The sequence below is a fragment of the Mesorhizobium sp. M0208 genome (genome assembly GCF_040322015.1).
Taxonomy (GTDB): domain Bacteria; phylum Pseudomonadota; class Alphaproteobacteria; order Rhizobiales; family Rhizobiaceae; genus Mesorhizobium.
On sequence record NZ_JAMYSP010000002.1, the window covers coordinates 282700 to 339930 of the forward strand.

At 63.4% G+C, this 57231-nt stretch carries 50 protein-coding genes and 1 pseudogene (2 of these 51 cut by a window edge); 28 read left to right on the forward strand and 23 right to left on the reverse strand.

Going from position 1 to position 57231, the window contains the following annotated elements; genetic code table 11:
* Window positions 1-94: the start of a VOC family protein gene (locus tag NKJ17_RS03395; protein ID WP_352506944.1), read on the reverse strand. It extends 380 nt beyond the left edge of the window; the window shows 94 of its 474 coding nt (coding positions 1-94); its start codon is at window positions 92-94; its stop codon lies beyond the left edge, outside the window.
* A gap of 288 nt (window positions 95-382) precedes the next feature.
* On the opposite strand from NKJ17_RS03395, the gene ilvD reads away from it, so the two are divergent.
* The 3 genes from ilvD to NKJ17_RS03410 all read left to right on the forward strand — a co-directional run bounded on the left by ilvD (window position 383) and on the right by NKJ17_RS03410 (window position 4671).
* Window positions 383-2227, forward strand: a complete 1845-nt coding sequence (gene ilvD / locus NKJ17_RS03400) for a dihydroxy-acid dehydratase (RefSeq protein ID WP_352506945.1) — start codon at window positions 383-385, stop codon at window positions 2225-2227.
* Between the two features lie 27 nt (window positions 2228-2254).
* Window positions 2255-3529, forward strand: coding sequence for an amidohydrolase family protein (locus tag NKJ17_RS03405; protein ID WP_352506947.1), 1275 nt, complete (start codon window positions 2255-2257; stop codon window positions 3527-3529).
* Between the two features lie 218 nt (window positions 3530-3747).
* Window positions 3748-4671: a DMT family transporter gene (locus NKJ17_RS03410; RefSeq protein ID WP_352506948.1), complete on the forward strand. Its 924-nt coding sequence runs from the start codon at window positions 3748-3750 to the stop codon at window positions 4669-4671.
* Here the strand turns inward: NKJ17_RS03410 and NKJ17_RS03415 are convergent.
* Window positions 4668-5570, reverse strand: coding sequence for a phosphotransferase (locus NKJ17_RS03415; RefSeq protein WP_352506949.1), 903 nt, complete (start codon window positions 5568-5570; stop codon window positions 4668-4670). The two genes, NKJ17_RS03410 and NKJ17_RS03415, sit on opposite strands and share 4 nt — an antisense overlap.
* 105 nt (window positions 5571-5675) lie before the next feature.
* Here NKJ17_RS03415 and NKJ17_RS03420 point away from each other — a divergent pair, with 105 nt between their 5' ends.
* Window positions 5676-6308, forward strand: coding sequence for a class I SAM-dependent DNA methyltransferase (locus tag NKJ17_RS03420; protein ID WP_352506950.1), 633 nt, complete (start codon window positions 5676-5678; stop codon window positions 6306-6308).
* Between the two features lie 18 nt (window positions 6309-6326).
* Here the strand turns inward: NKJ17_RS03420 and NKJ17_RS03425 are convergent, their stop codons facing one another.
* The 3 genes from NKJ17_RS03425 to NKJ17_RS03435 are packed head-to-tail and all read right to left on the reverse strand — an operon-like array spanning window position 6327 to window position 9832.
* Complete coding sequence (locus NKJ17_RS03425; protein ID WP_352686948.1) at window positions 6327-8780, reverse strand: GcvT family protein; 2454 nt, start codon at window positions 8778-8780, stop codon at window positions 6327-6329.
* Window positions 8777-9661 (reverse strand): phosphotransferase, encoded by an 885-nt coding sequence (locus tag NKJ17_RS03430; RefSeq protein WP_254816390.1) that lies wholly within the window; start codon window positions 9659-9661, stop codon window positions 8777-8779. Before NKJ17_RS03430 ends, NKJ17_RS03425 begins: the two co-directional genes overlap by 4 nt.
* A gap of 36 nt (window positions 9662-9697) precedes the next feature.
* Entirely contained in the window at window positions 9698-9832 is a 135-nt protein-coding gene (locus tag NKJ17_RS03435; protein ID WP_352506952.1) for a hypothetical protein, read from the reverse strand.
* A gap of 266 nt (window positions 9833-10098) precedes the next feature.
* Between NKJ17_RS03435 and NKJ17_RS03440 the strand changes: the two genes are divergently transcribed.
* The 7 genes from NKJ17_RS03440 (at window position 10099) to NKJ17_RS03470 (ending at window position 17634) form a co-directional block, all read left to right on the forward strand.
* Window positions 10099-10875, forward strand: coding sequence for a DeoR/GlpR family DNA-binding transcription regulator (locus NKJ17_RS03440; RefSeq protein ID WP_352686951.1), 777 nt, complete (start codon window positions 10099-10101; stop codon window positions 10873-10875).
* A gap of 66 nt (window positions 10876-10941) precedes the next feature.
* Complete coding sequence (locus NKJ17_RS03445; RefSeq protein WP_254816127.1) at window positions 10942-11868, forward strand: LysR family transcriptional regulator; 927 nt, start codon at window positions 10942-10944, stop codon at window positions 11866-11868.
* 201 nt (window positions 11869-12069) lie between these two features.
* Window positions 12070-13224, forward strand: coding sequence for an ABC transporter substrate-binding protein (locus NKJ17_RS03450; protein WP_352506953.1), 1155 nt, complete (start codon window positions 12070-12072; stop codon window positions 13222-13224).
* Between the two features lie 191 nt (window positions 13225-13415).
* Window positions 13416-14411, forward strand: coding sequence for an ABC transporter ATP-binding protein (locus tag NKJ17_RS03455; protein ID WP_352506954.1), 996 nt, complete (start codon window positions 13416-13418; stop codon window positions 14409-14411).
* Between the two features lie 14 nt (window positions 14412-14425).
* Window positions 14426-15376 (forward strand): ABC transporter permease, encoded by a 951-nt coding sequence (locus NKJ17_RS03460; RefSeq protein ID WP_352507003.1) that lies wholly within the window; start codon window positions 14426-14428, stop codon window positions 15374-15376.
* Window positions 15366-16181 (forward strand): ABC transporter permease, encoded by an 816-nt coding sequence (locus NKJ17_RS03465; RefSeq protein WP_352506955.1) that lies wholly within the window; start codon window positions 15366-15368, stop codon window positions 16179-16181. Before NKJ17_RS03460 ends, NKJ17_RS03465 begins: the two co-directional genes overlap by 11 nt.
* Before the next feature lie 25 nt (window positions 16182-16206).
* The gene (locus tag NKJ17_RS03470; RefSeq protein WP_352686956.1) at window positions 16207-17634 is read left to right on the forward strand and encodes a gamma-aminobutyraldehyde dehydrogenase; all 1428 of its coding nucleotides are present in this window, start codon (window positions 16207-16209) and stop codon (window positions 17632-17634) included.
* Between the two features lie 44 nt (window positions 17635-17678).
* Here NKJ17_RS03470 and nhaA read toward each other — a convergent pair whose 3' ends face one another.
* The 5 genes from nhaA to NKJ17_RS03495 form a co-directional block, all read right to left on the reverse strand.
* On the reverse strand, window positions 17679-18872 hold the full coding sequence (nhaA, locus tag NKJ17_RS03475; protein ID WP_352686959.1) for a Na+/H+ antiporter NhaA: 1194 nt from the start codon (window positions 18870-18872) through the stop codon (window positions 17679-17681).
* A gap of 93 nt (window positions 18873-18965) precedes the next feature.
* On the reverse strand, window positions 18966-19529 hold the full coding sequence (locus tag NKJ17_RS03480; protein WP_023676342.1) for an ActR/PrrA/RegA family redox response regulator transcription factor: 564 nt from the start codon (window positions 19527-19529) through the stop codon (window positions 18966-18968).
* Window positions 19530-19592: 63 nt separating this feature from the next.
* Window positions 19593-20918 carry an ActS/PrrB/RegB family redox-sensitive histidine kinase gene (locus NKJ17_RS03485; RefSeq protein WP_352506958.1) on the reverse strand — a complete coding sequence of 442 codons (1326 nt, stop codon included), beginning with the start codon at window positions 20916-20918 and terminating at the stop codon, window positions 19593-19595.
* Between the two features lie 100 nt (window positions 20919-21018).
* Window positions 21019-23601 carry an ATP-dependent helicase HrpB gene (hrpB, locus tag NKJ17_RS03490; protein ID WP_352506960.1) on the reverse strand — a complete coding sequence of 861 codons (2583 nt, stop codon included), beginning with the start codon at window positions 23599-23601 and terminating at the stop codon, window positions 21019-21021.
* Between the two features lie 76 nt (window positions 23602-23677).
* Window positions 23678-24568 carry a DMT family transporter gene (locus NKJ17_RS03495; protein WP_352506961.1) on the reverse strand — a complete coding sequence of 297 codons (891 nt, stop codon included), beginning with the start codon at window positions 24566-24568 and terminating at the stop codon, window positions 23678-23680.
* Between the two features lie 27 nt (window positions 24569-24595).
* Between NKJ17_RS03495 and NKJ17_RS03500 the strand changes: the two genes are divergently transcribed.
* The 14 genes from NKJ17_RS03500 to dhaK all read left to right on the forward strand — a co-directional run bounded on the left by NKJ17_RS03500 (window position 24596) and on the right by dhaK (window position 37319).
* Window positions 24596-25285 carry a PIG-L deacetylase family protein gene (locus NKJ17_RS03500; RefSeq protein WP_352506962.1) on the forward strand — a complete coding sequence of 230 codons (690 nt, stop codon included), beginning with the start codon at window positions 24596-24598 and terminating at the stop codon, window positions 25283-25285.
* Between the two features lie 210 nt (window positions 25286-25495).
* Complete coding sequence (locus NKJ17_RS03505; protein WP_254816117.1) at window positions 25496-26827, forward strand: ABC transporter substrate-binding protein; 1332 nt, start codon at window positions 25496-25498, stop codon at window positions 26825-26827.
* A 128-nt stretch (window positions 26828-26955) separates the two neighbouring features.
* Window positions 26956-27903 (forward strand): carbohydrate ABC transporter permease, encoded by a 948-nt coding sequence (locus NKJ17_RS03510; RefSeq protein ID WP_302893612.1) that lies wholly within the window; start codon window positions 26956-26958, stop codon window positions 27901-27903.
* Entirely contained in the window at window positions 27900-28850 is a 951-nt protein-coding gene (locus NKJ17_RS03515; RefSeq protein WP_352686965.1) for a carbohydrate ABC transporter permease, read from the forward strand. Before NKJ17_RS03510 ends, NKJ17_RS03515 begins: the two co-directional genes overlap by 4 nt.
* On the forward strand, window positions 28847-29047 hold the full coding sequence (locus tag NKJ17_RS03520) for a hypothetical protein (RefSeq protein WP_352479849.1): 201 nt from the start codon (window positions 28847-28849) through the stop codon (window positions 29045-29047). Before NKJ17_RS03515 ends, NKJ17_RS03520 begins: the two co-directional genes overlap by 4 nt.
* 3 nt (window positions 29048-29050) lie before the next feature.
* On the forward strand, window positions 29051-30163 hold the full coding sequence (locus NKJ17_RS03525) for an ABC transporter ATP-binding protein (protein ID WP_352506963.1): 1113 nt from the start codon (window positions 29051-29053) through the stop codon (window positions 30161-30163).
* Complete coding sequence (locus NKJ17_RS03530) at window positions 30156-31169, forward strand: ABC transporter ATP-binding protein (RefSeq protein ID WP_352686968.1); 1014 nt, start codon at window positions 30156-30158, stop codon at window positions 31167-31169. Before NKJ17_RS03525 ends, NKJ17_RS03530 begins: the two co-directional genes overlap by 8 nt.
* A gap of 67 nt (window positions 31170-31236) precedes the next feature.
* Window positions 31237-32880: a dihydroxyacetone kinase subunit DhaK gene (locus NKJ17_RS03535; protein ID WP_352469939.1), complete on the forward strand. Its 1644-nt coding sequence runs from the start codon at window positions 31237-31239 to the stop codon at window positions 32878-32880.
* An 81-nt stretch (window positions 32881-32961) separates the two neighbouring features.
* Window positions 32962-33564 (forward strand): dihydroxyacetone kinase subunit DhaL, encoded by a 603-nt coding sequence (dhaL, locus tag NKJ17_RS03540; protein ID WP_352469938.1) that lies wholly within the window; start codon window positions 32962-32964, stop codon window positions 33562-33564.
* Window positions 33561-33950 carry a dihydroxyacetone kinase phosphoryl donor subunit DhaM gene (gene dhaM / locus NKJ17_RS03545; protein ID WP_352469937.1) on the forward strand — a complete coding sequence of 130 codons (390 nt, stop codon included), beginning with the start codon at window positions 33561-33563 and terminating at the stop codon, window positions 33948-33950. The genes dhaL and dhaM overlap by 4 nt, the downstream gene beginning before the upstream one ends.
* Window positions 33951-33972: 22 nt before the next feature.
* Window positions 33973-34275 (forward strand): HPr family phosphocarrier protein, encoded by a 303-nt coding sequence (locus tag NKJ17_RS03550; RefSeq protein ID WP_023676329.1) that lies wholly within the window; start codon window positions 33973-33975, stop codon window positions 34273-34275.
* Window positions 34259-35875, forward strand: a complete 1617-nt coding sequence (ptsP, locus tag NKJ17_RS03555; protein WP_352686973.1) for a phosphoenolpyruvate--protein phosphotransferase — start codon at window positions 34259-34261, stop codon at window positions 35873-35875. The genes NKJ17_RS03550 and ptsP overlap by 17 nt, the downstream gene beginning before the upstream one ends.
* 8 nt (window positions 35876-35883) lie before the next feature.
* On the forward strand, window positions 35884-36306 hold the full coding sequence (locus NKJ17_RS03560; RefSeq protein WP_352686976.1) for a hypothetical protein: 423 nt from the start codon (window positions 35884-35886) through the stop codon (window positions 36304-36306).
* Window positions 36307-36332: 26 nt separating this feature from the next.
* Window positions 36333-37319: a dihydroxyacetone kinase subunit DhaK gene (dhaK, locus tag NKJ17_RS03565; protein WP_352686978.1), complete on the forward strand. Its 987-nt coding sequence runs from the start codon at window positions 36333-36335 to the stop codon at window positions 37317-37319.
* 282 nt (window positions 37320-37601) lie between these two features.
* Here dhaK and NKJ17_RS03570 read toward each other — a convergent pair whose 3' ends face one another.
* On the reverse strand, window positions 37602-38399 hold the full coding sequence (locus tag NKJ17_RS03570) for a DUF2259 domain-containing protein (protein ID WP_352686981.1): 798 nt from the start codon (window positions 38397-38399) through the stop codon (window positions 37602-37604).
* 170 nt (window positions 38400-38569) lie between these two features.
* On the opposite strand from NKJ17_RS03570, the gene NKJ17_RS03575 reads away from it, so the two are divergent.
* Window positions 38570-40477, forward strand: coding sequence for a propionyl-CoA synthetase (locus NKJ17_RS03575; RefSeq protein ID WP_352686984.1), 1908 nt, complete (start codon window positions 38570-38572; stop codon window positions 40475-40477).
* Window positions 40478-40606: 129 nt separating this feature from the next.
* Complete coding sequence (locus NKJ17_RS03580; RefSeq protein WP_352506973.1) at window positions 40607-41371, forward strand: metallophosphoesterase family protein; 765 nt, start codon at window positions 40607-40609, stop codon at window positions 41369-41371.
* A gap of 16 nt (window positions 41372-41387) precedes the next feature.
* On the opposite strand, the gene NKJ17_RS03585 is transcribed toward NKJ17_RS03580, so the two are convergent.
* The 6 genes from NKJ17_RS03585 to NKJ17_RS03610 form a co-directional block, all read right to left on the reverse strand.
* Complete coding sequence (locus tag NKJ17_RS03585) at window positions 41388-43808, reverse strand: polysaccharide biosynthesis tyrosine autokinase (RefSeq protein WP_352686986.1); 2421 nt, start codon at window positions 43806-43808, stop codon at window positions 41388-41390.
* 149 nt (window positions 43809-43957) lie between these two features.
* The gene (locus NKJ17_RS03590) at window positions 43958-44854 is read right to left on the reverse strand and encodes a UTP--glucose-1-phosphate uridylyltransferase (protein WP_352649782.1); all 897 of its coding nucleotides are present in this window, start codon (window positions 44852-44854) and stop codon (window positions 43958-43960) included.
* Between the two features lie 70 nt (window positions 44855-44924).
* Window positions 44925-45875, reverse strand: a complete 951-nt coding sequence (locus tag NKJ17_RS03595) for a glycosyltransferase family 2 protein (protein WP_352686989.1) — start codon at window positions 45873-45875, stop codon at window positions 44925-44927.
* Window positions 45865-46815 carry a glycosyltransferase family 2 protein gene (locus NKJ17_RS03600; RefSeq protein ID WP_352686992.1) on the reverse strand — a complete coding sequence of 317 codons (951 nt, stop codon included), beginning with the start codon at window positions 46813-46815 and terminating at the stop codon, window positions 45865-45867. The genes NKJ17_RS03595 and NKJ17_RS03600 overlap by 11 nt, the downstream gene beginning before the upstream one ends.
* Window positions 46815-47807 carry a glycosyltransferase family 2 protein gene (locus NKJ17_RS03605; RefSeq protein ID WP_352686995.1) on the reverse strand — a complete coding sequence of 331 codons (993 nt, stop codon included), beginning with the start codon at window positions 47805-47807 and terminating at the stop codon, window positions 46815-46817. Before NKJ17_RS03605 ends, NKJ17_RS03600 begins: the two co-directional genes overlap by 1 nt.
* Before the next feature lie 11 nt (window positions 47808-47818).
* Window positions 47819-48991: a glycosyltransferase family protein gene (locus tag NKJ17_RS03610; protein WP_352686998.1), complete on the reverse strand. Its 1173-nt coding sequence runs from the start codon at window positions 48989-48991 to the stop codon at window positions 47819-47821.
* Window positions 48992-49293: 302 nt separating this feature from the next.
* Here NKJ17_RS03610 and NKJ17_RS03615 point away from each other — a divergent pair.
* A pseudogene (locus NKJ17_RS03615) lies at window positions 49294-50346 on the forward strand (polysaccharide pyruvyl transferase family protein); the annotation flags it as partial.
* Between the two features lie 222 nt (window positions 50347-50568).
* On the opposite strand, the gene NKJ17_RS03620 reads toward NKJ17_RS03615, so the two are convergent.
* The 6 genes from NKJ17_RS03620 to NKJ17_RS03645 all read right to left on the reverse strand — a co-directional run.
* On the reverse strand, window positions 50569-52032 hold the full coding sequence (locus tag NKJ17_RS03620) for a lipopolysaccharide biosynthesis protein (protein ID WP_352687001.1): 1464 nt from the start codon (window positions 52030-52032) through the stop codon (window positions 50569-50571).
* Window positions 52029-53198 (reverse strand): glycosyltransferase, encoded by a 1170-nt coding sequence (locus NKJ17_RS03625; protein WP_352687004.1) that lies wholly within the window; start codon window positions 53196-53198, stop codon window positions 52029-52031. Before NKJ17_RS03625 ends, NKJ17_RS03620 begins: the two co-directional genes overlap by 4 nt.
* A 187-nt stretch (window positions 53199-53385) precedes the next feature.
* Window positions 53386-54465 (reverse strand): glycosyltransferase, encoded by a 1080-nt coding sequence (locus NKJ17_RS03630; RefSeq protein WP_254816095.1) that lies wholly within the window; start codon window positions 54463-54465, stop codon window positions 53386-53388.
* Window positions 54466-54496: 31 nt separating this feature from the next.
* Window positions 54497-55828 (reverse strand): UDP-glucose dehydrogenase family protein, encoded by a 1332-nt coding sequence (locus NKJ17_RS03635; protein WP_352687008.1) that lies wholly within the window; start codon window positions 55826-55828, stop codon window positions 54497-54499.
* An 85-nt stretch (window positions 55829-55913) separates the two neighbouring features.
* A complete protein-coding gene (gene exoK / locus NKJ17_RS03640) occupies window positions 55914-56780 on the reverse strand; it encodes an endo-1,3-1,4-beta-glycanase ExoK (protein ID WP_352479829.1) in 867 nt (288 codons plus the stop codon).
* 132 nt (window positions 56781-56912) lie between these two features.
* Window positions 56913-57231: the 3' portion of a hypothetical protein gene (locus NKJ17_RS03645; RefSeq protein ID WP_352506980.1), read on the reverse strand. It continues 83 nt past the right edge of the window; the window shows 319 of its 402 coding nt (coding positions 84-402); its start codon lies beyond the right edge, outside the window — the gene reads right to left on this strand; it ends in the stop codon at window positions 56913-56915.

The following is a 57231-nucleotide window of genomic DNA, read 5'->3' on the forward strand; positions in this document are numbered from 1 at the left end:
TCAGCACCTTCGAATTCTTGAAGATGGAGATGTAATGGTTCATGGCCTCCTCGGCCTGGTCGTCGAACCACAGGCAGGGGGTGATCTTTTGCATTCTCTTGCTCCTCGGACTGGTTTTGGCTTTGTTTTCACTCACAAAACGGCCGGCTGGCGATTGATGCCCGGCCCGCCGTCTGCCCAAGGACGCTCGAGCAAAACCCGATCCGACAGCACCTCTGACTTTTTTACGGTCTGGACCGGCTGCGTCTTTGGCTGGCGCTCGTTCCGCGCCCTGGCGCAGCGCAAAATTGTGGCCAGACCAGAGCTTGGCGTCTATAAGGCCTGCGGCTCAATTCCGGTTTTCCGCGCCTGTGCGGCGCGAACAGACAGCAAGGACAGTTCAATGCCCGCCTACCGTTCCCGCACCACCACCCATGGCCGCAACATGGCCGGCGCCCGCGGCCTGTGGCGCGCCACCGGGATGAAGGATTCGGATTTCGGCAAGCCGATCATCGCCGTGGTCAACTCCTTCACCCAGTTCGTGCCCGGCCATGTCCATCTGAAGGACCTAGGCCAGCTGGTTGCCCGCGAGATCGAAAAGGCCGGCGGCGTCGCCAAGGAATTCAACACCATAGCCGTCGACGACGGCATCGCCATGGGCCATGACGGCATGCTGTATTCGCTGCCGTCGCGAGAATTGATCGCCGACTCGGTCGAATACATGGTCAACGCGCATTGCGCCGACGCCATGGTCTGCATCTCGAATTGCGACAAGATCACGCCGGGCATGCTGATGGCGTCGCTGCGCCTCAACATCCCGACCGTCTTCGTCTCCGGCGGACCGATGGAGGCCGGCAAGGTGGTGCTCGCCGGCAAGAGCCAGGCGCTTGACCTGGTCGACGCCATGGTCGCGGCCGCTGACGACAAGGTATCCGACGAGGACGTCAAGATCATCGAGCGATCGGCCTGTCCGACCTGCGGCTCGTGCTCGGGCATGTTCACCGCCAATTCGATGAACTGCCTGACCGAGGCGCTCGGCCTGTCGCTGCCCGGCAACGGCTCGACGCTGGCGACGCATGCCGACCGCAAGCGGCTGTTCGTCGAGGCCGGCCATCTGATCGTCGATCTCGCCCAACGCTATTACGAGCAGGACGACGACACCGCGCTACCGCGCGGCATCGCGTCGAAGGGCGCTTTCGAGAACGCCATGACGCTCGATATCGCCATGGGCGGCTCGACCAACACCGTGCTGCACATCCTCGCCGCGGCACATGAGGGCGAGGTCGACTTCACAATGGAGGACATCGACCGGCTGTCGCGGCGGGTGCCGGTGCTGTGCAAGGTGGCGCCGGCCAAGGCCGACGTCCACATGGAGGACGTCCACCGCGCCGGCGGCATCATGGCGATCCTCGGCCAGTTGGATAGCGCCGGGCTGATCAACCGCGACTTGCCGACGGTGCACACCGCAAGCCTCGGCGAAGCGCTCGATCATTGGGATATCTCCCGCACGTCAAGCCAGAATGTCCGCGACTTCTTTCTGGCGGCACCTGGCGGCGTGCCGACGCAGGTCGCCTTCAGCCAGGACCGCCGCTGGGACGAGCTCGATCTCGACCGCGAGACGGGCGTCATCCGCTCGGCCGAACATCCTTTCTCAAGGGATGGCGGCCTTGCCGTGCTGAAAGGCAATCTCGCGCTCGACGGTTGCATCGTGAAGACGGCCGGGGTCGATGAATCGATCCTGAAATTCACCGGTCCGGCAAGAGTGTTCGAAAGCCAGGACGCCAGCGTCAAGGCGATCCTGTCGAACGAGATCAACGCCGGCGATGTCGTCGTTATCCGTTATGAAGGCCCGCGCGGCGGCCCCGGCATGCAGGAAATGCTCTATCCGACCAGCTATCTCAAATCGAAGGGCCTCGGCAAAGCCTGCGCACTGATCACCGACGGTCGTTTTTCCGGCGGCACCTCCGGCCTGTCGATCGGCCACGTCTCGCCGGAAGCGGCTGAAGGCGGTCTGATCGGGCTGGTCAGGGAAGGCGACACGATCGAGATCGACATCCCCAACCGCACCATCAGGCTTGCCGTCGACGACGCCGAACTCACCGGCCGTCGTGCGGCGATGGAGGCCAGGGGACCAACTGCCTGGAAGCCCGAGGAAAAGCGCAAGCGCAAGGTGACGACGGCCTTGCGCGCCTATGCGGCGATGGCGACAAGTGCCGCCAAGGGGGCGGTGCGGTACGTGCCGGAATAGGCATACTCTTCAAAGGGGTAACGATAGATGGATTTCGACCTTGTGGTGCGCGGCGGCACGCTGCCCGACGGCAGGATCGCCGATATCGGCATCGTCGGCGAAACGATCGCAGCGATAGAGCCCGAGCTGAACGTCAGCGCCGGCACGGCGATCGATGCCCGTGGCAATCTGGTCTCGCCGCCCTTCGTCGATCCGCATTTCCATATGGATGCCACGCTTTCGCTCGGCATTCCCCGCATCAATGTCTCGGGCACGCTGCTCGAAGGCATCTCGCTTTGGGGCGAGCTGAAGCCGCTTCTGACCCACGAGGCGGTGCGCGACCGTGCGCTTGCCTATTGCGACTGGGCGGTGTCGATGGGCCTGCTCGCGATCCGAACCCATGTCGATGTTTGCGACGACCGCCTGCTGGCGGTCGAAGCGCTGCTCGACGTGAAGAAGACCGTTGCGCCGTATATCGACCTGCAATTGGTCGCCTTCCCGCAGGACGGCTTCTATCGCTCGCCGACGGCGCGCAGCAACACCATCCGGGCGCTCGACATAGGCGTCGATGTCGTCGGCGGCATTCCGCATTTCGAGCGCACCATGGCCGACGGCACGCGCTCCGTCACCGAGCTCTGCGAGATCGCGGCCGAGCGCGGCCTGATGGTCGACCTGCATTGCGACGAGACCGACGATCCGCTGTCGCGCCACATCGAGCAGCTTGCCTATGAGACGCAGCGGCTTGGATTGCAGGGCAGAGTGGCCGGCTCGCACCTAACATCGATGCATTCGATGGATAATTACTACGTCTCGAAACTGTTGCCGCTGATTGCCGAGGCCGGCGTTTCGGCGATCCCCAATCCGCTGATCAACATCATGCTGCAGGGCCGCCACGACACCTTTCCCAAGCGCCGCGGGCTGACGCGGGTCAAGGAGATGCTGGCGCACGGCATCCGCGTCGGCTGGGGCCAGGATTGCGTGCTCGACCCCTGGTATTCGCTGGGCACCGCAGACATGCTCGACGTCGCCTTCATGGGCCTGCATGTCGCCCAGATGTCGAGCCCGGCAGAGATGGCGCGCTGCTTCGACATGGTCACCAACGTCAATGCCGCCATCATGGGCCTCGACCACCTTGGCCTGGCGGTCGGCAAGCGCGCCAGCCTGGTCGTTCTCGATGCCGGCAACCCGGTCGAGGCGCTGCGGCTGCGCCCAGAGCGTCTCTGCGTCATTGCCAGGGGCAAGGTGGTGGCCGAGCGCAGCCGGCAGGACACGCGGCTTTCGATCGCCGGAAGGCCGGGCACGGTGAACCGGCGCCACGCTTAAAGCGCGTCGCGCTCGACCGGCCTCATGCGACGCGCTTAAGTTCCTGTTTTGATGCATGTCGTTGTCGCAAAACCGCTGCACACTTTTGCGCGACATGCATTAGTCCAGCCGATTTCCGGCGCTGGTCTTACCGAATTCTCGATTTTCGCCTCGTCACGGCCGCAGCTTGCGACTACGACGCGGGTCACCGTACCCCACGGCGAGGAACCGGTAACGGAATGGCGCAGCCCGCAGCCCATAATTCGACGATCAGGAACGTGCTGCTGGCCGGCATCCTGCTGATGCTCGCCGGCGATTTCCTGTTTGCGCTGAACGATGCGATGGGCAAGTGGCTGGTTGCCAGTTTTTCCGTCGGCCAGGTCGTGCTGATCCGCTCGATCGGCGCGTTTTTCATACTTGGGCCGATGATTGCCCATCAGGGTGCGGCCAAGCTGTTTCTCATGGAGCGGCCGGAGCTGCAGCTGCTGCGCGTGGTGATGACGACGCTTGACACGGCGCTGTTCTACGCGGCGGTCGTCTATCTGCCGCTCGCCGATGTGATGAGCTTCTACATGGCCGGGCCGATCTACGTCGCGGCGCTGTCGCACTTTTTGCTCGGCGAAAGGGTCGGCTGGCGCCGCTGGGCGGCTATCCTGCTCGGTTTCTGCGGTGTGCTGATCATGCTGAAGCCGTCGTCGGCCGCGTTCTCGCTGTCCTCGATGTTCGCGCTCGCCGGCAGCATTTCCTTTGCCTTCGCCATCATCCTCAATCGGCGGCTCCGCGGCACCAGCGACACTTCGCTGGTCACCTGGCAAACCATCGGCACGCTGCTGGTCGGCGCTGCGCTGACCCTCGGCAGCTGGAGGACGCCGTCCTCGCTCGACTTCGGCGCCATGCTGCTTCTCGGCATCGTCTCCTGCGGTGCGCATCTGATGATCACCAGGGCGTTGAAGCTGGCGCCGGCCTCGACCTTGGCGCCGCTGCATTACAGCCTGCTGTTGTGGGCAGTGGTCTTCGGCCTCGCCTTCTTCGGCGATGTGCCTGGGCCGCGCATCCTGATCGGCTCGGCCATCGTCGTGCTGGCCGGCCTGTTCATTTTCCATCGCCAGAAGGTGGTCGAAACCGTGGTGCCGCCCGAGAACGTGCCGAAGGGTGTGAATTAACCCCGGCGCACCGCTGCGAGATGCCGCGAAAATTCCGGCATCTCCATCAGTGCCTTGCAGCGCGCAAACCGGCCGTCTGCATAGGCGCGAAAGTCGTCGGCCGGATTTTTGTTGGCAAGCTGGATCAGTCCCCACAGCGTCCACAAAAGGTCGCACATCGCCTTGTAGATGACGATGCGGGCGCGCTCCGCCGGTCTCGGCTCGCCGCCGAAATAGGCCAGCATCATTTCCTCGTCCTGCGCGGCGTCGAATTGCCCTTCGACGCTGAGGTCGCCGAGATCCCAGAGCGGATCGTTCATGCCGGAATATTCCCAGTCGACGATCCACATCCTGTCGCCCGTATCGAGAAAGTTTTCGCAGAGCGGGTCGCAGTGGCAGGCGACGATCGGCAGAGGTTGAGCTGCAAGTGCTGAGCGCACTGCCTCCGCCTCGCGGACCACATCGTGGTAGCCGGCAGGCAGGGCGACGTCCTTGGTTGACAGCACTTTCAGATAATCGTCGATCATCGCGAACAGCTCGAAGCGGAAGGGGAACACCGCGCCGGATGTGTGCAGCTTGCGAAAGGCCTTGCCGGCGCGTGCCGGGCTGCCCGGTCGGGTCTTGAATTTTTCCGGCGACATCGTCTCGGCGCCGGCGATGAAGCGGGTCACCAGCACGCCGGTCTCGGCATCGACATGCAGCACTTCCGGGCTGACGCCGGCCTTCGCCGCTTCCCGGGCCGCCACTGCCTCGTTGGCGCGGTTGATGTATTCCTCGGTATCCTTGCCGGGGATACGCAGGCAGAAATCCTTACCTCTGAAGACGAGGTTGGTCAGGCCGCCGAGCCGTTCCAGCGGGCCGTCATAGCCGGCCAGCATCGGAATTGCCGCAAGCGCGGCGCGTGCCTGGTCATCCGCCATGGCTTTCGCTCCTTTTCCCATCTTTATTGTCGCGACGACGGTTCCACAGTTTTCACCGTTTGGCTATCATCGCGTAGCGGATCAATACCGGGCGACGAAACAGCAATGACGGACAGCAAACAGCAGAGCGCACTCGCCGCAGCCTATGCGGCGAAGCGGCCGGAAGACGTAGCCGCGCTCTACGACAGCTGGGCCGGCACTTACGACGCCGACATGTCGGCGGCCGGCTATCGCCATCCCACCATCTGCCTTGCCTTGCTGGCCCGCCATCTGCCGCGCGGCGCCGCACCTCTCCTCGATGCCGGCGCCGGCACCGGGCTCATCGGCGAGTGGCTCGCCATCACCGGTTATCCGCAGGTCGAGGCGCTCGACATCTCGGAAGGAATGCTGGCGCAAGCGGCGCGCAAAGGTATCTATTCGGCGCTGCACTGCCTGGCGCTTGGCGGGCCGCTGCCCTTCGTGGACGATGCCTATGCCGGGATCATCTCAGCCGGCGTCTTCACGTCGGGCCATGTCGGAGCCGAGGGGCTGGACGAGCTGATCCGCATCTGCCGGCCGGGCGGAGTGATCGTACTGACGGTGAAGAACACGCTGTGGGACACGGGCTTTGCCGCGCGGATCGCCGAGCTCGAGGCGCAAGGCATCGTCACCCGCGCCGAGGAGACGCCGCCCTATGTCTCGATGCCAGGCGAGGCCGATACGGTGCCTAGCCGGGGGCTGGTGCTCATCGTGAACTGAGGCTGAAATCGGAACGCTCTACGCCTTCACCTTTACTCCTGCCGGATCGTAAAGCGGCTCGAGGTGAATCTTCGCCGGCGTCCGTTCCATTGCCACAACCAGCTCGTAGTCGCCGGAGGTGAGGAAATCATCGCTGACGCCATAGGCATTGCGCACATAGCCGTAGCCGATGTTCCTGCCGATGGTGTAGCCATAGCCGCCGCTGGTGAGGTAACCGACCGCCTCGCCGTTGCGCAGGATGGTCTCGCGCCCGAGCAGCACGACGTCGGGATCGTCGACAGTGAAGCCGGCAAAGCGTTTCCTGAGCGTCGAGCCACCGAGCTTTTCAAGCGCCCGTCGGCCGAGGAAATCGGTGTTCTTCCTGAGCTTCACCGCCCAGCCGAGGCCGGCCTCCTGCGGCGTGTCGTTGGGCGTGATGTCGGCGCCCCAGGCGCGGTAGCCTTTTTCCAGCCGCAGCGATTCCAGCGCCCGGTAGCCGACCGGGCGGATGTCGTGGGTAGCGCCCGCCGCCATCAGCGCGTCGAAAACCTCGCCTGTCGCCGCGATCGGCGCATGCAATTCCCAGCCCAGTTCGCCAACATAGGTGACGCGCAGTGCCCGCACGGCGTGGCCGGCAATGGCGATCTCGCGAACATGGCCGAACGGAAAGGCGGCATTCGAGACGTCAGCATCGGTCACCGCCGACAGCACGTCACGTGCGCGCGGCCCCATCAGCGACAACGTGCCAAAATCCTCGGTGACGTCGGTCAGCGTCACGTCGAACTCCCTGCCGATATGATCGGCAATCCAGGAGAAATCGTGCGTGCGGAACCCGGTGCCGGTGACGATGTAGAATTTTTCCTCACCGAGCCTCGCCACGGTCAAATCGGCCTCGATGCCGCCGCGCGTATTGAGGAGCTGTGTGTAGGTCAGCCGGCCGACCGGCTTGGCGACGTCATTGGCGCAGATCCAGTCCAGCGCCTTCAGCGCGTCGGCTCCGGTCATTTCGTATTTGGCAAACGACGATTGGTCGAAAATACCGATCTTTTCGCGCACATGGCGATGCTCGTCGCCGACGGGTGAAAACCAGTTCTGCCGGCCCATCGAATAGACGTCCTTCGGCTCGATGCCTGCCGGCGCGAACCAGTTCGGCCGCTCCCAGCCAAGTTTCGAGCCGAACACGGCGCGATGTTTTTGCAGCCGCTCGTACAAAGGTGAGACGATGCGCGGCCGTCCGCTGGCATATTCCTCATGCGGGAAGCCGATCGTGTAGTGCTTGCCGTAGGCTTCCAGCGTGCGGTCGCCGACCCATTTCCGGTCGCGGTGCAGGTCGGAGAAGCGGCGGATGTCGACCACCCACAAATCGAGCGGCGCCTCGCCGTCGACGACCCATTGCGCCAGCGCCCAGCCGGCGCCGCCGCCGGACGCGATGCCGAAGGCATTGAAGCCGGCGCCGACGAACATATTGGGGCATTCCGGCGCCACGCCGAGGATGAAATTGCCGTCCGGCGTAAAGCTCTCCGGCCCGTTGATCATCTGCTTGACGCCGACATTGGCAAGCGCCGGGACGCGCTCGATGGCCTGGCTCATATGCTGCTCGAAATGATCGTAATCATCGTCGAACAGCCGGAACTCCCAATCGTCCGGCACATCGCCGCCGGGCAGGCCGGTCGTCCACGCCTGCGGGTTCGGCTCGTAGCCGCCCATCACCAACCCGCCCACCTCCTCCTTGAAATAGGTGCGGCGATCGGGGTCGCGAATTGTCGGCGCGTCGGTCGCCAGGCCGACGATCCTCTCGGTGATGATGTACTGGTGCTTCACCGGCTGCAGCGGCACGTTGATGCCGGCCAACGCACCCACCTGCCGCGCCCATTGCCCGGCGCAGTTCACCACCTTGTCGCAGGCGATATCGCCCCTGTTCGTCCTAACCTTGACGATCCGGCCGTTGGTCAGTTCAAAGCCGGTGACCCGCACCTCCTCGAACAATTTTGCGCCATGCATGCGCGCGCCCTTGGCCAGTGACTGGGTGATGTCGGAAGGGCTTGCCTGACCGTCGGTCGGCAGCCAGGACGCGCCGACGAGGTCGCCGGTTTCCAGCAGCGGCCACATTTCCTTGACCTCGGCCGGCGACAGCAGATGCATGTCCATGCCGAAGCTTTTGGCCGTCGTTGCCAGCCGCTTATACTCCGTCCAGCGGTCGGCATTGGTGGCGAGGCGCAGGCAGCCAGTCATCTTCCAGCCGGTGGCGAGGCCGGTTTCGGCTTCCAGCCCCTTGTAGAGATCGACTGAATATTTGAGCACGCGCGTGATCGACGCCGACGAGCGTAGCTGGCCGACCAGCCCGGCAGCATGCCAGGTCGAACCCGAGGTCAGTTTGCCCTGTTCGAGCAGCACGATTTCGGCCTTGTGGTCGCGCGCCAGATGATAGGCCGTCGAACAGCCGATGATGCCACCGCCGATGACCACGATCCCGGCCTGGGCGGGCAAGGTCATGTCCGCGTCCCGTATTTTGTCCTGTAGTTTTCCAGGGCGGCTTCGAGCCGCGCCAGGTTTTCGTCCGCGTAGGCGGCGTAGTCGACACCGGGCGCATCGAGGTAGAGCTCGGAAACCATGCCCCACATCGCCTCGCGCAGCAGCGACGCGCATTGCATGGCGGCGTGCGAGCGCCGTATCGCCGGGTCCGGCTCCTTCATGAAATAGGCAGTCAGGAAGGCGAAGGATTCCTCGTCGCTCATGCCGGCGTTCGAAGCCGCGCCGGCAAGGTCGAACATCGCGGTGTTGAAGCCGGCATATTCGAAGTCGATGAGCCACAGCCTGTGACCGTCGTCGATTATGTTAGCCGGCAGAAGATCGTTGTGACCGAAGACGATCGGCAGCAGTTTTTGCGCGCGCTCGAGCTCGTCCGCCAGAGTCAAAAGGCGTGGCAATTCGCCCAGCTTGCGGCTGCGGCCTTCCTCCAGCGTGCGCGCATAGTCGCGAATGACATGGAATACCCAGAACATGAAGCCGGCGCCGGAGATGTGACTGGGCATCTCCCGGTGGAAGCCGCGCAGCAACGCGGCAACGCGGCCGAGATCGGCGCGCACGTCCTGCGCGACGTAGGCCTTGGCGCCGAGATACTCCGTCACCATGACGCCCGGTCCGGTGTAGTGGACGGCCGGAGCGAAGCCTGCGGCGTGCGCTGCCCGCGCGGTCATCATCTCGCGCTCGCGAAAGACATGGTGGAACGGATAGTCCTGGCCGAGCCGTACGACGTGCCGCCCGGCCGCGTCCTTGACCAGATAATTGGCATTGCTCAGCCCACCCGGCAGCGGCGCAATGTCGATGCTGCCGGTCCAGCAAGGCAGCGCGCGGATGCGGTCTTCGACAGTCACGATCTCGTCCAACATCGGGTCAATTTTCCACGCATGTCACGGCTGGCCGGGGATGACAATCGGACAGAGGAATGGCGGCAACGCGAAGATCTCGTCGGTGCAGATCTCGGGATCGGTATCCCGCACCGCACCGACGAGCCCCTTTGTGCCGGGTTTCTTCGACGCCGGCATCCGCCCCCGCGGATCCTGAATTTCGGCACCCTTGCACCCAACAGTTTTCCCGGGCGTTCGGGCAGGCGATTTTTCGTGCGGCTCAGCCGTCGTCCTCCGTTCCGAGCCTGTCACAGCGATAATGTCGCGCCACGCTGGAGGCGTTGTCAACGCGAAATTGTGGTGTTCTCTGCGTTTTTGCCCGAATTTTGCGAAATTTATTGAAGCTAGTAGCGTTTTTGCCGTAGAAACGGTCAACGCTGCAACAATCCGACCGGATGGAACCGATGGTCCACTCGAAGCGGCATGGCGAAATCCTGCGCCTCCTCAAGGAGGAAGGCACTGTCACCATTGCCAGCCTGGCCGACCGGCTGGGCGTCTCGCTGGAGACGGTACGCCGCGACGTCAAGCCACTGACCAGCGACGGTTCCATCCTCAAGATGCACGGCGCCATCAGCCTGCCGTCGTTTGCCGGCGAAGCGCCGTTCGAGCGGCGCATGCGCGAGAACGCCGATGCCAAGCGGGCTATTGCCCGCATGGTCGCCGCCACCATCCGCGACGGCGAGTCCATCATGCTCGACACCGGCACCACCACCTCTTTCCTGGCCCGGGAACTGCTCGGCCACCGGCGGCTGACGGTCGTCACCAACTCCTCCGACATCGCCCGCACACTGGCCACCGTCAACGGCAACAAAGTCTATATGGCCGGCGGCGAGCTGCGCAGCGATTCCGGTGCTGCCTTCGGCGTCTCGGCCATCGAATTCGTCAGCCGCTTTTCCGTCAACCATACAGTGATATCGACCGGTGCGGTCGATGCCGTCACCGGCGTCATGGACTATGACCTGGAAGAGGCCGAATTCGCCCGCATGGTGCTGTCGCGCGGCCAGCGTTCGCTTGTCGTCACCGACCACAGCAAATTCGGCCGCCAGGGCCTTGTTCAGGTCTGCGGCTTCGGCGGCTTTTCCGAACTCGCCACCGACCGGCCGCCGCCGCACGACATCGCCGCCGCCCTCGTCCAGGCCGGCGCGCGGCTCAGCATTGCGGACGGCGGAAGCGAGGGCTGAGCTCTATCGGCAGATCGGCACCAGCACCCACTTCCCAGCGCCGCCTCTGCCGTGTTTAGTCCGGCCATGGCTTTCACCATCCGCCAATTGCAGTTCTTCATCGCCGTCGCCGAGCAGGGCACAGTGTCGGGCGCCGCCCAGAACCTGTCGATCTCGCAATCCTCGGTCACCGAAGCGATCAAGGAGTTGGAGCACGATCTCGGCGTCGAGCTGTTCGAGCGCCACCCGCGCGGCTTGAACATCACCCACAAAGGCCACCAGTTCCTGCGCCATGCGAGGAAGATCCTGGCCGACGTTTCCGATGCGCGCCGCGCCTTCTTCGGCGAACGGATCGCGGCAAGCGGGCGGCTGCAACTTGGCGTCACCTCGTTGGTCGCTGGCTATGTGCTTTCCGATCTTCTTGCCCGCTACCGCCGCGCCTATCCGGGTGTCGAGGTCTCGGCGATCGAGGACAATGGCGACTATCTCGAGCATCTGTTGATCGGCGGCAAGCTTGACATTGCCGTCATGGTCACCTCGAACCTGCGCGACCGCACCGCGCTGCAGTCCGAAATCCTCGAAGTCTCGGCCTACCGGCTGTGGCTGCCGCTCGGACACCCCTTGGCCGGTGCCGACATCATCGGCATCGGCGACATCGCCTCGGAACCGCTGATCATGCTGACCGTCGACGAGATCGAGGAGAATACCGGAAAGCTGCTGACGGCAATCGGCGCCAAGCCGCATGTCGCCTTCCGCACCCGCTCGGTCGAAGCGGTGCGCAGCCTCGTCGCTACCGGCGCCGGCGTGGCGCTGCTGCCCGACCTCGTCTACCGGCCATGGTCGCTGGAAGGCGACCGCATCGAATCGCGCGATATTTCGGGGTCGTTGCCGGTCGTCCAGGTCGGCATGGTCTGGCGGCGCGGCTCCGGTCTGCCGCAGGCGGCGCGCGACTTCATCGGACTTGCCCAGTCGCAGCGCATGGTGCGCCAACGGCCTGAGAAGATTGGCCGCTGACCTATCGGAAAAATCGATATCGGCTTTCTGATAAATGAATTTGCGAAACCGGAGATTTCGCAGCACTTTTCGGTCAGGGAACAAAGCTGCCGCCGGAGCACGGCCCTCAGAGCCGCGCATCCAACGTCTTTGAACGGGCGCATGATCTTCTTCCGAAAACCGAAACCGGTTTCGAGGTCATGCAAAAATGGGAGATCGACGATGAATTCATTGCTGAAATCATGCACTGCCTTGACGGTCGCGCTGAGCTTCTCCGGCCAGGCCATCGCCCAGGTCAAGGAGCTCGGCAAAGGCGAAGGCGAGGTCAATATCGTCGCCTGGCCGGGCTATATCGAGCGCGGCGAAACCGACAAGGCCTATGATTGGGTCACTTCGTTCGAGAAGGAAACCGGCTGCAAGGTCAACGTCAAGACCGCCAACACCTCCGACGAGATGGTCTCGCTGATGAACGAGGGCGGCTTCGATCTCGTCACCGCCTCGGGCGATGCCTCCCTGCGCCTTGTCGCCGGCAAGCGTGTCCAGCCGATCAACACCGATCTCATCCCGAGCTGGAAGACGGTTGACGACCGGCTGAAGGATGCACCCTGGTTCACCGTCGGCGGCGTCCATTACGGCGTCCCCTATCAGTGGGGGCCGAACGTGCTGATGTACAACACCGAAGTGTTCAAGGAGGCGCCGAAGAGCTGGAACGTGGTCTTCGAGGAAATGAAGCTTCCCGACGGCAAGTCGAACAAGGGCCGCGTCCAGGCCTATGACGGGCCCATCCACATCGCCGATGCCGCCAATTACCTGATGGCCCACAAGCCGGAGCTCGGCATCAAGGATCCGTACGAACTGACCGAAGACCAGTACAAGGCCGCGCTCGACCTTCTGCGGGTCCAGCGTACGCTGGTCGGACGGTATTGGCACGACGCCGCCATCCAGGTCGACGATTTCCAGAACGAAGGCGTCGTCGCCTCCGGCTCCTGGCCCTACCAGGTCAACACGCTGATCGCGGCCAAGAAGCCGGTCGCCTCGACCATCCCCGAGGAGGGCGTTACCGGCTGGGCCGACACCACGATGATGGAGGCCGATGCTGCCCACCCGAACTGCGCCTACATGTGGATGGAGCATTCGCTGTCGCCGAAAGTGCAGGGCGACGTCTCCGCCTGGTTCGGCTCGCTGCCGGTGGTACCTGCCGCCTGCAAGGGCAACGAACTGCTCGGCGAAGAAGGCTGCAAGACCAACGGCTACGACAATTTCGACAAGATCAAGTTCTGGAAGACGCCGGTCTCGAAATGCGCCACCCAGAACGACCAGTGCGTACCCTACTACCGCTGGGTGTCGGACTATATCGGCGTCATCGGCGGGCGGTGAGTTCGCCTCACCTACGAAGCCCGGCGCTGCCCCTCACCCTTACCCTCTCCCCGTGAAGAAACGGGGGGTCGCCAGCGTTGGAGCGCCTCCCTTCTCGCCGTCCACTATATACGGGGAGAAGGTGCCAGCAGGCGGATGAGGGGCGGCGCGACCGCCTGAAATTTGATGAGCCTGACAGATCAGGACGACCCATGACCTCCGCCGTTTCCTTCCAAAAAGTCTCCCGCCATTTCGGCAGCGTGCGTGCCGTCGACGCGGTCGATCTCGACATCGTGCCGGGCGAGTTCTTCGCCATGCTCGGGCCTTCCGGCTCGGGCAAGACGACGTGCCTGCGCCTCATCGCCGGTTTCGAGCAGCCGACGGCCGGCTCGATCTCGATCTTCGGCGAACGCGCCGAGGGCGTGCCGCCCTATCGCCGCAACGTCAACACCGTGTTCCAGGACTATGCGCTGTTCCCGCATCTCAACGTGCTCGACAACGTCGCCTATGGGCTGATGGTCAAGGGCGTCGGCAGACCGGAGCGGCAAAAGGCGGCGGAAGAGGCGCTGGCGCTGGTACGGCTTCCCGGCTACGGCGCGCGTCGCCCTGGCCAACTTTCCGGCGGCCAGCGCCAGCGCGTCGCGCTCGCCCGGGCGCTGGTCAACCAGCCCAAGGTGCTGCTGCTCGACGAGCCGCTCGGCGCGCTCGACCTCAAGCTTCGCGAAAACATGCAGGAGGAGTTGAAATCGCTGCAGAAGGCGCTCGGCATCACCTTCGTGTTCGTCACCCACGACCAGGGCGAAGCGCTGTCGATGGCCGACCGCGTCGCCGTCTTCAATGATGGCAAGATCATGCAGATCGGCACGCCGGAAGACATCTACCAGCGCCCCAAGACCCGCTTCGTCGCCGATTTCGTCGGCTCGTCCAACGTGCTGCCGCCGGATTTCGTCCAGCGCTATGCCGGCCAGCATCGCTGGGGCAGCCTGCGGCCCGAATCCATCCGTATTGGCCGGGCCAACGGCGAAGGCGTTGCCGCCCGCCTTGTCTCGACCAATTATCTCGGCGCCACGACTAGACTGGCGCTCGATGCAGAGGGCTTGCGGCTGCATGCCATCGTCCCGGCGGGTGCAGCCTTGCCCCGGGAAGGCGAGGCGGTGGTGCTCACCTTCAACCGCGAGCATTTGCATTTGATGGACGAACTGGGATGAGCCTGGACGCTGCCATGCCGCGGGCCACGGCGCCTGCCATCCTGCCGGGCAGCGGCGGCGTACGCGGCGCGCTCTCCGACATCTTCTGGCGCCGGCCGCAACTCCTGCTCCTGCTCATGCTGCTGCCGCCGGTTCTGTGGCTCGGCATCGTCTATATCGGCTCGCTCTTCGCGCTGCTTTTGCAGAGTTTCTTTTCGATCGACGAGTTCTCCGGCCTCATCAACCGCGAGTTCACGCTGAAGACTTATGGCGACCTGCTGCAGGCCGCCAATCTCGACATCATCCTGCGCACGGTGACGATGGCGGCGCTGGTGACGTTTGCGTCGGCGGTCATTGCCTTTCCCATCGCCTATTACGCGGCGCGCTATGCGCGCGCCCGTTGGAAGGCGTTGTTTTATCTCGGCGTCATGCTGCCGCTGTGGTCGAGCTACCTGGTCAAGATCTATGCCTGGAAGCTGATCCTCGCCAAGGAAGGCATCCTGACGTGGCTGCTGGCCAAATTGCATCTTCTATGGCTGCTCGATGCATGGCTATCGCTGCCGATCGTCGGCGGCAACTCGCTGTCGGTCTCGTCAACCGGCACCTTCATCGTCTTCGTCTATGTCTGGCTGCCCTTCATGATCCTGCCGGTGCAGGCCGCACTCGAGCGCGTGCCGGGCAATTTGGTCGAGGCCTCGTCCGATCTGGGCGCCTCGCCCGGCCAGACCTTCCGCAACGTGCTGTTCCCGCTGACGCTGCCCGGCATCGTCGCCGGCTCGATCTTCACCTTCTCGCTGACGCTCGGCGACTACATCATCCCGCAGATCATCGGTACCTCGCGGCTGTTCATCGGCCAGGCCGTCTATTCGCAGCAAGGCACCGCCGGGAACATCCCGCTCGCCGCCGCCTTTACCGTGGTGCCCATCGTCATCATGGGCTTCTACCTCTGGGGCGCCAAGCGCATGGGGGCTTTCGATGCGCTCTGACCGTGGCCCATCGGCGCCGATCGGCCTGAAGCTCGCTGCCACCGGCGGCCTGCTTTTCCTGCATTTGCCGATTGTGCTGATCTTCGTCTATGCCTTCACCACGGAGGAGAAGAGCTTCGTCTGGCCGCCGCCGGGGCTGACGACGCAATGGTTCGCCGTCACCTGGAACCGCCCCGACGTCTGGCAGGCGCTGTCGCTGTCGGTGCGGGTCGCGGCGATCTCGACCGCCATCGCGCTGGTCCTCGGCACGCTCTGCGCCGCCGCCGTGTCCCGCACAAAATTCTTCGGCCGCGAAACCATCTCGCTGCTGGTGATCCTGCCGATCGCGCTACCCGGCATCATCACCGGCATTGCGCTGCGCTCGGCCTTCGCGCTGGCCGAAATCCCGTTCTCGTTCTGGACGATCGTGCTCGGCCACGCGACCTTCTGCGTGGTCGTCGTCTACAACAATGCGGTCGCCCGTTTCCGCCGCACGTCCGGCTCGATGATCGAGGCGTCGATGGACCTCGGCGCCGACGGTTTCCAGACCTTTCGGCATGTCGTGCTGCCCAACATCGCAACCGCGCTGCTGGCCGGCGGCATGCTCGCCTTTGCGCTGTCCTTCGACGAGGTCATCGTCACCACTTTCACCGCCGGCCAGCAGCAAACGGTGCCGATCTGGATGCTCGAAGAGCTGATCCGTCCGCGCCAGCGTCCGGTCACCAATGTCGTGGCGATGGTCGTGGTGCTGGTGACGCTGCTTCCCATCCTCGCTGCCTATTACCTGACCCGCGACGGCGACCAGATCGCCGGTTCGGGCAAATGATCTCGTTCATAAGGGAGAGACTTCCATGGACACGCAGATGCTGATCGGCGCGAAATTCGAAAAAGGCACCGAGACCGAGGAACCGATCCTCAACCCGAAGACCGGGGCGACCATCCTCAATCTGCCCGAGGCCAGCCCGGCGCAGATCGAGGCGGCAGTGCTTGCCGCCGAAAAAGCCTTCGTCACCTGGTCGCGCACCACGCCGGCGCAGCGCGCCGGCTATCTCCTGAAGATCGCCGATCGCATCGAGGCCGCGGCACAGGATTTCGCGGCGCTCGAGGCGCTGAACTGCGGCAAGCCGATCAATGCCGTGCTCAATGACGAGATCCCGGCGATCGTCGACTGCTACCGTTTCTTTGCCGGCGCGGTCCGCTCGATGCCTGGCCAGGTCGCCGGCGAATACATTCCCGGCCACACCTCGATGGTCCGCCGCGACGCCATCGGCGTTGTGGCGTCGATTGCGCCGTGGAACTATCCGCTGATGATGATGGCCTGGAAGCTGGCGCCGGCGATTGCCGGCGGCAACACGGTCGTCTTCAAGCCGTCGGAACAGACGCCGCTGACCGCGCTGAAGCTGGCGAAAATCCTTGTCGAGATCCTGCCGGAAGGCGTCGTCAACGTCGTGCTCGGCCGCGGCGACAGCGTCGGCAACACGCTGATCAACCATCCGAAGGTCAACATGATCTCGATCACCGGCGACGTCGCCACCGGCAAGAAGGTGCTGCAGGCCGCCGCTAAATCGGTCAAGCGCACACATCTCGAGCTCGGCGGCAAGGCGCCGGTCATCGTCTTCGACGACGCCGATCTCGGTGCGGTGGTCAACGGCCTGCGCGCCTTCGGCTATTACAATGCCGGCCAGGATTGCACCGCTGCCTGCCGCATCTATGCCGGCAAGAAGATCTATGACAAACTCGTCGCGGACCTCTCCGCTGCGGTCTCGACCATCAAGTATGATCGCCCAGATGATACCGAGAACGAGATCGGCCCGCTGATTTCGCGTCGCCAGCGTGACCGCGTCTCGAGCTTCGTCGAGCGCGCCTCGGAGCTCAAGCACATCGAGATCACTACGGGCGGCAAGCCGGGCGAGGGCTCCGGCTTCTTCTACCAGCCGACCGTCGTCGCCGGCGCGCTGCAGGAGGACGAGATCGTGCGCCGCGAAGTGTTCGGCCCGGTGGTCTCGGTCACCCGCTTTTCCGAAGTCGACGAAGCGGTGAACTGGGCCAATGATTCTGACTACGGCCTGGCGTCGTCGGTGTGGACCAAGGATGTTTCGCGCGCCATGGCGACGGCCGCCCGCCTGCAATATGGCTGCACCTGGATCAACACCCATTTCATGCTGACCAACGAGATGCCGCATGGCGGGTTGAAACAATCCGGCTACGGCAAGGACATGTCGCTATATGCGCTGGAGGACTATACCGCAGTCCGCCACGTCATGATTGCGCACGGATAGCGCCCTCGGGGAGACGGTGGCCTCAGGCCGAAGGCGCCACGCGATTATTCTTCCGCCTCCTCCGCCCCGCTCGCGGCCGGCGCAACCAGCAGCACAGCGGCGCCGAGGATCGCTGCGATGAAAGAGCCGGCGAGGATGCCGACCTTGACCGCGTCCTGCAGAGCGACGTCGCTGGCGAAGGCGAGCAGGCCGATGAACAGGCTCATGGTGAAGCCGATGCCGCAGAGCAGTGAAATACCGATCATGTGCAGCCAGCCGGCATTGACCGGCAGATCGGCAAATCCGAGCCGGATGGCAAGCGCGGAAGACCCGAACACGCCGACCAGCTTGCCGGCGACGAGGCCTGCGGCGACGCCGAGCGTCAGCGGCTCGATCAAGGCGGCAGCGCTGAGACCGCCGAGTGAGACGCCGGCGTTGGCAAAACCGAAGATCGGGATGACGAAAAAGGGTACGATTGTGTGCAGGCCGTGTTCGAGCCGGTGCAGCGGCGAATGGTCGAGATCGTGGCCGCTGCCCGACGAGATCTTCAGCGGTATGGTGAGAGCCAGCGCGACCCCGGCGAGCGTCGCATGGACGCCCGATTTCAAAACCAAAACCCACAGCACGACACCAAGCACGATATAAGGCAGCAGCGTCAGCACCCGCATGCGGTTGAGCACCACCAGCAGCGCGATGACGGCGAAGGCGGCGCCGAGATAGGCGAGCGACAGGCCGCTGGTATAGAACACCGCGATGATGAGCACGGCGCCGAGATCGTCGATGATGGCGAGCGCGGTAAGGAATATCTTCAACGAGCCCGGCACGCGGCTGCCGAGCAGCGACAGCACGCCGAGCGCAAAGGCGATATCGGTGGCGGTCGGGATCGCCCAGCCGGACAGAGCGGCTGGATTGTTGCGGTTGATGGCGACGTAGACCAGTGCTGGCACCGCCATGCCACCGGCGGCGGCGATGCCGGGCAGCACGCGGCGCGGCCAGGTCGAGAGCTGGCCGTCGAGCATCTCGCGCTTGATCTCGAGGCCAACCAGCAGGAAGAACACCGCCATCAGGCCGTCATTGATCCAGTGCGAGACGCTGAGCGGTCCGAGATAGGCATGGAGGGCGGAGAAATAAGCTTCGGCCAGCGGCGAATTGGCGACGATCAGGGCCAGGGCCGCCGCAGCCATCAGGATGAGGCCGCCGGCCGCCTCGCTGTCGAGGAATTCGCGCAGCATGGAGACCAGCCGCTTTTCGTCCTGCATGTCGCCTCCGTCGTATCAGCGGCAAGGTCCGACGCACCGCCCAGCGATGATGCGCAAACGGCGCTGGCCGGGCAAGCCGGCAGTCAGAACCTTTTAGCGCGGCGCGCGCTTGGCGAGGATGCGTTGCAGCGTGCGGCGATGCATGTTCAGGCGGCGTGCGGTTTCCGAGACATTGCGGTCGCACATTTCGTAGACGCGCTGGATGTGTTCCCAGCGCACGCGATCAGCCGACATTGGATTTTCCGGCGGCGCGGCACGTTCGCCCGCCGTGCGGGTCAGGGCTGCAAAGATGTCGTCGGCATCGGCCGGCTTCGATAGATAGTCGATGGCGCCGAGCTTTACCGCCGTCACCGCGGTGGCGATGTTGCCATAGCCTGTAAGGATTATGGCGCGAGCATCGTCGCGCTTCTCGCGAATGGCAGCGACGACGTCGAGGCCGTTGCCGTCGGCCAGCCGCATGTCGACCACCGCATAGGCCGGCGGATTGGCGCGCGCCTTGGCAACCGCCTCCTCGACGCTCTCCGCCGTCTCGACCACGAAACCCCTGGTTTCCATGGCGCGGGCAAGCCGCGTCAGGAACGGCTTGTCGTCGTCCACGATCAGCAACGAGGTGTCCTCGCCTTCGACCATTGCGCCAATCGTTTCGTCAGTACTCATCGTGCTGAAAATCCTGCTGCCTGATTTTTACGCAAATATAGTTTCGCAACGCTATTGTCCAATTTAGGCCGTGTCGAACATGGTGGCCGAAGCCTGCTCGGGATTAAGGAAGACGCTGCGCGGCCACGATATCTGCACGATAGCGCCCTCGCCGGGCTCGCTCGAATTGCGGAAATCGAGCGTCGCGCCGGAGCGTTCGAGCAAGGTCTTGGCGATGAATAGGCCGAGGCCGAGGCCGCCGCCGGCTTCGGTGCCCTGGCGGGTCGACATATAGGGTTCGCCGATACGGTCGATGATCTCCGGTGGAAAGCCCGGCCCGTCGTCGATGATCGAGAAGCTGACGGCGGCCTCGTTCCACCTCCAGCGTATGGTGACGTTCTTGCGGGCGAAGTCGACGGCGTTCTCGACCAAATTGCCGAGGCCGTAAATGACGCCCGGATTGCGCCGGCCCACCGGTTCCGGGCCGATGCGCTCGCCCGGCCGAAGCTTGATCGAAATGCCGAAATCGCGGTGCGGTGCCGTCACTTCCTCGACCAGCGAGGTCAGCGGCAGGCGCGAGAGGTGCACTTCGCTCTCGGAGGAAAGGCTGGTCAGGCGCTTCAGGATTTCGCGGCAGCGCTCGCTCTGCGAACGCAGCAGCTTCACGTCCTCGCCGTATTTCGGATCTTCGCCAAGCGCCTTCTCCATCTCCTTGGCGACAAGCGTGATGGTGGCGAGCGGCGTGCCGAGTTCGTGCGCGGCGGCCGCGGCGAGGCCGTCGAGGGCCGAGAGATGCTGTTCTCGCTGAAGCACCAATTCCGTGGCGGCAAGCGCGTTGGCAAGCAGCCGCGCCTCCTCTGCCACCCGGAAGGCATAGATCGCGGTAAAGGCGATGGAGCAGAACACCGCCATCCACATGCCGGCGACATAGATGAAGGGCATCGCCAATGGCGCCCCCTCATGCCAGGGCAGCGGCAGGTGGTAGAAGACCAGCAGCGTCGCCGCCACGATCACCAGCGCGCCGAGCAGAGCCGTCAATCGCAGCGGCAGCGACGTCGCCGAGACGACGACGGGCACGGTCATCAGCAGCGAAAACGGATTGGTAAGGCCGCCGGTCATGTAGAGCAGGCCGGCAAGCTGCAGGCTATCGAAGGTCAGGATGGCAAAGGCCGAGAACGGGGTAAGCCGATGCGCCGCCGGATAGCGGAAGGTCAGCAACAGGTTCATCCAGGCCGAACAGGCGATCAGCGCAAAACACATGCTGACCGGCAGCGGAAATTTCAGCCCGTAGGCGACGACAAGCACAGTCAGGCTCTGGCCGACAATGGCAAGCCAGCGCAGCCTGATCAGCGTGTTGAGGCGCAGCCGCTGGCTTTGCTGGAAGTCGGGCGCGTGCAGAATGTTTATCATGGCGGGATTATAGAGGGGAAACCGCTGGAGGTCTTTCCGAAAACCGGGACCACCTTCCGCTGACGCGGACCTTCGGGTTGTGATCATGGTCCGGGAAGCATCAGGTACCGCGCGGCTTCGCGCGGCTCGTGGCGGCGGCGAGAAGCGGGTTCTCCGGCCAGACATGCCTGGGATAGCGGCCACGCATCTCTGCCCGCACATCGGCCCAGGAGCCGCGCCAGAAGCCGGGCAGGTCGCGCGTCGTCTGGATCGGCCGGTGCGCCGGCGACAGCAATTCGAGGGTCAGCGGCACAGTGCCGTTGGCGATCGCCGGATGCCGGTCGAGGCCGAACAGTTCCTGCACGCGCGCCGCCAGCACCGGCCATTCGCCGTCATAGCGGATCGGTAGCCGGCTGCCCGACGGCGCGTCGAAATGGGTCGGCGCCAATGTGTCGATCTTGCGCTGCAATTCGTGCGGCACCAGCGTCATCAGGCCTTGCGAAAGCACGCTAGGATCAATCGCCGTAAAGGCTGTGGCACCGGAAAGGAATGGCAGCAGCCAGTCGTCGAGGCGCTCGACGAGCGCGGCATCGGAGACATCGGGCCATGGCGCGCCGAGGCCGCGATGCAGCCAGCCGAGCCGCTGCCGCAACGTCTCCGCCTCCCTGGTCCACGGCAACAGGGACAGACCGTGTTCGCGCAAGGCGTCGAGGATGGCGCGATCCGCGTCGGCACCGGTCGGCGCCGGCAGCATGCGTTCGGACAACGTGATGGCCCCAAGGCGAACCGTTTCGCGCACCCGCACGGCGCGCCTGTCGCGGTCGAAGCTGACCTCGCGGCGCGTCTCGATCCTTTCCGCCAGCGCGGCACGGATATCGGTCTCATCGATGGCTGCCGCCGCGGTGATGCGGGCGTTCTGCGCCTTGCCCTGCAGGTCGGCGACGACGAGCCATGTCTCGCCGGCCAGCGGATCGGAGGCGTCGAGCGTGGCGCCCGAGCCGTTGGCAAGCACGAAGCGGCCACGCTCGCCGCGCGCTTTGGCGACCCGATCCGGCCAGGCATGGATGAGGAGCGAGCCGGCAGTGCTGCCCTTCTCCTTGAGGGGAGGGTTGATCCGCGTAGCGGATCGGGGCGGGGTCGATTCGGGCACGCCATCGGCGACCCCGCCCCGTCTCCCTCGTCTCGCTGCGCTTGGCTCGTTCGCCGACCCTCCCCTGGAGGGGGACGACGAAGCCTGCTTTGCCAACCTCTCGGCCAACTGCCGGGCAGCGGTGGAACGCGGCGATCTGTCGGCGTGAAAGCGCATTAGCTGCCGTTCGAGATCGGCACCCTCGCCGCCAAGGCCACGCTCGGTCAATAGCACGGCGAGCATCGCCGCCTCGAGCGCCTGTCCGGTCCTTGCCGCCTCGGCGACCATGTGGGCGAGCCGCACCGGTAGCGCCAGCCTGCGCATCGCGGCACCGGCATCCGTCAGGCGTCCTGCTGCATCGACCGCATCGAGCGCACGCAGCAGCGCCCTCGCCTCGGTGAGCGCCGCAGCCGGCGGGGGATCGAGGAAGGACAGGCTGGTCGGATCGGCGACGCCGAACGCGGCGCAATCGAGCAACAGGCCGGAAAGATCGGCCTCGAGGATTTCCGGCGGCGTGAAGGCCGGCAGTGCCGTCGTCTGCTCGGCCCGCCACAACCGGATGGCGACGCCGGGCTGCGTGCGCCCGGCACGGCCGGCGCGCTGGTCGGCGGAAGCGCGCGAAGCACGCACCGTCTCCAGCCGCGTCAGGCCGCTCGCCGGCTCATAGCGCGGCAGCCGCGACAGGCCGGAATCGATGACGACGCGCACGCCATCGATGGTGATGGAGGTTTCGGCGATCGACGTCGCCAGCACCACCTTGCGGCGGCCGGGCGGCGCAGGCTTGATCGCCGCATCCTGCCTCTTGTTGTCGAGCATGCCGTAGAGCGGCACGATATCGGTGTCGGCACCGACCTTGCCGGCCAGCCGCTCCGCGGTGCGCTCGATCTCGCGCTGGCCGGGCAGGAAAGCGAGCACGCTGCCCACCTCCCCGGCAAGCGCCGAGCGGATCGCCCTGGCCATCGCGTCCTCGATGGCGATGCCGGCCGGCCGCTCGTCATAGCGGATGTCGACCGGAAAGGCGCGGCCTGCGCTCTCGATCACCGGCGCGCCGGACAGCAATTTTGCGACACGCGCGCCATCGAGCGTCGCCGACATCACCAGCAATCTGAGGTCGAGCCTCAGCGCACTTTGCACGTCGAGCGCCAGCGCCAGCCCGAAATCGCCGTCGAGCGAGCGTTCGTGGAACTCGTCGAACAACACCGCCGCGACACCGGGCAACTCGGGATCGTCGAGGATCATGCGGGACAGCACGCCTTCGGTGACGACGAGAATCCTGGTCTTCGCGGACGTGCGGTTTTCCATGCGCATGGCATAGCCGACAGTTTCGCCGGGCTCTTGGCCAAGCAATTCGGCCATGCGGCGGGCGGCAGCGCGGGCCGCGAGGCGGCGAGGCTCGAGCAGAATGATTTTTCCGGCGCCTAGCCATTCAGCGTCGAGCAGTGCCAGTGGAACCAAAGTCGTCTTGCCGGCGCCGGGCGGCGCCACCAGCACGGCGCTGTTACCATGGCTCAGCGCTTCATCGAGCGCCGGCAAGACAGCGGAGACCGGCAGGTCCGGCAAGAGTTTTGTGGTCATTGTGCTAATGCTGTGCAGCCAGTTGGCGCCGATCGCGTATCAGCGGTGACGGTCGCGGCGCAACCTCGGCGCCGATTCAAAGCCTGGTCCGCGAAAACGGGTTCCAGCGCACCGTGCCGAGCCGCACCTCCTCGCGCACCATCGTCAGCAGGCCGGAACCGCCGACCACGGCGAGCCCGACCAGCGACAGAAAATCCGGATATTCCCTGAAGAACAACGCACCTAGAAGCACCGCCCAGACGATCTGCGAATAATGCGTCGGCGCGATGCGGTTGGCCGGTGCGTATTTGACCGCCAGCAGATGCAGCAGCTGGCCGCCGGCGGTGAAGGCGCCGGCCAGCACCAGCCAGGCCCATTGCCTGCCATCCGGCAGCGAGAACGAGGTGGCCGCCACACCGACGCCGTTGAAGAACAGGCCGTAGCCGATCAGCACGCCGAGCATCGTCGTGCGCTTTTCCTGAGCGGCGAGCGAACGCATCAGGATGACATTGGTGGCGGCTAGGAAAGCGATGATGAACGCCGCCAGATGACCAAGATGCAACTCGCGAAAACCAGGCCTGACGACCAGCATGACCCCGGCAAAGCCAGCGACGACCGCAAGCCACCGCCAGGGGCCGACCTTCTCCTTGAGGACCAGCGTGGCCAGGATGGTGACGAACAGCGGCGCCAGGAAGATCAGCGCATAGACTTCCGCCAGCGGGATGGTGGTGAAGGCATAGACGCTGAGCACGCCCGACGCGATGCCGGCCAAGGCGCGGGCCTGTACCGCCCAGGGCCGGGTCGTGCGCCAGAAATCGCGCCAGCGCTCGCCTGGCGGCCTGGCAAAGAGCAGAAAGCAGCCGGCAAACAATGTCGAGAAGAAGCCGATCTCGAAGACGTTGAACTGCCCGCCCAGGCTTTTGACAACGGCGTCGCTGCACGAATAGCTTGCATAGGCGATGAGAGCGAGCAGAATTCCGTTGGGCACGTTTTTCCGTTTCCGGGAGAGATGAGAGTGAAGATATTGGCGCTTGGCGCGCATCCGGACGACATCGAGATCTTCATGTTCGGTACGATGGCGGCCTATGCCGCGCAAGGCGCAGAACTCTTTTTTGCCATAGCCACGGATGGCACCAGGGGCGGCTATGGCGATCCGGCCGCGCTTGCCCGCACGCGCCGCAAGGAGGCGACCGCGGCGGCCGGTCTGCTTGGCGTGACGCCGCGCTTCCTCGACTTTCCCGATGGCGCACTGGTGGCGGACGCCGCCCTGATCGGAGCGCTGAAAGCGCTGATCGGCGAGATAGGGCCGGATCTGGCGATCACCCATGCGCCGAACGACTATCATGGCGACCACCGCGCGCTGTCGGATGGCATGCGCATCGCCGCATCATTCTCGGTGCCGGTGCTGCATGCCGACACGTTCGGCGGCACCGGGTTTTCGCCAACGCATTACGTCGATACCTCCGGGCATTTCGATCTCAAGGCGGAGGCGATCCGGGCGCACCAGTCGCAGGATCCCGAGCGTTTCGTCGACGCGGCGCGCACGCAGAACGCCTTCCGCGCCGGCCAGTGCAACGGCCTAGCCGGATCATTCGCCGAGGCCTTCCGCTTCGAGCCGGTCTTCCCCTTCGCCGATATCCGCGCGCTGCTGCCGCCGGCCCCAGTGATCCGACCGGTGACGGTCAGCAACAAGACGGTGACCTAGGCAGGCCGCCGCAACTTCTCACGTTGGTTCCTATCCAGCATGCTGCGGTGCAGCAACGAATTCGCTTGCGTTGTTTAGTAAAAATTGCATCACTAAACAAATTACTAAACATCCGGGCGTTGCCGCCACTGTGTTTAGGCCCCGGAGGAGAGGGGTTTAGCGGGCTTTTGAAACCGTCATCCGGACGCGTTTCGCAAATGGGAGGAAGGCATGAAATCGACCTTTAAATTGGCGTTGGGTCTGGCCTCGGCACTCGTTGCGTCGACAGCCGTTTCGAACGTCGCGCAGGCAGAAGATCTGACGCTTTGCTGGGCAGCCTGGGACCCGGCCAACGCGCTTGTGGAATTATCCAAGGACTTCACCAAGGAAACCGGCATCGGCATGAAATTCGAATTCGTGCCGTGGACCAACTATGCCGACCGCTTTCTCAATGAGCTGAATTCGCACGGCAAGCTGTGCGACTTGATCATAGGCGACAGCCAGTGGATCGGCGGCGCCGCCGAGAACGGCCATTACGTCAAGCTGAACGACTTCTTCGACAAGGAGAAGATCAGCATGGACGATTTCGTGCCGGCGACCGTGGTCGGCTATTCGGAATGGCCGAAGAACTCGCCAAATTACTGGGCGCTGCCGGCCATGGGCGATGTCGTCGGCTGGACCTACCGCAAGGACTGGTTCTCCAAGCCGGAGCTGCAGAAGGAATTCAAGGAAAAGTATGGCTGGGATCTCGGCCCGCCGACGACCTTCGACCAGCTGAAGCAGATCGCCGAATTCTTCCAGAAACGCGAGATCGACGGCAAAACCGTCTATGGCGCGTCGATCTATACCGAGCGCGGCTCGGAAGGCATCACCATGGGCGCCATGGACGTACTCTACAGCTTCGGCTTCCAGTACGAAAACCCGAAAAAGCCCTACGAGATGGAAGGCTTCGTCAACTCCGATAAGTCGGTGAAGGGCCTGGAGTTCTACAAGGCGCTCTATGACTGCTGCACCCCTCCCGGCGCCTCGAACAGCTACATGGGCGAAGGCGTCGATGCCTTCAAATCCGGCCAGGTGGCGATGCACATGAACTTCGCCTTCACCTGGCCAGGCCTGCAGAAGGACGAGAATGTCGGCGGCGACAAGATAGGCTATTTCGTCAATCCCAAAGGTCCGGACGGCGACCAGTTCGCCCAGCTCGGCGGCCAGGGCATCTCGGTGGTCTCCTATTCCGACAAGCAGGAAGCCGCGCTCAAATACATCAAATGGTTCGCCAACAAGGACGTGCAGTCCAAATGGTGGTCGCTCGGCGGCTATTCCTGCCTCAACGCGGTCGTCAAGGACCCGGCCTTCCCGGCCAGCCAGCCCTACGCGCAGACCTTCCTCGACTCGATGGCCATCGTGAAGGACTTCTGGGCCGAGCCGAGCTATGCCCCGCTGTTGCAGGCCTCGCAGAAGCGCTTCCACGACTATGTCGTTGCCGGGCAAGGCTCGGCCAAGGATGCGCTCGACGGCCTCGTCAAGGACTGGACCGAGGTCTTCCAGGACGATGGCAAGATGTAACCGGGGCAAGATGTAACCGGCTCCTCCCGAGCCCATGACCGAACCGTCCCGTGCCGCCCTTGGCACGGGACACAGTTCAGATAAATTCCATTGTCGAGACGATCCAAGTGACCGAAGCAGGACTGACCATGCTCAATCGGACTGCGGACAGCGTTGCCCGGGCTACGCCCGAGCCGTTGGCCCGCAAGGTCCGGGGCATCAGCGACAAGGGCCTCGCCTGGCTGTTCATCTCGCCGACGATCCTGTTGCTTTTAGCCATCAACATCTTCCCGCTGTTCTGGGCGATCTATCTGTCCTTCACCAATTTTCGCGCCAATCGTCCCAATGAGGTGGTGAAGAACCTTGGGCTCGCGAACTACAAGCGCATCCTCGCCGACCAGGACATCTGGATCGCCATGCAGACGACAGCGCATTTCGTGTTCTGGACCATCCTGCTGCAGACGCTGATCGGCTTTACGCTGGCCTGGCTGATCGACCGCAAGTTCCGCGGGCACGCCTTCTGGACGACCATCATCCTGGTGCCGATGATGCTGTCGCCGGCGGTGGTCGGCAATTTCTGGCGCTTTCTCTACGAGCCGCAGATCGGGTTGTTCGCCTACGCCGTCTCGTTCGTCACCGGCATTCCGGCAACGCAGATCAGCATGCTCTCCAACGTGTCGCTGGCGCCATGGTCGATCATCATCGTCGACACCTGGATGTGGACGCCTTACGTGATGCTGATCTGCCTCGCCGGCCTGCGCTCGATCCCCGAATACATCTACGAAGCGGCCGAGGTCGACCGCGCCTCCAACTGGCGGCAGTTCTGGTCGATCACGCTGCCGATGGCGCTGCCCTTCATCATGCTGGCGGTGCTGTTCCGCGGCATCGAGAACTTCAAGATGTTCGACATGGTCAATTTGCTCACTGGCGGCGGGCCGGGATCGACCACCGAAGTGGCCTCGATCACGCTGAAGCGGCAGGCCTTCGAAAGCTGGCGGACGGGCTATTCCTCGGCCTTCGCCATCATCCTGTTCGTCGCGGTGTTCGGCCTGGCCAACATCTACGTCAAGGCACTGAACAAGGTGAAGCAGAGATGAGCCTGACGTCAGCCCATTCCGTTGTCGCACCCTCGGCCACGTCGAAGCGCGTCGCCGGCACGATCATCGTTGCCTACGCGCTGATCTCGATCGTGCCGCTGCTGTGGATCTTCGCCACCAGCTTCAAGACGCCGCCGGATTCGATCGCCTATCCGCCGAAGATCCTGTTCCAGCCGAGCCTCGAGGGCTACTGCAACTTGTTCTCGACCCGGACTCGGCAAACCCCGCAATACATCAACTCCCTGGGACCGGCGACGGGGGTCTGCGACGAGACGGTGCGCAAGCGCAATATGGTGATCGCCGGCCCGTCGAACTTCATGCCGCGCTTCGTCAATTCGCTGATCATCGCCTTCGGCTCGACGTTTTGCGCGGTGTTCCTCGGCACGCTGTCGGCCTATGGTTTTTCGCGCTTCAAGGTGCCGCTCGCCGACGACCTTCTGTTCTTCATCCTGTCGACGCGCATGATGCCGCCGATCGCGGTCGCGATTCCCATCTACCTGATGTATCGGGAGCTCGGACTGTCGGACACCGCGCTCGGCATGATCCTGCTCTACACGGCGGTCAACGTGTCGCTGGCAGTCTGGCTGCTGAAAGGCTTCATCGACGAGATCCCGCGCGAATATGAAGAGGCGGCGATGATCGACGGCTACACCAGGCTGCAGGCGTTCTGGCGCACCGTGCTGCCGCAGGCGACCACGGGCATTGCCGCGACCGCCATCTTCTGTCTGATCTTTGCCTGGAACGAATACGCCTTCGCTGCGCTGCTGACCTCGGGCACGGCGCAGACCGCGCCGCCCTTCATCCCGACCATCATCGGCGAAGGCGGCCAGGACTGGCCGGCGGTCGCGGCCGGCACGACGATCTTCCTGGTGCCGATCCTGGTCTTCACTATCCTGCTTCGCAAGCAATTGCTGCGCGGCATCACCTTCGGCGCGGTGCGCAAATGAGCCTGACCGTAAAACGCAAATCGCGCTGGCCCGTCTGGGCCAGGCGCGGACTGATGGAAAACGTCGCCACGGCGATCATCGCCATCGGCTTCCTGATGCTGTTCCAGCCCTTCGCGCTGGCGCTCTACACCTATTCGTTCGTCACCATGCTGGCCGGCACGGCGATGTTCATCATCGTCTCGAAATTTCCGGAGTAGACGATGGCTGAGATCAGGGTCGAACATCTGAGAAAGGCATTCGGCGATTTCGTCGCCGTGCAGGATTCCAACTTCGTCGTCGAGGACGGCGAATTCTTCGTCATGCTGGGGCCGTCGGGTTGCGGCAAGACGACGACGCTTCGTATGATCGCCGGGCTCGAACTGCCGACCGGCGGCAAGATCCTGCTTGGCGGCGAGGACGTCACCATGCGGCGTGCCCGCGAGCGCGACATCGCTTTTGTGTTCCAGCTGTTCGCGCTCTATCCGCACATGAATGTGAGAAAGAACATCGGTTTCCCGCTGCTGGCGCAAGGCATGCCAGGCGCTGAAATTCGGGCCAGGGTGGAAGAGACGGCGAAGCTGTTGCGGATCGACCATCTGCTCAACAAATCGGTCTCCGGGCTAGCCGGCGGCGATCGCCAGCGCGTGGCGCTCGGCCGCGCCATCGTGCGGCGGCCAAAATGTTTCCTGATGGACGAACCGCTCGGCACGCTCGACACCGAATTCCGCGATCTGATGGTCCATGAGCTGCGCGAATTGCACAACCGCATCCACGCCACCACCGTCTATGTCACGCACGACCAGATGGAAGCGATGTCGATGGCCGACAAGATCGCGGTGATGAACCATGGCGTCATCGAGCAGTTCGGCACGCCGCGTGAGATCTACGACCGGCCGGCGACGATGTTCGTCGCCGACTTCATCGGCTCGCCGCCGATGAATTTCCTCGGCTTCGACGGCGGCCTTTCAAAGGGCGCCAGGGAAGTTGTTGTGCAGGGCGCGACGGTGGCCGTGCCGGAGGTGCGCGAGGATGTCGCGCCGGCCGAGATGGCGCTTGGCATCCGACCGGAGCACATCCGCTTCGACGACGCTTCGAAGCTGCGCGGAGCTGTTTACGGCACGGAATATCTCGGCACCACCCAGATCGTGGCGGTGGAGACGGCAGACGGCATCATCAAGGCCAGGGTGCCGGCCGAAATCCGGCTCAATCCGGGCGATCATGTGGGCCTGGCGCTGAACAGCGCGCGGCTGTCGCTGTTCGCAAAAGGATCCGGCCGTGCGGTGCGCACCGAAATCCATGACTCGGCCTCCCAGGGGAGAGCGCATCATGGCTGACGTTCACATCAAAGGCGTGACAAAGGCTTTTGGCGAGCATGTCGCCGTCGACAATCTCGATTTGCATATCGCCGACGGGGAATTCGTCGTGCTGCTCGGGCCGACCGGCGCCGGCAAGACGACAACGCTCAGGCTGATCGCCGGGCTTGAGCGTCCGGAAGCGGGCTCGATCCATATTGCCGGCCACGACACGACGACGCTGTCGCCGGCCGAGCGCGACACCGCTTTCGTGTTCCAGCAATATTCGCTCTATCCGCATCTGTCGGTTTACGACAACCTCGCCTTTCCGCTGCGCTCGCCGGCGAGGAAAATGCCGGAGGATCAGATTCGCCGCCGCGTCGAGGACGTGGCCAAGATGGTGCGCATCCACCACAAGCTGAATAATCGCTCGACCAAACTCTCGGGCGGCGAAATGCAGCGCGTCGCCATCGGCCGCGCTTTGGTGCGCAAGCCGTCGATCTACCTGATGGACGAGCCGCTGTCGTCGCTCGACGCCAAGCTGCGCGCCGATCTCAGGCTCGAGCTGAAGCGCATCCAGGCGGAACTCGGCGCCACAATGCTCTACGTCACGCACGACCAGATCGAAGCGATGACCATGGCCGACCGCATCGGCATTCTCGCCGACGGCGTGCTGGTGCAGATCGGTTCCCCGCGCGCGATCTATTCTGAGCCGGCAAACCTACACGTCGCCGCACGGCTCGGCCAACCGGCAATCAATTTGTTGCCGGTCGGACTGCTGCCGGATGGCGGCGCGCCGGCGGGAACAAAGACGATCGGTGCTCGCACCGAACATCTTTCGATCGAGAAGGCGGCGAACGGCCATGCCGACGGCGTCGTCGATTGGGTCGAGCATCTCGGCGACCAGAACCATCTGCATGTGACGGTGGGGACCAGGAAGCTGGTGACGCTAACCGACCCCGACACCGACCTGGCTCAGGGCGACAAGATCATGATCCGCTATCGCTCGCCGCTGTATTTCGGCCCCGATGGGCGACGGCTGATGTGAGCGCTGCGCGAGTGTTTTCCTGGCACCTTTCAACCGGCAATTTCGGGCACCGGACTGGACCAATTCGATGAAGCATTTTTTCAATCGCAGGGATACGATCGTAACTGAGGCCCTGGACGGCTTCCTCGATACTACCGGCGCCGGCGATCTCGCTCGCCTCGACGGCTATCCCGAGATCAAGGTCATTCTCCGCGCGGACTGGGATAAGACCAAGGTTGCGGTCATTTCCGGCGGCGGGGCCGGGCACGAACCTGCCCATGCCGGCTTTGTTGGCATTGGCATGCTGACGGCGGCGGTTTCGGGCGAGATCTTTGCTTCGCCGAGCGTGGAAGCGGTATTGGCCGCCATCCGCGCGGTGACCGGTCCCGCCGGGTGTCTGCTGATCGTCAAGAACTATACCGGCGATCGCCTCAACTTCGGCCTGGCAGCCGAGAAGGCGCGCGCCGAAGGCTTCCGGGTCGAGATGGTGATTGTCGCCGACGATATCGCCCTGCCGGACATTGCCCAGCCGCGTGGCCTGGCCGGCACCTTGTTCGTGCACAAGATCGCCGGCCACCAGTCGGAAGCCGGCATTGACCTGGCGGCGATTGCCGGGGCGGCGCGGGCAGTGGCGGCGGATATCGTTTCGCTCGGCATATCGCTGTCATCCTGCTCGATCCCCGGCCAGAGCCATGAAGAAAGATTCGGGGCGGACGATGCCGAACTCGGCCTCGGCATCCATGGCGAACCGGGCGTTGAGCGGATTGCGGTGCAAAGTGCCGAAAGGCTGGTTGCGATCATGTCGGAGCGCCTTGCCGCGCGGCTTGATCCGGTCAGCCACTACGCCTTGCTGATCAATAATCTCGGTTCGGTGCCACCGCTGGAAATGTTGCTTGTCGCCAATGCGGTACTGGCTTCACCGCTGGCGCAAAAGGTGACGCTGACAATCGGGCCCGGGCAGCTTATGACCGCGCTCAACATGAACGGCTTTTCCCTGTCGCTGATCCGGCTCGATGCGTCGCGCGAAGCGGCGTTGCGGGCGCCGGTAGGCCCCCACGCCTGGCTGCCGGCAAGAGCCGTTCGCCAAGCCAGCGTCGTGCCGATGGCCAAAGCCGCCGGCCCGAACAACGCGTCGAAAGCCAGCCAGGACGCACGCACCGACCGGTTGGTTGTCGCGGTCTGCGAACGGCTGATCTCGCTTGAAGGCTCGTTGAACGGACTGGATGCCAAGGCGGGAGACGGTGACACCGGATCGACAGTGGCGGCCGGTGCGCGCAGTGTGCTTGGCCGCATTGCAACACTGCCGCTCGCTGACCCTGCCGCAACGCTCGCCGTCGTCGGCGACATCCTGAGCGCCAGCATGGGCGGCTCTAGCGGCGTGCTGTTGTCGATCTTCTTCACCGCCGCCGCGCAGGCGCTGGAGTCTGGCGAAACGCTTCCCAAGGCGCTTCTCGCCGGCCTCGATCGGATGTCCTTCTATGGTGGAGCGAGGGTCGGCGATCGCACGATGATCGATGCCCTGGAACCCGCCTTGAGGGCGCTGGATAGGGGGAGTCTGGAAGATGCGGCGGTCGCGGCGCAACGCGGCGCCGAGGCCACCGCTGCCATGCGCAAGGCCAAGGCCGGGCGGTCCGCTTATATTGGCAGCCAGCTCGACGGCGTGGTCGACCCCGGCGCCTTTGCCGTCGCCGAGGTCTTCACTGCCCTCGCTGCGTTGCTCGAACCCGCTTGACTGGGGAAAAGAATGCTTCAATTGCCGGATATGCAATTTTCTCGTACTGCCGGCAGCGCAGGGGCCAGGAGCATGGGTGATATGGCGGCAGCGGATATTTCCAGGCTGATCGAGGCGGCGGCAAACACGATCGCCGCACATGCCGACGAGCTGACCAGTCTCGACCAGGCCATCGGCGACGGCGACCATGGGCTCAACATGAGACGCGGCTTCGAGGCAGTGCGGGCCGAGGCCGGCGCGTTTGCGACAAAGCCGTTGCCCGAGGCGCTGAAGGCGATCGGCACCAAACTGGTGATGACCGTCGGCGGAGCCTCCGGTCCGTTGTTCGGCACGCTGTTCATGGCGCTCGGCAAGGAGATTTCCGCCGCGCCGGGTCGCGCCGACCTGGCGGCGGCCTTCGGCAAGGCGATCGAAGCGGTTGCCGCCAGAGGCAAGTCGCAGGCCGGGCAAAAAACCATGTTAGATGTGCTGCAGCCGGTGCATGAGGCCCTGCTGCAGGGAAAGACGGCAGCGGACATCGTCGAGATCGCCGACAACGCGGCCGACGCGACCGTGCCGATGAAGGCGCTGCGTGGGCGCGCCTCGTTCCTTGGCGACCGTTCGATCGGTCATATGGATGCCGGCGCACGCTCGACTGCGCTTCTGGTGCGGGCCGTAGCCGAGGCAATCGAGAGGCGCGCATGAGCAATGTCGGCATCGTCATCGTATCGCATTCGCCGCTGGTCGCCGAAGGCACCGCCGACATGGTGCGGCAGATGGTCGGCAACGAAGTGCCGCTTGCATGGTGCGGGGGAAACGGCCATGGCGGGCTGGGAACCAATGTCGAGGCGATCATGGACGCCATCGACAAGGCCTGGTCGGAGGCGGGGGTCGCGATCCTCGTCGATCTCGGCGGTGCCGAGACCAATAGCGAGATGGCGGTCGAGATGATCGGCGAACCACGCGCCCAGAAGATCATTGTCTGCAATGCGCCGATCGTCGAAGGCGCGGTGATGGCTGCGACCGAGGCTTCCGGCGGCGCCTCGCTCAGGGAAGTGGTGGCGACGGCGCACGAATTGTCGCCATCGTGAACGAACGGGAATTTTGACAAATATGTCCGCAGCAGCCGAAGCCAGCGTCCTGATCACCCATGAGGTGGGGCTGCATGCGCGTCCTTCGGTGAAGTTCACCAAGCTTGCCAAGACGTTTTCGGCCGACGTCGAGATTGCGCTCGCCGCCAACGGGCCATGGTTCGACGCCAAGAGCATAGTCAAGGTGATGGCTGCGAAAGCGCCGAAAGGCACTGTCCTGCACATCAGAGCCAAAGGGGACGGCGCCGGCGAGGCGGTCGGAGCACTGGTCGAGCTGGTGCGCCGCGATTTCGACGAAGGCAAGGACCATGCCCGAACCGCTTAGGCTGCAGGGCATTTCGGCATCGGCCGGCTATGCCGAGGGGCCGCTGTTCGATCTGGACCAGGCTGCTGTGCGTTATGTCCGCAAGGCGACTGCCGCGGACGAGAAGGCGGCGCTTGAGGCCGCCATCTCCATTGTCGCGGGCCGGCTCGCGACATTGATCGAAAGCAGCGACAGCGAGGCGGCCGGGATCCTCGAATTCCAGCTCGCCTTGCTGGAGGACGACGCGCTGACCGGCCCGGCCTTTGCGCGAATTGCCGAGGGCATGGCTGCTGATGTGGCTTGGCGAAAAGCGCTCGACGCCGAGATAGCCGGCTATGAAACATCCGAGCAGGACTATTTCCGGGCGCGCGCCGCCGATATGCGCGATATACGCGACCAGGTGCTGCGCGCACTGACCGGGGGCGGCGACATTGCCGCGCCAGCGGGTGCGATCTTCTACGGCGAGGATATCGCACCGACGCGCTTCCTCGAAACCGACTGGAGTGCCGGCGGCGGCATAGCACTTACGGCCGGAAGTGCCGCAAGTCATGTCGCAATGCTGGCACGCTCACGCGGCGTGCCCATGGTGGTGGGGCTTGGGCTTATGGAGCGTGGGCTAGCCAGACCAGGTGCTTCGCCGGCTCACCTTACCGGAATCGCACTGCTCGATGCCGAACATGGTGGCATCGTGTTGGCGCCTTCGAAAGCGGAGATCGCCATATTCCGGCGATCGTCGTCGTCTTTCGCGGCGCATCGCGGCAAAGCGGCAGCCTATCTGACAAGGCCGGCGGCAACGAAGACTGGCATAGCGGTGCGCGTGCAGGTGAATATCGCCGATCCGTCCGATGTCGACAGCATCGATGCTGCGGCGTGCGACGGTGTCGGGCTGATGCGGACCGAATTCCTGTTCGGCAAGACGCTGCCGGGCGAGGAGACGCAATATCGCGCCTACCGCAAAGTGCTGGAATGGGCAGGCGAGAGGCCGGTGACGATCCGTACTGTCGATGCGGGCGGCGATAAGCCCGTGCCGGGCCTGACCGTCGAGGAAGGTAATCCATTCCTTGGCCTGCGCGGCATCAGGCTGTCGCTGATGCATCCGGAGGTCTTTCGTGTGCAGATCCGCGCCTTGCTACGTGCCGCCATGCACGGCAATCTGAAGGTGATGTTCCCGATGATCGCCGTTCCGGAAGAGTATGAACACGCCACCGCGCTGTTCGCTGAGGAGCAGGCTGACCTTTTGGCGCGCTGCATCGCGCACAAAATGCCGCCGCTTGGCATCATGGTAGAGGTGCCGTCGGTGGCCATCGCACCGGAGGCATTCGCCAAGGCCGCCTTCTTCTCGATCGGTTCGAATGATTTGACCCAATACGTGATGGCCGCCGCGCGCGACAATGCGTCGGTCGCACATCTGAATTCCGTCAGGCACCCGGCCGTGCTCCGGCTGATCGCCTCCGTTGCCGACTTCGGCCGCGAGCAAAATATCCCGGTCAGCCTGTGTGGGGATGCCGGCGGCGATCCCGCCTCGATCCCGGCGCTGCTCGAAACCGGCCTGCGTGACCTCTCCGTCGCTCCCGCCCAACTCGCGATGGCCAAGGCGGCCATCGCGGACGTTTCGATCTAGGCCCCGGCATGGCAGACAAGGCGTCGCAATCCGGCCCCGAAGAGGCGATCCGCGCCTACAAGACGATCCTGTCGCAGGTGATCGACCAGCGCCCGTCCGGCATGCGCCAGCGCCTCGCCGACGCGCTTGGCAAGCACCGCAGCTTCGTCACGCAGATTTCAAGCCCGACCTACTCGACGCCGATCCCGTCGAAGCATTTGCCGGCTATCTTTTCCGTCTGCCATTTCAGCCCGGTCGAACGCGATCATTTCCTTGAGGCCTACCATCGGGCGCATCCGGGAAAGATGTCGCTGGCCGCAGGCATGCGCAAGACACGTCATGTCTCGCTGATCGTTCCCGATTTCGGCGACGACAAGCAGAACGCGGCGCTCGACCGGGCGGTCAACGATTTCATCCAGAAGATCACCAGCATCGCCGGCAAGGGCAGCTGACGCTGGGCTATTTCGGGAGAACAGCCATGAAGAAATTTCTGAATTCGGTCGATACGGTGCTGACCGAGAGCCTCGACGGCTTCGTTGCCGCGCATGCCGATATCCTGGCGCTTGGCGAGGAACACAAATTCATCCGCCGCAAGCTGCTCAAGCCGGGCAAGGTGGCGCTGATCTCCGGCGGCGGCTCGGGTCACGAGCCGCTGCATGGCGGATTCGTCGGGCGCGGCATGCTGGATGCCGCCTGCCCCGGCCAGGTATTCACCTCGCCGACGCCTGACCAGATGATGGCGGCGGCCGAAGTCGTCAATACGGGCGCCGGCTGCCTGTTCATCGTCAAGAACTACGAGGGCGACGTGATGAATTTCGACATGGCCGCTGAAATGTCGGAAGGCGTGATGCAAATCGTGACCAATGACGATGTCGCGGTCGAAAACTCGTCCTACACCACCGGCCGGCGCGGCGTCGCCGGTACGCTGGTGGTCGAGAAAATCGTCGGCGCGGCGGCCGAAGAAGGCATGCCACTGGAGCCCTTGAAGGCGCTCGGCGAGCGCGTCAACGGCGCGACGCGCTCGATGGGCGTGGCGCTGACCAGTTGCACCGTGCCGGCGGCGGGCAGGCCGACCTTCGATATCGGCGACGGCGAGATGGAGTTCGGGGTCGGCATCCATGGCGAGCCCGGAAGGCGGCGCGACACATTGAAAAGCGCCGACGCCATCACCGACGAGATCTGTACCGCAATCCTGGGTGACCTGGGCGACGGTGCCAGAGGCCAGGCGCTACTCTTCGTCAACGGCTTTGGCGGCACACCGTTGCTGGAGCTTTACCTGATGTACAACAGCGCCCGCAAAATCTTCGAGAAGCACGGCGTCACGGTGGCCCGGTCGCTGGTCGGGTCCTATGTGACCTCGCTCGATATGGCCGGCTGTTCGATCACGCTGAGCATGCTCGACGACGAGGCGGCTGTTTGGTGGGATGCACCGGTACATACGGCCGCGCTGCGCTGGGGCATGTAGCGGCGGAGAATGCCCCAGAAATAGTCGGTGACAAGACCGACATCGGCAACGCCGACATCGCCAGACAGTTGCCCTCCTCACCCAGCGTAAGATAAAGAATCTGCGGGTTTGGGGAGTTCGAGCATGCGTTACAATTGGGATCGGGCGCCGACGGGTTTCGAGCGCCATGGAAAGATGCTGGCAGCTGCCTTGCTGATCGTCGGCGGGGTCGGACTTATGCTCGCTGCCCTCCCGCTTTAGGGACAACAACTCGGGTAGCGGACTACTTCCGTGCGCGTTGCCTCAGTGCACCTGGCCTGTCACGGCGAGAAAACGGCGGTCACGCCCTTCAAATCCCTGGCTGAAGCGCTGCACGAGCACGACAACCACGCCCGCTTTGCCGTCTGGGGTGAAGGTGTAGGATTCCGACAGGCTATAGGAGGTCGGGCAATTCCTCGAACCGGGTACAGTCCTGTCCTCGTGCAACACCTTGATCGGATGGCCGTCCTGGCCCTGCAGCGTCAGGCGAAAGCCGAGCGCCTTGCCGGTCATCTCGCCCTGCTGTGCCCCGTCGAAACTCGCTGAACAATCCGCCGTGCTATCGGCAAGAATCTGCTCGAGCTGAATGGTCGAGATGCCAAGCTCGTCATAGGTCGGCGAAAGCCATTGTTGCGAAACCTGCTCGAGGCGCGCATTGTCGTTGTAGGCGACCATGTCCTCGGGAAAGGTGAACTTGTCGAAGCCAGTCCGTTCGCCACGCGGCGCTATGTAATATTTGGCCAGCAAGGGCGCCGCCTGCCCCGCGGCCTGTGCCCTCGCCTGCGCAAGTGTCAGCGTCGAATCCTCCGTCTCGTCGACGATGAGGATCGGCTTGCCGCCGACAAACTGATCGGTGCGGGTGTCGATGATGTCGATCTCCGACCAGCCCGAATCCGAAGCACCAGCGTCGAGCGTGCCATACTGCTCGAAGGCGAAATAGTTGCCGTCGGGCGAAAAGCCGATGATACGCCGTGCCGCCGCATCGCTGGCCTGAGCAGCTGAAGCGAGCACCACCGCCAGCGTCGCAACCGCGGCAAACCCAAGCTCATATCGCAATTTCATCGCGCCCTGCCCCTAATGCCGAAAATTCGAACGATACCGGCCCCCAGACCACCATGACCCGCACTTGCGGCCAAGTTAGAACGACAGCAAACGAAACGCACAAATACATGGTTACACAAACCAGCATACGCTATTTCAAGGACAGCAAACATTCCTGGGGAGGAAGCTGGATGGCGTCACGCTACCACGAGGTTTATGACGGCTGGAAACGCGACCCGGAAAAGTTCTGGGCCGATGCCGCGGGCGCTATCGACTGGTTCTCGCCCTTCGAGACCGTGTTCGACGCCAATGCCGGTGTCTATGGCCGGTGGTTCAACGGCGCTTCCTGCAACACCTGCTTCAATGCCGTCGACCGCCACGTGGCGGGCGGCCGTGCCGACCAGATCGCGTTGATCCATGACAGCGCGATTTCGGGCACAATCAGGAAATTCACCTATGCCGAGTTGAAGCGCGAGGTGGTCGCGCTGACCTCGGTGCTCAAGAATCGTGGCATCCAAAAAGGCGATCGCGTCATCATCTACATGCCGATGGTGCCGGAAGCAGCCTTCGCCATGCTTGCCTGTGCGCGGATCGGCGCCGTACATTCGGTGGTCTTCGGCGGCTTTGCCTCGCATGAGCTCGCCACCCGCATCGACGATGCCAAGCCGAAGCTGATCATCTCCGCTTCCTGCGGCCTGGAGCCAGGGCGCGTCGTCGCCTATAAGCCGCTGCTCGACAAAGCGATCGAGATGTCGCGGCACAAGCCCGAAGCCTGCCTCATCCTGCAGCGCGACCAATTGCGCTGCGAGTTCAGGGAAAATCACGATATCGACTATGCCGACGCCGTGGCGCGTGAGCGGGCCGCCGGCGCCAATGTCGACTGTGTTCCGGTGCTTGCCACCGATCCGCTCTACATCATCTACACGTCGGGCACGACCGGCCAGCCGAAAGGCATCGTGCGCGACAATGGCGGCCATATGGTCGCGCTGAAATGGTCGATGGAAAACGAGTTCGGCGTCAAGCCGGGCGAAGTGTTTTGGGCGGCTTCCGATGTCGGCTGGGTGGTCGGCCATTCCTACATCGTCTACGGCCCGCTGCTGCATGGCTGCATGACCGTGCTGTTCGAGGGCAAGCCGGTCGGCACGCCCGATGCCGGCACCTATTGGCGGGTGATTGCCGAGCACGGCGTCGTCGCGCTGTTCACCGCGCCAACCGCCTTTCGCGCCATCAAGGGACAGGACCCGAAGGGCGAATTCGTCCCGAAATACGACCTGTCCAAATTCCGCACGCTGTTCCTCGCCGGCGAGCGCGCCGATCCGGAAACCATCAAATGGGCGGAGCAGAAATTGAACGTGCCGGTGATCGACCATTGGTGGCAAACCGAGACCGGCTCGCCGATGACCATCAACCCCGCCGGGCTGGGCCTGCTGCCGGTCAAATACGGCTCGCCCGGCGTGCCGATGCCCGGCTATGACATCCGCGTGCTCGACGATGCCGGGCATGAGGTCAAGCGTGGTACGCTTGGCAATGTCGTGGTGAAATTGCCATTGCCCCCCGGCTGCCTGCCGACGCTGTGGGATGCCGACGAGCGGTTTCGCCAAGCCTATCTCGAGGAGTTCCCCGGCTTCTACAAAACCGCGGATGCCGGCATGATGGACGAGGACCGCTATCTCTATGTCATGGCCCGCACCGACGACATCATCAATGTCGCCGGCCACCGGCTCTCGACCGGCGCCATGGAGGAGGTGCTGGCCGCGCATCCCGACGTCGCCGAATGCGCCGTCGTCGGCATTGCCGATGCGATGAAAGGCCAGGTTCCGCTCGGCTTCGTCGTGCTGAATGCGGGCGTCGACCGCGATGCAGGGATCATCGAGAGCGAGGTGGTTACGCTGGTGCGCGAACGGATCGGCCCTGTCGCAGCTTTCAAGACGGTAGTGACGATCAAGCGCCTGCCGAAGACGCGCTCCGGCAAGATCCTGCGCGGCACCATGCAGAAGATCGCCGACAAGGAAGAATGGAGTATGCCCGCGACGATCGACGATCCCGCCATCCTCGACGAGATCACCGCCGCGCTGAAGGGCCGCGGGATCGGCCTGTAAGAACGCCGAAGCCGAGTTGCGTTCGAAGCTCCGGTATGGAACGACCGGTGCCAGACATGGTATCCACGCGCTGCGTCGCCATGTTGTTTCGAGATCGAGGCGCATTCACAGCCATACGGGACGCCATTCGTGACCTTGTTCCAGCGATCGAGAAACACCCGGACCGCGGCGCGCCAGCGGCTCGAGATCGATATCCGGGACTCAGTCGTCTACGCGATCGGCGACGTGCATGGCTGCTATAAGGAGCTTCGCTCCCTGGAGCAGAACATCCTGCTCGATTCTGCGTCTTTCGAGGGGCGCAAGCTCATCATCATGCTTGGCGACTACGTCGATCGTGGCCCGCAGTCGGCGCGCGTGCTCGATCATCTGCTGGCGCCGCCACTCCAAGGCTTCCAGCGTATCTGCCTTGCCGGTAACCACGAAGTCGTGATGCTGAACTATCTCGACGGGATCATTTCGAGAGAGTCGTGGCTGGCGATAGGCGGCCTGCAAACGCTGTTTTCCTACGGCGTCGACCCGGACCGCATGGCCGATCTCTACGGTTCAAACGAGGAGGTCGACGGGCGCATTCGGGAGATCATTCCCGCCGACCACGTCAGTTTCATGCGTGCGCTGCCGGTCATGGTCTGTTCGGCGAAATTCGTATTCGTTCATGCCGGCATCAGGCCGGGCATCGACCTCGCCGCACAAGACGAGGACGACCTGCTCAACATCCGCTCGGAGTTCTTCGAAGCCGCGCATCTTCTCGACCGCTATGTGGTGCACGGGCATACGCCGGTCGAGCTTCCGAAGCTCGAGGGACGCCGGCTTGGCATCGACACGGGCGCCTTCCAAAGCGGCCGGCTGACCGCAGTCAGGATCGCCGACAAACGCGCCAGGCTGATATTTTCCTGAGCGCGATATCCGTCGCTCAGGCGGCCGCCTTTGTGCGCGCTTCCGATTTTTCCAGATAGTAGCTCGAATATTTGTCGAAGAATCTTTCGGAGCCGCCGATCGAGCCATACTTGGCCAGTTTCTTCAATTCGACCTTGTTCAGAACCGCGCCGACGATCTTCTTGGCGATATAGGGTTCTGAGCTCAGCACGGACTGCACCATTGCCCGCGGCGTGCGTCCCCACTCGGCGACCAGCACGAAACCGTCGACAAGCGGGGCGAAGGCCTTGGCGTCGACGACTGGCCCGAGCGGCGGCAGATCGACGATGATGTATTCGAAAGTTTCCTTGGCATTGTCAATGAAGCGCCGCATGCCGGCCGAAGACAGAAGCTCGCTGGTGTGCGAAAAATGGCCACGCAGGACGGCCGGGATGATCGCCAGCTTGGTCTGCCGGTCGATCTTGCCGACCGACTGCCAGGTCCGCCCGCTCACCACTGCTTCCATCAGGCCTTGCTCGGCCTCCATGCCAAGGCTGCGGCTGAGGCCGGGGTTGCGCAGGTCACCGTCGATCAGCAGCGTTTTCGATCCGTTGGCGGCAAGCAGCCCGGCAAGATTGGCGGCAACCGTCGACTTGCCTTCGCCGGGCAGCACCGAGATCACACCAATGACCCGGCTGCCCTGGCCTTCCATCACGACATCGAAGGCGATCTTGGCGTTGCGCAGCGTCTCGGAGAACATTGACGCCGGTGCATCGACGGTTACCCGCATGCGCGCACGTTTTTCGGCTGCCGACAATGTTTTGGAGGACTGGGATTTGGAGGACTTGGCGGTCCTGGTTTCGGCGGCCTTGACGTCGGGCTGACCGTCGTCGCGCTGATCGTCCTTCCCAGCCTTGCCGATGACCGGCAGGTAGCCGAGGAATTTGAGGCCGACGCGGTCGCGCACATCCTCGCCGGTCCTGAAGAACCGTTCCCTGAATTCATTCAGGCCGCCAACCCCGGCCCCCATCATTATGCCAAGCGCCAGCGAAAGCCCCAGCACGATGGCCGTCCGCGGGGTTGCGGCCGACTGCGGCATCGTCGCATCAGAGATGACCCGGATCTTGCCGACCGGGAAGGATTGCTGCTGTGCAGCCTCCTCATAGCGGTTCAGGAATGTCTGATAGAGCGTCGAGAGCGCCGTCGCCTTCTGCTCCAGTTCACGCAGCTTGACCTGCGACTGGTTGTCGATGGAGCTCTTGCCTGCCGCCAAGGCGACATTTGCGCGGAGCGCGGTCTCGCGCGCCAGAGCGACCTCGTATTCGTTGCGGTAGCTTTCGGTGAGCTGCTTCAGCTCGCCGAAAATCTGCGCCGATATGTCAGCCTTCTCCTTGGCGAGCGCGACGGCCTGCGGATGTTGCGGGCCGAAATTGGCTTCGACATCCTGCTGCCGCTTGGCGACGGTGAGATAGCGGTTCTTGAGCGTCGTGATGACCGAGCTGCTCGGCTGGTCGTTCGATATCGCAGCGTCCTTGAACGCATTGTCCGAGCCGCTTTCGACGATCGACTTGTACTGCTGATAGCGGGCGCCGGCACGTGCGGTATCGGCCTGCGCGACGATCAGCTGGGTGTTGAGATCGGACAGTTGCTTGTCGCTGATCAGCTGGCCGTCATTGACGGCCAATCCATGTTCGGCCCTGAACTTTTCGACCGCCAGTGCGGCCGCCTGGGAGCTCTCACGAAGCTCGGTCAGCCGGCCTTGCAGCCAGACCGCCGCCCGCTCGGTCGCGTCGAAGCTGGCATCGAGCTGGTCGGCGAGATAGGCGTCGGCATAGGCCTTGGTGATGGCGGTCGCAAGCGCCGGATCCGTCGCCTGGAAGGAGATGCTGATGACAAAGCTTCGGCCGATCCGCTCGGCGTCGAGTTGGTTCTGCAGTTTGAAGATTGCGTAGTCGCGGGGCGACGACGATGCGGTGATCGCGTCACGCGTCGCAGCATCAAGCTGAGTGACGTCGGTCGTGCTAGCGGCGCGCTTGGGGCGGACAGACTGGATGATACCGCGTACAAAGCCTGCGACCTTCGACAGAGCCGACGTCGGAGGGTTCATGAAAGCGTCGTTCTGATCGAGCTTCAGCTTGTCGACGACCACCCCCGCCAGCCTGGCCGACTGCAGAATTTCGATCTGGCTCAGAACGGCGGAGTCGGTCTGCATGCTGACCGACGCCGCCGAAATGTCGTCGACGACCTTGTTCAATCCTTCGTCGATCAGCACGCTGCTCGTCGCCACATAGGTAGGAGGCGTCGTCTGCAAGTAGAGGACGCCGAGAAAGAGACCGATGACGGCACAGGCGGCAACCACTTTCGCCTGCCGCGCGGCCATGCCAAGCAGGCGCTCGATGTCGATGAAGTCTTCGGCGTTTGCCGCACTCGAAGCCGGCAATGGCGTCCTCTTCTCGACAGGAAAATTGGCATAGTTCATCTTCGGTCCAATTCTAGTTTGCAGGCGCTACCGCCTCGAAGGTCGGGACATAGGGTGCAAACCTTGCGCCGGACAGTGCGCGTTACGCGCGGCGCAACGGCCTGTCCTGCGTCATCAGCCGCACCCACAATGCCTCAAAAAAATGGACATTATGCGGCTTCTTCCCGACGCTGGTGCGACCGGACGAATTCCTGCAGCATATCGAAGATCTGGCCCTTCATGTCCTCCCGCGCCAGCGCGAAAGCGATATTGGCCTGGATAAAGCCCTCCTTCGAACCGCAGTCGAACATGCGGCCGTCGAAAGGCTGGGCGAAGAAGGCTTGCGTCTGTGCGAGGCGCACCATCGCGTCGGTCAGCTGGATCTCGTTGCCGGCGCCGCGTTGCTGGCTGCCCAGCAGCGAGAATATCTCGGGCTGCAGGATGTAGCGCCCGTTGATGTAAAAGTTCGACGGGGCGTTGGCCGGAGCCGGCTTTTCGACCATGGCCGTCACCTCGAAGCCAGTGCCGACATCCGCGCCGCGGCCGACAATGCCGTATTTGCTGGTCTCGGTCGGGTCGCAACGCTCGACGGCGATGACGTTTGCGCCGGTCTGTGCATAAAGATCGGCGACTTCGGCGAGACAGCCGCGCCCGCCAAAGGACACCATGTCCGGCAAAAGCAATGCAAAGGGCTCGTCGCCGATGACTTCGCGCGCGCACCACACGGCATGGCCGAGGCCCTGCGGCGACTGCTGGCGGATGAAACTCGTCGCGCCGGCGACGGGAAGCAGGCTTTCGAGCGCTTCAAGCTGCGCCTTCTTGCCGCTCTGCTCCAGGGTTCCGATCAGTTCAGGATGCAGGTCGAAATAGTCCTCGATCACCGCCTTGTTGCGGCCGGTAACGAAGACGATGTGCTCGATGCCTGCCTCGAACGCCTCATCCACCGCATATTGCACGACAGGCCTGTCGACCACCGGCAGCATTTCCTTCGGCATGGATTTGGTCGCCGGCAGGAACCGCGTTCCAAGCCCTGCCACCGGTATGACTGCCTTCCTGACTTTTTTCATTGCATATTCCTTCTGATCGATTTCAACCCGTCGCAGGCGGCGAAAACTATCTTCATTCGCCCGCAGCCCTTCACCTCCCCGCCACTACGGCAAACTGTGCCGCTACCCTTCGCAGCCGGACGGCGATCGGCATGCTTATATGCCGAACCGCCGCCGGATCGCTGAGCGCCGTCCATATCGCCTTGAGCGGGGACCGCGCCTTGATGTGCTGAACCAGCGACAGGAATGACGCCGCCCGCCGCAGGCTGCGAGCGCGCCTGGCAAACGCCGCCGCGGCCGCAGCATCCATGGAATGGGTTCCGGCGAAGATGGCATCGGCCCTGCGCATCGCCTCGACGTGATGAAGCTCCAGCACCCGGGAAATGGAGCCGGTGCGGATGTGGTAGACATAGCCTGTCGTCGGTTCGACCACGCATTTGCCGCCTTTGGCCAGAGCATTGGCCAGGAGGATATAGTCTTCGCCGATGATCAAGCTTTCATCGTAGCGCAGCCCGTTTTCGTTCAGGAACCGGCGCTGGAAGATCGGCTTGAGATAGCCGAGATTGAATCTCGATTCGAAGACCACATTGCCGGCGATGTAATCCGCCAGCGAGATTTCACCGAGCCCTTCCAGATAGTCGGCCGGGAACATCGTCTCTTCGGCAACGCCATCCTCGCGAACGACCTGCAGATTATCGACCGCGATCTCGGCGCCCGCCTTCTCCGCGCGTTCGATCATGGTGCAAATTCGCCCGGGATAGACCGCGTCGTCGGAATCGAGGACCGCGACCCACCTGCCGCGGGCAAGTTCAAGGCCGGCGTTCCTGGCGCCGCCGGGGCCACGGTTTTGCTCAAGCGCGACCACGCGTACGATGCCTTCGGGGTAGGATCTCGCCAGATCGAGCGTCCGGTCGGCCGACCCGTCGTCGACGACGATGACCTCGACGCTGACATTGCGCTGGGCAATGGCGCTGGCGATCGCCCGATCGATGGTCGCCTCGGCATTGTAGGCGGCAATCACGAAGCTCACGTCAGGCTGCACGCTTGCCCCCTTGCTGCGGCGAAGACAGACCGTATTGGCGGATTTCACGAACCCCGACGAGGCCGGTGACGACGCCGACATGCATAATGCCGCGAAGCAGGCTGCGGTTCCGGCGCACGGGGTCGATGGCGACCGGAATTGCCGACAGGAAACTGTAGGCGGCCTTTGCCGTGGCAATGCCGACCTGCTTGAGCCGGGCAAGGCCGTGTACATTGCGCCCCAGAAGATGACCGTGCGTCTGCCCGACGCGGAACCGGCGGCGGCCGAGCCAGTCGAATGCCGCCCTGGCAGGTGGCACCGCTTCGTCGACCCAAGCCTCCGGCGAAAAGGCGATGCGGCCGCCGGCCTTGACCATCTGGTCGAAGAATTCCGTATCTTCGCCACCGGTCTGGCCACGTGCCAGGCTGAAGCGCTGGCCGCGCAGGCTCTCAGCCCCAATCCTGAGCAGGACGTTGCAGGTATAGCCGGTGCGGATCTCGCCGCGGACCCAGACCGGTAGGGTCGAGTGGAAATCACCCTTGCGCATCCAGGCGGGCGCATCCGCCCGGTAACGGGCTCGCACCGGCCCGAGAACGGCCGCAGCACCAGTTGCTTCCGCCGTCGCCACCAGTTCGGCAAGCCAGCCGGCGGTGGCCGTCTCGTCGTCGTCGATAAAGGCGACGAAATCCCTCGCACTGGCATCGAGGCAAGCGTTGCGCGCGATCGAGATGTTGCGGGCCGGGGCGTGCCGGTAGGTCACCGGCAGCTTCAACTCCCCCGCCAGCCTGGCGACCAGCGTTTCGGCCGTCGGCGTATCGTCGTTGTCCGCAATGATGACACCGACGTCGAATCCCACGGGCATATCCATGGCCGCTATGGAGCGAAGCGTGTCGGCAAGCTCCGGCCGGCGAAATGTGCAGATGCAGATATCGATGCTTCGATTTTTCCTGACCGGCTCCATCACGCTACCTCGCGCTGCGGTCGCGGTGCGAGCAGTTGCAGCCAGAAACCGACCGACCAGCCGAAATGCATAACCATTGCCGAGACCCCGGCAAGCGCAATGTCGGGTTTGCGCTGGCTGACGGCGGTCCAAAAGCCGTAGCCGAGGCAGACCGACGCCCATAGCAAAAGCGGCACGGCCGCCAGCCAGTGGACGAAGGAAAAGGCGGCGAGAAGAACCACGGGGAACACCAGAAGCGGCACCATTTGCCGGATCTTCGGGATCATGCGGTGCTTGAGAACGTTCTTCGCCCGACCACGGCCATAGCCGAGATACTGAAAATAGAGGCCCTTCAGCGAGGAGCGCGGATAGTAGACCATCTGCGTCTTGCCGGTCATCCAGATGCGGTAGCCGGCCTGGCGGAGCCGATAGTCGAGTTCGGCATCCTCATTGTGGCTGAACGTCTCGTCATAGCCGCCGACCGCGGTGAAGGCTGATATCCGCATCAGCGCATGGTGGCCATGATCGACCCATTCCCCCGCCGAAAGGTGCCGGTGCTTGGAGCCGCCGGTGCCGAGCCTGGAATTCTGCGCCGCTGCCGCTGCTTTCTGAACCATGCCGCTGCCACTGGTCAGCATCGAGACGACGACCGAATCCGCGCCGGTGGTCTGCGCTTCTTCGATCAGCCGGTCGCAATAATCCGCGGGATAGCCGCCGTGCGCATCGATGCGAATGAGATAGTCGACGCCTTCCCCGAATCTGGCGACGGCGAGATTGATCGCCGCGCTCTGCAAGCGCTTTTCATTGTGCAGCAGGGTCACCCGCTGATCTTTTGCGGCGATATCCGCGACGATCGTCCTGGTGCCGTCGGTACTGCCGCCGTCGGCAACGATGATCACGGCGCCCAGCCTCTCGGCCGCAGGGCGAAGCTCTCGAAGCAATGCGCCGATATGGGCCGCTTCGTTCAGGCATGGAACCACGATCATGCAGGATGGAATGTCGGTTTGCGTCATCGGCAGTCCTTCTATGCCAATGCTTCGGCAGCATATGGACCGGGAGCCGCAGTCAGCCCGCGGAGCTTTTCGACAAACGCCCGGCAATCGGCGCGGTCGTGGCTCCAGGTGCGCGGATTGCGGGCGAGAACACCCGCCCTCAATGTCTCGAACCGATGCTGCTCCATCGTGCCGACGGCGGCTTCGAGCGCCTCGGGCGTGGCTTCCGACAAAAGAACCCCGATGCCTTGCCGGTCGAGGAACCGGCCGGTTTCGGTGGTTCCCATCGAAATCGGCACGGCTCCGAAGCGGCAGCCCTCATAGAGCCGGTTGGGCAGCAACCATTCGGAGTTCAGGCCCTGCTCAAAAAAGTCGATGGCCCAGGAAAAGTGAACCTCGTGGTAGATCGCCGCCATGTCCTCGGGATTGCGGTAGGGCCCGCCAAACGACAGCCAGGGTTCCGATTGAACAAAACCATGGAAATCGGGAAATTCGGACAGCGCCGGCCGGCCTCTGAGGACGATTTCAAAGCGGCCGTCGAGGCGGCGCGAAAATTCGGCCAGAAGCTCCAGGGAGCGACGGCAGCGGAGCGCACCGAACCAGCCGATTCGCCACGGCGGCGCAACGGGATTCTCCGCCGTAATGCGGTCATCCAGCGAAGCTGCGGCCGGCTCGAAATGCTTGTTTTCGAGCAGTTCGACCGGGGCGGCAACCTGTCCGAACGGCTTGAAATAGTTGGCGATGAAGGCCGGAGAGCTGGTCACCAGAAGCTTCACATCCTTGGCCAGGAAGCGTTCCGCACCGCGCATCGCCCAGCCCAGCGGATCGTCGCGAAGCAGCAGGCGATGGATGTCCAGGCACTCGTAGACGATCGGCACTGTTGCCTGGAAAGCCGACCTGGCGCGGCGGGCAAGCGCCAGCATTTCCAGATTGCGCGCGATAATGAGGTCGGGCCGTGGCATTGAGCCCAGCTTCGAGCCGGTCGAGACCACCGCCTTCATGATCGCGGCCAGACGTTGGGCGAATCGGCCATCACGAGTCGGGCCGAGATCGACCGGCTGCAAGCCCTCGACATCAGCAACTGCGCTTGCCGTACGACGAAAGCCCGCCAGCGTAACCTGGGCGCCGCCTGCCTTGAGCATTATGATCCGCCGGCGCACTGCCGGGTCGGAGACGTCGTGTACCAAGTACAAGACATGCAGCATGAAAACTCGACCGCTGTTGGCCCGCCCGCGACGATGCTAGTACACCTCTTGCTGCATCGCAACATTTTTGGTTGCAGCGTAGCAAAGATCCACGTTTTTTGTTGCACTGCAAAATCGATGGGTTAATCTCGCTCTGCTTGGGCCGCATGGACCGCGCGCTGGCCTGCCATCGGACTGCGCGCCAATAATCACGACGCGAGGACCATCCTTGGCGTGCAGCATTTTCGGCCAACCCGCCTGCAATTCGCCCCTTCGCGCCCGTCGATGGAAGCACGGGACTACTCACGAAATGAGGTCATTCCATGAAGATCGCGGTTGAAAACACCGTCTGCCTGAATACCGGGGATGCAGCGATTCTCCTGGCGATTCGCCATGTTTTCAAGACGATCGTGCAGGACGATATCCAGTTCTACGTCTTCGACAGCCAGCCGGAGGTGGCGGCGAGGCTCTACACGAAGAAGGACTATCCGGACCTCGAATTCCACAAGCTGTTGTCGGAATCGCTGTTCCGCTACAAATACGGCAGCGGGCTGAAGAACCTGTTCAAGCCGATCTACAATCGGCTCGTCCTCAATGCCCTGCGGCGGTTCGGCATCCGCGGCGTTGTCGGGCGTTTGTTCAGCTCAAGCAATCGCCGTGGTCTCGAGATCTACAAAGACGCCGATCTCGTGGTCACGACAGGCGGAACCTATCTCGTCGAGACCTACAATCTGGAGCGGCGCCTCAATCAATTCAGGATCGACGCGATTCTGGGCAAGGACCCGGTCTTCTTCACACAATCGCTCGGCCCGTTCAACAAAAGTTACAATCGCCAGGAGTTGAGCCCGATCTTCGACCGGAGCCCGCTCATCCTGCTGCGCGACGAACGTTCGCGGGGCCACATTGTGGACATGGTGAAAAACCCCGGCAAATGCCACGTCGTGGCCGACGCCGTCTTTGCCCTGGCCGACACTGACAGGATCGGAAAAATTCTGGCCTCCGGCCAGTCGGCGACCGTCACCGGCCGCGTCGCCATTTCCGTCCGTCACTGGAACTATGTCAGCGACGGCGAGGGCGGCATGCGCCGCTACATCGACTCGATCCGCGAGATCGCGACTATCCTCGTCAGGGACCACGCCAAGGAGGTCACCTTCGTCTCCACCTGCCAGGGCGTGCCGGAATACGCCCATGACGATTCCAAGACGGCGCGGGCTATCGTTGCCGAACTCGATCCGGAGATCGCCGAACATGTCAGCGTGGACGCTTCGTTCCACACGCCGGAGCAATTGATGGCCCTGGTGAAAGGCTTCGACTTTGTCGTCGCAACACGCATGCACATGATGATCATGTCGCTCTGCGTCGGCACGCCGGTGCTGCCGATCGCCTATGAATTCAAGACCAAGGAACTTGCCAAGCGGATCGGCGTCGCCGACCTGCTGCTCGACATCGATACGGTGACGCCCGAGGAAGCGAGCGAGAAGCTCGGCAGACTTACCGCCAATCTCGACCTCTATCGCAGGACGAGCCTTCAGGCAGTGCTTGAGGAGCATGCGTCGGCGATGTCGGCAGGTGAGCTTTTGAGGCCGGTGATTGCTCGCCTAGCGGGCGTTGCGCATGGCGCTGGAAAGCGTGGTGAACAGGGCGCTGCGCGACTGGCGAAGGGCAAGCATGAGGATCAGGCCGATCGAATAGTTGAGGGCAACCGCCAGGACCACCGCGAGCAGGTCTGACTGACCGGTCAGCGATGCCGGCAACTCGCGGTACACGGACCAGGCAAGCAGCGATGATACGATGAAAAGCCCCTGCATGATCAGGAAGTCGGCTGCGGTCACCGGGCCGACCCGGTGGACCAGGACGGCAAGCACCGGGACGCGTAGCACATAGCCGCTGATTGCATAGGCCGCCGCGACACCGACGGCCCCCCAGTGCAATCCGATGATGAAGGCGGCGACCGTCGTCAGCGACGAGTAGATGCCCCAGTGGAACATGGTCTTGGTCTTGCCCTGACAGATGAAGATCCATCCCGTGGTGCTCGAGACGGACTGGATCAGGCTGGCGATGCCCAGCCAGGCGAAAATCGGCGCCACCGCCGCCCAGCGTTCGCCGAAGAGAAGCCCCACCACCTGGTCCGACGTCAGCGTCAGTGCCGCGATGCCGGGCATGGTGACGGCCGCCAGCATCCAGTTGGTTCGCACATAGATGTCGCGAAACCGTGCCTTGTCCTCATGGATGCGGCTCAGTAGCGGCACCATCACGCGTGTCAGCGGCTGGTTGATGTTCTGCAGCGGGAACAGCAGGAGCTTATAGGCGCGGTCATAATAGCCGAGCTCGATCGCGCCCGAATATTTTCCGATCAGGATGTTGTCGAGATTGCGCGAGAAGAAGTTGGCCAGATTGAAGCCGGTCAGATTGGCGCCGAAGGACAATATGTCGGTATCGACCTTCAGGTCCGGCCGCGACGGCGTCCAGCGCGCCACCTGCCATGCCGCGGCCAGCGCGACAACAGCCGAAACCGCCGGGCCGATGACCAACGACCAATAGCCCAGCCCCGCATAGGCGGCCACTGCGGTAGTCGCAAGTCCGGCAGCGGCGGTAATCACATCGTTCAGCGCGAGCTGGCCAAAGCGCAAATGGCGGTTCATCAGCGCCAGCGGCACCGCGGCGAGACTGCCAAGCAGCAGCGGCAAGGCAGAGCCGATGGTGATCCCGACCATGCGTTGATCGCCATAGAAGGCAGCGATGGCGGGCGCCAGGCATGCCACCATCACGGCACTGCCCAGCCCTACCAGCGCACTGATCCAGAATACCTGGTTGAGCTGTTCGGTGCTGATGTCCTTGCGCTGGACCACGGCCTGCTGCAGGCCAAGGTTTTGAAGCAGCCCGACAAAGGCCACGATCGGCCCGACGGAAGCCACCAGGCCAAAATCTTCGGGGACGAGCAGGCGCGCAAGCACGATGACGGAGAGAAACTGGATCGCCATCTTGAAGCCTTGCGCGCCGATCGTCACCACGCCGCCGCGCAGGGCGACACGACCGAACTGGGGGGGCGGGTTGGCGTTCATGCCGGGCGTCCGGCTTCGGCCAGCTGGGCAACGATCTGCGCAAAACGTTCGTTGAGCACGTCCGCGTTGAAATCCTGCTCGATCTTACGGCGCGCCGCACGTGCGATGCGCTCGCATTTGTCCGGGTTCTCGGCCACCCAGACAAGCTTGCGGGCCAACGCCGCAACGTCTCGCTCCGGTGCGAGGAAGCCTGTCTCCTGGTCCTCGATCAGTTCGGGAATGCCCGAGTGATAGGTGCTGACGACGATCAGCCCGGCGGCCATAGCCTCCATCAACGCGACCGGAATACCCTCGAGATCGCCGTCTCGCGCGGTAACGCTCGGCAACAGGAATACGTGGGCATCACGCAGGCGCTGCTTGACCTCGGCGTGCGGACGCGGCCCGAGGAAAGTCACCCGGTCGGCAATGCCGAGATTTGCGGCGAGCTTCTTCAACTCTTCCAGCAATTCGCCGCCGCCAATCACCGAATAGACCCAGTCGCGCCGCGGCAGGCTGGCGAGCGCCCGAAGGGCGAATTCGATGCCCTTCTTTTCGGTCAGCCGGCAGACCGAGATGAAGGACAGTGTGTCCCGTTCCCAGGAACGCCAATGGTAGCCGATCTCACCGGGCCGCACGCCCATATGGTGAACCATGACTTGCGCCGGGGGTGCTCCGACGCCGATCAGGGCATCGCGGAAAAACGCGTTCACCGGGAGCTGGAGAACGCCCTTGTCGAAGACAACCTTGTAGCGCGTGAGCGTGTTGTCATGCAGCGGTTCGCCGACATCGCGGCCGTGGAATATGGTCACCAAAGGAGCGGAAATCCGGCCTCGTTTCATGGCGCGGGCGACGCGCATGCCGTTATTGCCGAAATGCGCGACGATCACATCGGCGTTCTGCAATTTGCGCGCAAAAGCGATGTCGACAGCGGTCGAGAGCTTATCCCAGAACCTGCCCGACCATTTCCTGAGCGTCGGGCGAAAGCGCCCCAGCCCGCCCCACCAGCAGACGACCTTGCCAGGGAGAGCCTGCCAGCGGCGATCGTCGGTGTTGCTGTCCTTGCCGAAGGACGTCTCGTTGCAGACGACGCCGACTTGCATGCCGCGCTCGAGGCACCCTTCTATCTGGTCAAGGACGAAGGTCTCCGACAAAGAGGGGAACTTATCAACTACGAAGCAAATCTTCATCGAATGGACGATCTTTCGAGGCCGGTCGGCGATCTGCTCGCACGGATGAGGGCTGACGCCCGTCGCCGCCGTGCGAGGCGCTTCAAGCGTCTGGTGTTGTGCATGTTGTTGTCCCAAAGCCGCTCACACCCCGGTCAGGCGTAAAAGCGGGCTGTTGGGCGACATAAACGATTTTGGACGAAATGCATCAGGCGGCACGCTCCAGCGCGCCTTGCCTGGCGTTGTCGAGAACGCTGAGGAAGGTCGTGAACTGACTGTCGGGGTTCATTTGCGGCCGCTCCGAAAACAGCTGCGCCGCCGCCGACAGCCGATCGTACTCGGCCTTGTCGCTCCATAGTCGCCTGACCGCGGCGACCCAGTCGTCGAGCGGTGCGTCATAGTCGAGCACAACGCCGCCGGCGCCAATCGCTTCCGGCAGGCCGCCGCGGCGGGATCCGACGACTGGAATGCCGCTGCAATGGGCCTCGGATGCCACCCGCCCCCAAGCTTCTTCCCATTTGCTTGGCGCCAGCAGGATCTTGGTGCGGCCATAGACGGTCTTCATGTCGCTGGTGCGGCTTTCCAGCCTGACGTTGCGTAGCGGCGCGATGATCCGTTCGATCTGCGCCCGGTGGTCGTCGTCGAGCTTCCAGCTTTCGACGAACAGGAACGGGATTTCGGGGCATTGGCCGGCGATGCGCACGGCGAGTTCGAACCCTTTTTCATTGTAAGGATTGATCAGCGTGACGAATTCACCGGTGGTCGGCGTGCTGTAGAGCCCGGGATTGATGGTCGGCGGGATTACGGTCGAGTCGATGCCGAACTTTTCCTTATAGGTGCGCGCCGTGAATTCGGAGTTGGCGATATAAAGCGCCGAATGCAATTCGCGCAGGTCGCCGGCCAATTCGTGGAATTCGACGTTCCGCAGATAGACCACCAGCGGCACGCCGAGCGCCTGCAGCGCCTTTCCGATCGGCACCGATTTGTGGCACTGCACGACGGCGACATCGGGATCGAGCCGTTCGACGGCGAAGCGGGCCGCCTCCCAGGGAAACCACGCCCGCACGACAGGATAGCCGGGATAGCTGTCGATGACCGCGCGCTGGCGAAGGAGCTTCATCTTGGCGCGCGCCTTGAAACCGAACATGCCGTCACCGAACAGCGCCGCCAGCACCGAGGCGTCATGACCGTGCTCGCGCAGCTGCTCGACCAGATGGTGCGTGCTCGACTGAACGCCACCGCTGAACTGCGGTGTGTAGCCGTTGCCGCCTGCAAACAGAACTTTCATGGACCTGGCTCCTTGCTGGACCGCCCTAGCGTCACGCCGCCATTCTGCCGATGCTGTGGTATTCGATGCCGTGGCGGGCGATGACCTTGGGGTCGTAGAGATTGCGTCCGTCGAAGATGACCGGCCTGGTCAGCGCGTTCTTCAATGCATCGAAGGACGGCGCGCTGAAACTCTTCCACTCGGTCACGATCAAGAGCGCGTCGGCGCCTCGCAGCGCGGCCTCCTTGGTGCCGCACAGTTGCAGGTCGTCGCGCAGCCCGTAGATCGCCTGGCATTCCTGCATCGCCTCCGGATCATAGGCCTGGACATTGGCACCGGCGGCCCAGAGCGCTTCCATCAGCGTGCGGGCCGGGGCCTCGCGCATGTCGTCGGTATTGGGTTTGAAGGCGAGGCCCCACAGCGCAAAGGTTTTGCCTTTGAGATTGCCCTTGAAATAGCGGTGCACCTTCTCGAACAGGACCGACTTCTGCTGGTTGTTGCGCTCCTCGACGGCACGCAGCAGCTTGGCGTCGAACTTGACAGCCTCGGCGGTCTTGATCAGGGCACGCACATCCTTCGGGAAGCACGAGCCGCCATAGCCGAGGCCCGGATAGATGAAGTGGTAGCCGATCCGCGGGTCGCTGCCGATGCCCTTGCGGACCTCCTCGATGTCGGCGCCCAGTTGCTCGGCCAGGTTGGCCATTTCATTCATGAAGCTGATCTTGGTCGCCAGCATGCAATTGGCCGCGTATTTGGTGAACTCGGCACTGCGCACGTCCATCACGATCATCTTTTCGTGGTTGCGGTTGAACGGCGCGTAGAGCTCGCGCATCACCGCCTCGGTGTCCTCGTTGCTGGTGCCGACGATGATGCGGTCGGGCTTCATGCAGTCGCTCACAGCGGACCCTTCCTTGAGGAATTCCGGATTGGAGGCGACGTCGAAAACCAGATCCTCGCGCCCGCGCGCCTTCAGCGTCTCGGCGATCCTGGCCTTTATTCTTTCGCAGGTGCCGACCGGCACGGTCGACTTGCCGACGACGATCTTGGGCGCGTCCATCTCACGACCGATAGCCTCGGCGACGGCCAGCACATATTTGAGGTCTGCCGAACCATCCTCGCCCGGCGGCGTGCCGACGGCGATCATCTGGATCTGTCCATGCTTGATCGCCGCGGCGGCGTCGGTGATGAACTTGATGCGGCCGGCGGCATGGTTCTCCTTGACCATATTTTCGAGACCGGGCTCGAAGATCGGGACATGGCCCTGGTTGAGCCTTTCGACCTTTTTTGCATCGATGTCGACACAGACCACCTGGTGGCCGACTTCGGCAAGCACCGCCGCCTGTACAAGACCGACATAGCCGATTCCAAAGACAGTCAAATTCATTCGGTTTCATTCCTGTTCAAGGCTTCGGGCGTGTTCAAGCTTCGGTTTTCCGACCACCTTCGGCCCGGCCGGTTCAGATGCGCTTCTAGTTTGTGTTGCATGCCAGCGATTCCGGGAATTGGCAGGGCTGGCCGAGTGCGGTGAACGCAACGCGATCCACCTGCATGGTGAGCTTGCGGCCCGGATCCGAGAACGGCCCCATCCAGCCCTTCATCGTGTCGCTGCCCCACAGGCTGAAATAGATCCTTTGCGAATGGGTGGGCAGCTTCGCCGGATCGGTGATCTCGTGGACAAGCTTGCCGTTGACGTACCAGCGCAGCCGGTCTTTTTCCCAGACGAAGGCGTAGTCGTTGAAGGCCTTGTCGGTGCCGCCGGCGACGTCGACCAGTTTCTCGTTCTTGCCTTTGCCGGCTATGTAGGCGTTGACCTGAACCTTGGACGTGTCCTTGGTCAGCACCTCGAAGTCGATTTCATCATGCGGCTGCTTGTCGGCATCGCCGACGAAGCTGAAGAATGCCGCGTTGACGCCGGAGCCCGTGTCGGTCTTCATCCGCGCCTCGTAGGTGCCGTAGCCGAAGCGCTGCTTGGTCTGGATCTCGGCGCAGGCGAATTCGCGATCCTTCAGCTTGCGCTTCTCGAAACCGAGCGTCAGCATGCCGTCGGAAAGCCCGATCAGGTTTTTGGACCAGGTGCAGTTCTGATGCTTGCCGTTCGTCCAGCCGTCGGAAATGTACCAGCGCGCGCGACTGAGGCTGGTGAAATCATCGACAAAAGACGGCGCGGTTGGCAGATCCTGCGCACGGACGGGTACAAGGCCCGCAACCAGACTGACGAGAACGATCAGCAGAAACGCGCCGTCTGAACGGAGCGGCCGCAGCTTGCCTGAGATCGGGCGCGTGAACGGGGTGCCGCGGGGTGCCGGGGCGGACGTGCTTTTAAGATCTGCATTCATATCAAAACTCACCTTGTGCTGTGCGCCCCCAAAGCGATCGTTCGAACCGTGACGAAACAACCTGATCTTGACCTCTGTCGCTCCCAAGCTCCGTGTTGTGCCTAAACCATTGCGCCGACCCAGGGTGTTCGCTCAGCCCGTGCCGGAATCGGCGGGCTTCACAAAATCAGTCCTCATGTCGGGACCGTTCTGCCGCTTCGGCTCGAAGATTTCATCCAGCGAATGACGGAGATCCTTCATCATCTGCATCTGGCGCGACAGCGCTGTGATGCGCCGCTCGCAATTCAGAATCGACCTGGTCAGTTCGCCGACTTCGGAAGACCTGCGCGAGGAGACCGAACCGTTCTCCATCGCCTCGACCAGAAAGGCGGCATTGGTGGCCGTTGTCCTGTAGCGGTTCTCAAGTCCGCTCTTCTCCGCCTCGACTTCGGCCGCGATCTGGTCCAGCAGC

Bases quoted from the DNA above. Each gene is read 5' to 3' on its own strand.
- NKJ17_RS03455 (WP_352506954.1), top strand. From the start codon at position 13,416: ATGACCTCCGCCGTTTCCTTCCAAAAAGTCTCCCGCCATTTCGGCAGC.
- NKJ17_RS03480 (WP_023676342.1), bottom strand. From the start codon at position 19,529: ATGAGTACTGACGAAACGATTGGCGCAATGGTCGAAGGCGAGGACACC.
- NKJ17_RS03515 (WP_352686965.1), top strand. From the start codon at position 27,900: ATGAGCCTGACGTCAGCCCATTCCGTTGTCGCACCCTCGGCCACGTCG.
- NKJ17_RS03465 (WP_352506955.1), top strand. From the start codon at position 15,366: ATGCGCTCTGACCGTGGCCCATCGGCGCCGATCGGCCTGAAGCTCGCT.
- NKJ17_RS03445 (WP_254816127.1), top strand. From the start codon at position 10,942: ATGGCTTTCACCATCCGCCAATTGCAGTTCTTCATCGCCGTCGCCGAG.
- NKJ17_RS03620 (WP_352687001.1), bottom strand. From the start codon at position 52,032: ATGAACGCCAACCCGCCCCCCCAGTTCGGTCGTGTCGCCCTGCGCGGC.
- NKJ17_RS03635 (WP_352687008.1), bottom strand. From the start codon at position 55,828: ATGAATTTGACTGTCTTTGGAATCGGCTATGTCGGTCTTGTACAGGCG.
- NKJ17_RS03470 (WP_352686956.1), top strand. From the start codon at position 16,207: ATGGACACGCAGATGCTGATCGGCGCGAAATTCGAAAAAGGCACCGAG.
- NKJ17_RS03600 (WP_352686992.1), bottom strand. From the start codon at position 46,815: ATGGAGCCGGTCAGGAAAAATCGAAGCATCGATATCTGCATCTGCACA.
- NKJ17_RS03505 (WP_254816117.1), top strand. From the start codon at position 25,496: ATGAAATCGACCTTTAAATTGGCGTTGGGTCTGGCCTCGGCACTCGTT.
- NKJ17_RS03460 (WP_352507003.1), top strand. From the start codon at position 14,426: ATGCCGCGGGCCACGGCGCCTGCCATCCTGCCGGGCAGCGGCGGCGTA.
- NKJ17_RS03590 (WP_352649782.1), bottom strand. From the start codon at position 44,854: ATGAAAAAAGTCAGGAAGGCAGTCATACCGGTGGCAGGGCTTGGAACG.
- NKJ17_RS03530 (WP_352686968.1), top strand. From the start codon at position 30,156: ATGGCTGACGTTCACATCAAAGGCGTGACAAAGGCTTTTGGCGAGCAT.
- dhaM (WP_352469937.1), top strand. From the start codon at position 33,561: ATGAGCAATGTCGGCATCGTCATCGTATCGCATTCGCCGCTGGTCGCC.
- NKJ17_RS03520 (WP_352479849.1), top strand. From the start codon at position 28,847: ATGAGCCTGACCGTAAAACGCAAATCGCGCTGGCCCGTCTGGGCCAGG.
- NKJ17_RS03535 (WP_352469939.1), top strand. From the start codon at position 31,237: ATGAAGCATTTTTTCAATCGCAGGGATACGATCGTAACTGAGGCCCTG.
- NKJ17_RS03440 (WP_352686951.1), top strand. From the start codon at position 10,099: ATGGTCCACTCGAAGCGGCATGGCGAAATCCTGCGCCTCCTCAAGGAG.
- NKJ17_RS03610 (WP_352686998.1), bottom strand. From the start codon at position 48,991: ATGCTGCATGTCTTGTACTTGGTACACGACGTCTCCGACCCGGCAGTG.
- NKJ17_RS03550 (WP_023676329.1), top strand. From the start codon at position 33,973: ATGTCCGCAGCAGCCGAAGCCAGCGTCCTGATCACCCATGAGGTGGGG.
- NKJ17_RS03585 (WP_352686986.1), bottom strand. From the start codon at position 43,808: ATGAACTATGCCAATTTTCCTGTCGAGAAGAGGACGCCATTGCCGGCT.
- NKJ17_RS03570 (WP_352686981.1), bottom strand. From the start codon at position 38,399: ATGAAATTGCGATATGAGCTTGGGTTTGCCGCGGTTGCGACGCTGGCG.
- ilvD (WP_352506945.1), top strand. From the start codon at position 383: ATGCCCGCCTACCGTTCCCGCACCACCACCCATGGCCGCAACATGGCC.
- exoK (WP_352479829.1), bottom strand. From the start codon at position 56,780: ATGAATGCAGATCTTAAAAGCACGTCCGCCCCGGCACCCCGCGGCACC.
- dhaL (WP_352469938.1), top strand. From the start codon at position 32,962: ATGGCGGCAGCGGATATTTCCAGGCTGATCGAGGCGGCGGCAAACACG.
- NKJ17_RS03560 (WP_352686976.1), top strand. From the start codon at position 35,884: ATGGCAGACAAGGCGTCGCAATCCGGCCCCGAAGAGGCGATCCGCGCC.
- NKJ17_RS03625 (WP_352687004.1), bottom strand. From the start codon at position 53,198: ATGAAGATTTGCTTCGTAGTTGATAAGTTCCCCTCTTTGTCGGAGACC.
- NKJ17_RS03410 (WP_352506948.1), top strand. From the start codon at position 3,748: ATGGCGCAGCCCGCAGCCCATAATTCGACGATCAGGAACGTGCTGCTG.
- NKJ17_RS03435 (WP_352506952.1), bottom strand. From the start codon at position 9,832: ATGCCGGCGTCGAAGAAACCCGGCACAAAGGGGCTCGTCGGTGCGGTG.
- NKJ17_RS03525 (WP_352506963.1), top strand. From the start codon at position 29,051: ATGGCTGAGATCAGGGTCGAACATCTGAGAAAGGCATTCGGCGATTTC.
- ptsP (WP_352686973.1), top strand. From the start codon at position 34,259: ATGCCCGAACCGCTTAGGCTGCAGGGCATTTCGGCATCGGCCGGCTAT.
- NKJ17_RS03450 (WP_352506953.1), top strand. From the start codon at position 12,070: ATGAATTCATTGCTGAAATCATGCACTGCCTTGACGGTCGCGCTGAGC.
- nhaA (WP_352686959.1), bottom strand. From the start codon at position 18,872: ATGCAGGACGAAAAGCGGCTGGTCTCCATGCTGCGCGAATTCCTCGAC.
- NKJ17_RS03575 (WP_352686984.1), top strand. From the start codon at position 38,570: ATGGCGTCACGCTACCACGAGGTTTATGACGGCTGGAAACGCGACCCG.
- NKJ17_RS03630 (WP_254816095.1), bottom strand. From the start codon at position 54,465: ATGAAAGTTCTGTTTGCAGGCGGCAACGGCTACACACCGCAGTTCAGC.
- NKJ17_RS03405 (WP_352506947.1), top strand. From the start codon at position 2,255: ATGGATTTCGACCTTGTGGTGCGCGGCGGCACGCTGCCCGACGGCAGG.
- dhaK (WP_352686978.1), top strand. From the start codon at position 36,333: ATGAAGAAATTTCTGAATTCGGTCGATACGGTGCTGACCGAGAGCCTC.
- NKJ17_RS03425 (WP_352686948.1), bottom strand. From the start codon at position 8,780: ATGACCTTGCCCGCCCAGGCCGGGATCGTGGTCATCGGCGGTGGCATC.
- NKJ17_RS03415 (WP_352506949.1), bottom strand. From the start codon at position 5,570: ATGGCGGATGACCAGGCACGCGCCGCGCTTGCGGCAATTCCGATGCTG.
- hrpB (WP_352506960.1), bottom strand. From the start codon at position 23,601: ATGACCACAAAACTCTTGCCGGACCTGCCGGTCTCCGCTGTCTTGCCG.
- NKJ17_RS03510 (WP_302893612.1), top strand. From the start codon at position 26,956: ATGCTCAATCGGACTGCGGACAGCGTTGCCCGGGCTACGCCCGAGCCG.
- NKJ17_RS03605 (WP_352686995.1), bottom strand. From the start codon at position 47,807: ATGACGCAAACCGACATTCCATCCTGCATGATCGTGGTTCCATGCCTG.
- NKJ17_RS03485 (WP_352506958.1), bottom strand. From the start codon at position 20,918: ATGATAAACATTCTGCACGCGCCCGACTTCCAGCAAAGCCAGCGGCTG.
- NKJ17_RS03420 (WP_352506950.1), top strand. From the start codon at position 5,676: ATGACGGACAGCAAACAGCAGAGCGCACTCGCCGCAGCCTATGCGGCG.